At 68.3% G+C, this 56,109-nt stretch carries 55 protein-coding genes and 1 pseudogene (2 of these 56 running past the window's edge); 31 read left to right on the forward strand and 25 right to left on the reverse strand.

Annotated features, from left to right (window positions below):
- From E6N53_RS08900 to E6N53_RS08915, 4 genes are all read right to left on the reverse strand, one after another.
- On the reverse strand, positions 1–573 hold the beginning of the coding sequence (locus E6N53_RS08900; RefSeq protein WP_142858585.1) for a heavy metal translocating P-type ATPase. Its footprint begins 1,845 nt before the window's first position; 573 of the gene's 2,418 nt are visible here — the first part of the coding sequence; its start codon is at positions 571–573; its stop codon lies beyond the left edge, outside the window.
- Positions 574–997: 424 nt separating this feature from the next.
- Entirely contained in the window at positions 998–1,747 is a 750-nt protein-coding gene (locus E6N53_RS08905; protein WP_142858587.1) for a helix-turn-helix domain-containing protein, read from the reverse strand.
- A 263-nt stretch (positions 1,748–2,010) separates the two neighbouring features.
- Positions 2,011–2,460 carry a hypothetical protein gene (locus tag E6N53_RS08910; protein WP_161596536.1) on the reverse strand — a complete coding sequence of 150 codons (450 nt, stop codon included), beginning with the start codon at positions 2,458–2,460 and terminating at the stop codon, positions 2,011–2,013.
- A 577-nt stretch (positions 2,461–3,037) separates the two neighbouring features.
- Positions 3,038–3,490, reverse strand: a complete 453-nt coding sequence (locus E6N53_RS08915; RefSeq protein WP_142858591.1) for an ester cyclase — start codon at positions 3,488–3,490, stop codon at positions 3,038–3,040.
- Positions 3,491–3,807: 317 nt separating this feature from the next.
- On the opposite strand from E6N53_RS08915, the gene E6N53_RS08920 reads away from it, so the two are divergent.
- The 5 genes from E6N53_RS08920 (at position 3,808) to E6N53_RS08935 (ending at position 9,991) form a co-directional block, all read left to right on the forward strand.
- Entirely contained in the window at positions 3,808–6,564 is a 2,757-nt protein-coding gene (locus E6N53_RS08920) for a surface glycoprotein (protein ID WP_142858593.1), read from the forward strand.
- 224 nt (positions 6,565–6,788) lie between these two features.
- Positions 6,789–8,225: a HEAT repeat domain-containing protein gene (locus E6N53_RS08925; RefSeq protein ID WP_142858595.1), complete on the forward strand. Its 1,437-nt coding sequence runs from the start codon at positions 6,789–6,791 to the stop codon at positions 8,223–8,225.
- Positions 8,226–8,271: 46 nt separating this feature from the next.
- Positions 8,272–9,552 carry an MFS transporter gene (locus E6N53_RS08930; RefSeq protein WP_142858598.1) on the forward strand — a complete coding sequence of 427 codons (1,281 nt, stop codon included), beginning with the start codon at positions 8,272–8,274 and terminating at the stop codon, positions 9,550–9,552.
- The gene (locus E6N53_RS21010; RefSeq protein ID WP_201741108.1) at positions 9,549–9,689 is read left to right on the forward strand and encodes a VOC family protein; all 141 of its coding nucleotides are present in this window, start codon (positions 9,549–9,551) and stop codon (positions 9,687–9,689) included. The genes E6N53_RS08930 and E6N53_RS21010 overlap by 4 nt, the downstream gene beginning before the upstream one ends.
- Positions 9,686–9,991: a VOC family protein gene (locus tag E6N53_RS08935; protein ID WP_201741109.1), complete on the forward strand. Its 306-nt coding sequence runs from the start codon at positions 9,686–9,688 to the stop codon at positions 9,989–9,991. Before E6N53_RS21010 ends, E6N53_RS08935 begins: the two co-directional genes overlap by 4 nt.
- Before the next feature lie 30 nt (positions 9,992–10,021).
- Here the strand turns inward: E6N53_RS08935 and E6N53_RS08940 are convergent, their stop codons facing one another.
- Positions 10,022–11,194, reverse strand: a complete 1,173-nt coding sequence (locus tag E6N53_RS08940) for a pyridoxal-phosphate-dependent aminotransferase family protein (protein ID WP_201741110.1) — start codon at positions 11,192–11,194, stop codon at positions 10,022–10,024.
- A 102-nt stretch (positions 11,195–11,296) separates the two neighbouring features.
- Here E6N53_RS08940 and E6N53_RS08945 point away from each other — a divergent pair, with 102 nt between their 5' ends.
- Both E6N53_RS08945 and E6N53_RS08950 read left to right on the forward strand, forming a co-directional pair.
- A complete protein-coding gene (locus E6N53_RS08945; protein ID WP_142858602.1) occupies positions 11,297–12,712 on the forward strand; it encodes an alpha/beta hydrolase in 1,416 nt (471 codons plus the stop codon).
- A 64-nt stretch (positions 12,713–12,776) separates the two neighbouring features.
- The gene (locus E6N53_RS08950; RefSeq protein ID WP_142858604.1) at positions 12,777–13,385 is read left to right on the forward strand and encodes an MBL fold metallo-hydrolase; all 609 of its coding nucleotides are present in this window, start codon (positions 12,777–12,779) and stop codon (positions 13,383–13,385) included.
- Between the two features lie 11 nt (positions 13,386–13,396).
- On the opposite strand, the gene E6N53_RS08955 is transcribed toward E6N53_RS08950, so the two are convergent.
- The 3 genes from E6N53_RS08955 to sod all read right to left on the reverse strand — a co-directional run bounded on the left by E6N53_RS08955 (position 13,397) and on the right by sod (position 14,647).
- Positions 13,397–13,687 carry a DUF5827 family protein gene (locus E6N53_RS08955; protein WP_142858606.1) on the reverse strand — a complete coding sequence of 97 codons (291 nt, stop codon included), beginning with the start codon at positions 13,685–13,687 and terminating at the stop codon, positions 13,397–13,399.
- 55 nt (positions 13,688–13,742) lie between these two features.
- Positions 13,743–13,940, reverse strand: coding sequence for a DUF8144 family membrane protein (locus tag E6N53_RS08960; protein ID WP_142858608.1), 198 nt, complete (start codon positions 13,938–13,940; stop codon positions 13,743–13,745).
- Positions 13,941–14,047: 107 nt separating this feature from the next.
- A complete protein-coding gene (gene sod, locus E6N53_RS08965) occupies positions 14,048–14,647 on the reverse strand; it encodes a superoxide dismutase (protein ID WP_142858610.1) in 600 nt (199 codons plus the stop codon).
- A 152-nt stretch (positions 14,648–14,799) separates the two neighbouring features.
- On the opposite strand from sod, the pseudogene E6N53_RS08970 reads away from it, so the two are divergent.
- Positions 14,800–15,965 (forward strand): annotated as a pseudogene (locus E6N53_RS08970) (MFS transporter).
- Here E6N53_RS08970 and E6N53_RS08975 read toward each other — a convergent pair.
- Positions 15,930–16,568 (reverse strand): DJ-1/PfpI family protein, encoded by a 639-nt coding sequence (locus tag E6N53_RS08975; RefSeq protein WP_142858612.1) that lies wholly within the window; start codon positions 16,566–16,568, stop codon positions 15,930–15,932. The pseudogene E6N53_RS08970 and the gene E6N53_RS08975 sit on opposite strands and share 36 nt — an antisense overlap.
- Before the next feature lie 178 nt (positions 16,569–16,746).
- Here E6N53_RS08975 and E6N53_RS08980 point away from each other — a divergent pair, with 178 nt between their 5' ends.
- Together E6N53_RS08980 and E6N53_RS08985 are read left to right on the forward strand one after the other, a co-directional pair.
- Entirely contained in the window at positions 16,747–18,360 is a 1,614-nt protein-coding gene (locus E6N53_RS08980) for a COG1361 S-layer family protein (RefSeq protein WP_142858614.1), read from the forward strand.
- Positions 18,361–18,369: 9 nt separating this feature from the next.
- Complete coding sequence (locus E6N53_RS08985) at positions 18,370–20,895, forward strand: efflux RND transporter permease subunit (RefSeq protein WP_142858616.1); 2,526 nt, start codon at positions 18,370–18,372, stop codon at positions 20,893–20,895.
- 39 nt (positions 20,896–20,934) lie between these two features.
- Here E6N53_RS08985 and E6N53_RS08990 read toward each other — a convergent pair whose 3' ends face one another.
- On the reverse strand, positions 20,935–22,344 hold the full coding sequence (locus E6N53_RS08990) for a cryptochrome/photolyase family protein (protein WP_142858618.1): 1,410 nt from the start codon (positions 22,342–22,344) through the stop codon (positions 20,935–20,937).
- Positions 22,345–22,633: 289 nt separating this feature from the next.
- Between E6N53_RS08990 and E6N53_RS08995 the strand changes: the two genes are divergently transcribed.
- Entirely contained in the window at positions 22,634–23,446 is an 813-nt protein-coding gene (locus E6N53_RS08995; protein WP_142858620.1) for a DUF8054 domain-containing protein, read from the forward strand.
- Here the strand turns inward: E6N53_RS08995 and E6N53_RS09000 are convergent.
- Both E6N53_RS09000 and folP read right to left on the reverse strand, forming a co-directional pair.
- Positions 23,423–24,127 carry a 6-hydroxymethylpterin diphosphokinase MptE-like protein gene (locus E6N53_RS09000; protein WP_142858622.1) on the reverse strand — a complete coding sequence of 235 codons (705 nt, stop codon included), beginning with the start codon at positions 24,125–24,127 and terminating at the stop codon, positions 23,423–23,425. The two genes, E6N53_RS08995 and E6N53_RS09000, sit on opposite strands and share 24 nt — an antisense overlap.
- Before the next feature lie 173 nt (positions 24,128–24,300).
- On the reverse strand, positions 24,301–25,440 hold the full coding sequence (folP, locus tag E6N53_RS09005; protein ID WP_142858624.1) for a dihydropteroate synthase: 1,140 nt from the start codon (positions 25,438–25,440) through the stop codon (positions 24,301–24,303).
- A 130-nt stretch (positions 25,441–25,570) separates the two neighbouring features.
- Here folP and E6N53_RS09010 point away from each other — a divergent pair, with 130 nt between their 5' ends.
- Entirely contained in the window at positions 25,571–26,194 is a 624-nt protein-coding gene (locus tag E6N53_RS09010) for a DUF8114 family protein (protein ID WP_142858626.1), read from the forward strand.
- Positions 26,191–26,943, forward strand: a complete 753-nt coding sequence (locus tag E6N53_RS09015; RefSeq protein WP_142858628.1) for an RNA methyltransferase — start codon at positions 26,191–26,193, stop codon at positions 26,941–26,943. Before E6N53_RS09010 ends, E6N53_RS09015 begins: the two co-directional genes overlap by 4 nt.
- A gap of 45 nt (positions 26,944–26,988) precedes the next feature.
- Here the strand turns inward: E6N53_RS09015 and E6N53_RS09020 are convergent, their stop codons facing one another.
- The gene (locus tag E6N53_RS09020; protein ID WP_142858630.1) at positions 26,989–27,423 is read right to left on the reverse strand and encodes a MaoC family dehydratase; all 435 of its coding nucleotides are present in this window, start codon (positions 27,421–27,423) and stop codon (positions 26,989–26,991) included.
- A 52-nt stretch (positions 27,424–27,475) separates the two neighbouring features.
- A complete protein-coding gene (locus E6N53_RS09025; protein ID WP_142858632.1) occupies positions 27,476–28,411 on the reverse strand; it encodes a DMT family transporter in 936 nt (311 codons plus the stop codon).
- A 172-nt stretch (positions 28,412–28,583) separates the two neighbouring features.
- Here E6N53_RS09025 and E6N53_RS09030 point away from each other — a divergent pair, with 172 nt between their 5' ends.
- A complete protein-coding gene (locus E6N53_RS09030) occupies positions 28,584–29,066 on the forward strand; it encodes an Lrp/AsnC family transcriptional regulator (RefSeq protein WP_136590029.1) in 483 nt (160 codons plus the stop codon).
- Positions 29,067–29,085: 19 nt separating this feature from the next.
- On the opposite strand, the gene gatE is transcribed toward E6N53_RS09030, so the two are convergent.
- Positions 29,086–30,954: a Glu-tRNA(Gln) amidotransferase subunit GatE gene (gene gatE / locus E6N53_RS09035; protein ID WP_142858634.1), complete on the reverse strand. Its 1,869-nt coding sequence runs from the start codon at positions 30,952–30,954 to the stop codon at positions 29,086–29,088.
- Positions 30,955–31,053: 99 nt separating this feature from the next.
- On the opposite strand from gatE, the gene E6N53_RS09040 reads away from it, so the two are divergent.
- Complete coding sequence (locus tag E6N53_RS09040; protein WP_142858636.1) at positions 31,054–32,832, forward strand: M1 aminopeptidase family protein; 1,779 nt, start codon at positions 31,054–31,056, stop codon at positions 32,830–32,832.
- Here E6N53_RS09040 and E6N53_RS21520 read toward each other — a convergent pair.
- Together E6N53_RS21520 and E6N53_RS09045 are read right to left on the reverse strand one after the other, a co-directional pair.
- Positions 32,829–32,993 (reverse strand): HVO_2901 family zinc finger protein, encoded by a 165-nt coding sequence (locus tag E6N53_RS21520; RefSeq protein ID WP_201741598.1) that lies wholly within the window; start codon positions 32,991–32,993, stop codon positions 32,829–32,831. The two genes, E6N53_RS09040 and E6N53_RS21520, sit on opposite strands and share 4 nt — an antisense overlap.
- A 170-nt stretch (positions 32,994–33,163) precedes the next feature.
- The gene (locus tag E6N53_RS09045; protein WP_142858638.1) at positions 33,164–34,570 is read right to left on the reverse strand and encodes a class II fumarate hydratase; all 1,407 of its coding nucleotides are present in this window, start codon (positions 34,568–34,570) and stop codon (positions 33,164–33,166) included.
- Between the two features lie 360 nt (positions 34,571–34,930).
- Between E6N53_RS09045 and E6N53_RS09050 the strand changes: the two genes are divergently transcribed.
- The 4 genes from E6N53_RS09050 (at position 34,931) to E6N53_RS09065 (ending at position 39,479) form a co-directional block, all read left to right on the forward strand.
- Positions 34,931–36,313, forward strand: coding sequence for an ABC transporter substrate-binding protein (locus E6N53_RS09050; RefSeq protein WP_142858640.1), 1,383 nt, complete (start codon positions 34,931–34,933; stop codon positions 36,311–36,313).
- A gap of 18 nt (positions 36,314–36,331) precedes the next feature.
- On the forward strand, positions 36,332–37,369 hold the full coding sequence (locus E6N53_RS09055) for a carbohydrate ABC transporter permease (protein ID WP_142858642.1): 1,038 nt from the start codon (positions 36,332–36,334) through the stop codon (positions 37,367–37,369).
- A complete protein-coding gene (locus E6N53_RS09060; RefSeq protein ID WP_142858644.1) occupies positions 37,366–38,265 on the forward strand; it encodes a carbohydrate ABC transporter permease in 900 nt (299 codons plus the stop codon). Before E6N53_RS09055 ends, E6N53_RS09060 begins: the two co-directional genes overlap by 4 nt.
- Before the next feature lie 65 nt (positions 38,266–38,330).
- The gene (locus tag E6N53_RS09065) at positions 38,331–39,479 is read left to right on the forward strand and encodes an ABC transporter ATP-binding protein (RefSeq protein ID WP_142858646.1); all 1,149 of its coding nucleotides are present in this window, start codon (positions 38,331–38,333) and stop codon (positions 39,477–39,479) included.
- 33 nt (positions 39,480–39,512) lie between these two features.
- On the opposite strand, the gene E6N53_RS09070 is transcribed toward E6N53_RS09065, so the two are convergent.
- Complete coding sequence (locus E6N53_RS09070; RefSeq protein ID WP_142858648.1) at positions 39,513–40,196, reverse strand: hypothetical protein; 684 nt, start codon at positions 40,194–40,196, stop codon at positions 39,513–39,515.
- Positions 40,197–40,292: 96 nt separating this feature from the next.
- Positions 40,293–40,562, reverse strand: a complete 270-nt coding sequence (locus E6N53_RS09075) for a BolA family protein (RefSeq protein ID WP_142858650.1) — start codon at positions 40,560–40,562, stop codon at positions 40,293–40,295.
- Positions 40,563–40,745: 183 nt separating this feature from the next.
- Here E6N53_RS09075 and E6N53_RS09080 point away from each other — a divergent pair, with 183 nt between their 5' ends.
- Positions 40,746–41,300 (forward strand): hypothetical protein, encoded by a 555-nt coding sequence (locus E6N53_RS09080; protein ID WP_142858652.1) that lies wholly within the window; start codon positions 40,746–40,748, stop codon positions 41,298–41,300.
- 46 nt (positions 41,301–41,346) lie between these two features.
- A complete protein-coding gene (locus E6N53_RS09085) occupies positions 41,347–41,775 on the forward strand; it encodes a DUF7988 family protein (protein ID WP_142858654.1) in 429 nt (142 codons plus the stop codon).
- Positions 41,776–41,803: 28 nt separating this feature from the next.
- On the opposite strand, the gene E6N53_RS09090 is transcribed toward E6N53_RS09085, so the two are convergent.
- Complete coding sequence (locus tag E6N53_RS09090; RefSeq protein ID WP_136590041.1) at positions 41,804–42,124, reverse strand: ribbon-helix-helix protein; 321 nt, start codon at positions 42,122–42,124, stop codon at positions 41,804–41,806.
- Positions 42,125–42,184: 60 nt separating this feature from the next.
- Here E6N53_RS09090 and epsC point away from each other — a divergent pair, with 60 nt between their 5' ends.
- From epsC to E6N53_RS09130, 8 genes are all read left to right on the forward strand, one after another.
- A complete protein-coding gene (epsC, locus tag E6N53_RS09095) occupies positions 42,185–43,048 on the forward strand; it encodes a serine O-acetyltransferase EpsC (RefSeq protein WP_142858656.1) in 864 nt (287 codons plus the stop codon).
- A gap of 72 nt (positions 43,049–43,120) precedes the next feature.
- Positions 43,121–44,071, forward strand: coding sequence for an HhH-GPD family protein (locus E6N53_RS09100; protein ID WP_142858658.1), 951 nt, complete (start codon positions 43,121–43,123; stop codon positions 44,069–44,071).
- A 92-nt stretch (positions 44,072–44,163) separates the two neighbouring features.
- Positions 44,164–44,754, forward strand: a complete 591-nt coding sequence (locus E6N53_RS09105; protein WP_142858660.1) for an NADPH-dependent FMN reductase — start codon at positions 44,164–44,166, stop codon at positions 44,752–44,754.
- A 1-nt stretch (position 44,755) separates the two neighbouring features.
- A complete protein-coding gene (locus E6N53_RS09110) occupies positions 44,756–44,953 on the forward strand; it encodes a XapX domain-containing protein (protein WP_136590461.1) in 198 nt (65 codons plus the stop codon).
- 78 nt (positions 44,954–45,031) lie between these two features.
- Complete coding sequence (locus tag E6N53_RS09115; RefSeq protein WP_136590045.1) at positions 45,032–45,649, forward strand: thymidine kinase; 618 nt, start codon at positions 45,032–45,034, stop codon at positions 45,647–45,649.
- Positions 45,650–45,657: 8 nt separating this feature from the next.
- Positions 45,658–46,260, forward strand: a complete 603-nt coding sequence (locus tag E6N53_RS09120; RefSeq protein WP_142858662.1) for a YIP1 family protein — start codon at positions 45,658–45,660, stop codon at positions 46,258–46,260.
- Positions 46,261–46,285: 25 nt separating this feature from the next.
- Positions 46,286–46,540, forward strand: coding sequence for a hypothetical protein (locus E6N53_RS09125; RefSeq protein ID WP_142858664.1), 255 nt, complete (start codon positions 46,286–46,288; stop codon positions 46,538–46,540).
- Positions 46,541–46,717: 177 nt separating this feature from the next.
- Positions 46,718–48,769 carry a DHH family phosphoesterase gene (locus E6N53_RS09130; protein WP_142858666.1) on the forward strand — a complete coding sequence of 684 codons (2,052 nt, stop codon included), beginning with the start codon at positions 46,718–46,720 and terminating at the stop codon, positions 48,767–48,769.
- Between the two features lie 123 nt (positions 48,770–48,892).
- Here E6N53_RS09130 and E6N53_RS09135 read toward each other — a convergent pair whose 3' ends face one another.
- Both E6N53_RS09135 and E6N53_RS09140 read right to left on the reverse strand, forming a co-directional pair.
- The gene (locus E6N53_RS09135; protein WP_142858669.1) at positions 48,893–49,075 is read right to left on the reverse strand and encodes a hypothetical protein; all 183 of its coding nucleotides are present in this window, start codon (positions 49,073–49,075) and stop codon (positions 48,893–48,895) included.
- 201 nt (positions 49,076–49,276) lie between these two features.
- Positions 49,277–49,531, reverse strand: coding sequence for a hypothetical protein (locus tag E6N53_RS09140; protein WP_142858672.1), 255 nt, complete (start codon positions 49,529–49,531; stop codon positions 49,277–49,279).
- A gap of 170 nt (positions 49,532–49,701) precedes the next feature.
- Between E6N53_RS09140 and E6N53_RS09145 the strand changes: the two genes are divergently transcribed.
- Entirely contained in the window at positions 49,702–51,408 is a 1,707-nt protein-coding gene (locus tag E6N53_RS09145) for a tRNA uridine(34) 5-carboxymethylaminomethyl modification radical SAM/GNAT enzyme Elp3 (RefSeq protein ID WP_142858674.1), read from the forward strand.
- Positions 51,409–51,479: 71 nt separating this feature from the next.
- On the opposite strand, the gene E6N53_RS09150 is transcribed toward E6N53_RS09145, so the two are convergent.
- The 3 genes from E6N53_RS09150 to E6N53_RS09160 form a co-directional block, all read right to left on the reverse strand.
- The gene (locus E6N53_RS09150) at positions 51,480–53,348 is read right to left on the reverse strand and encodes a hypothetical protein (RefSeq protein WP_142858676.1); all 1,869 of its coding nucleotides are present in this window, start codon (positions 53,346–53,348) and stop codon (positions 51,480–51,482) included.
- A gap of 83 nt (positions 53,349–53,431) precedes the next feature.
- Entirely contained in the window at positions 53,432–54,292 is an 861-nt protein-coding gene (locus E6N53_RS09155; protein WP_142858678.1) for a DUF7351 domain-containing protein, read from the reverse strand.
- Positions 54,293–54,641: 349 nt separating this feature from the next.
- Complete coding sequence (locus E6N53_RS09160; RefSeq protein WP_201741112.1) at positions 54,642–55,082, reverse strand: GNAT family N-acetyltransferase; 441 nt, start codon at positions 55,080–55,082, stop codon at positions 54,642–54,644.
- A 114-nt stretch (positions 55,083–55,196) separates the two neighbouring features.
- Between E6N53_RS09160 and rqcH the strand changes: the two genes are divergently transcribed.
- Positions 55,197–56,109, forward strand: the beginning of a protein-coding gene (gene rqcH / locus E6N53_RS09165) for a ribosome rescue protein RqcH (RefSeq protein ID WP_142858682.1). The gene runs 1,187 nt beyond the window's last position; 913 of the gene's 2,100 nt are visible here — the first part of the coding sequence; it begins with the start codon at positions 55,197–55,199; the stop codon falls past the right edge of the window.

The following is a 56,109-nucleotide window of genomic DNA, read 5'->3' on the forward strand; positions in this document are numbered from 1 at the left end:
GATGATGGCCGTCCCCATCAGGAGGTCGATGTCGAGCGAGCGGTTCTTGGCCGAGTAGTACCCTCCTCGGACGACCGGATAGCCGCTGACGGTAGTCGCGCTAAGGAACAGGACGTCGGCGAGGTGGAGGGGGTAGTCGAGAACGCTCGCCACGGCGGGATTCTGCCCGGTGAGGACGAACTCGAAGACGAGACCGAACACGACGAACGCCGCGCCGATCCACGTCTTGACCGCACGCGGACTCGTCCAGATCTCCGACGGAGGAGCAATCCCCAACTCGCCGTCCGACGACTCCTCGGCGTCGTCTCCACGGTTGATGACCTCGTAGCCCGCGTTCTCGATGGCCCGAACGACATCAGTCTCGGTAACGCGGTCGGGGTCGTAGGTGACCGTGGCCGTGCCGGTGGTCGGCTGGAGTGTGGCGTCGACGATGCCGTCGACGCGCTGGAGGCTCTTGTCGACCTTCTGAGCGCAGGACGGACAGTCCATCTCGGGGACGGTGAGGCGGACGGACAGCTCTCGGCGTTGCCCATCTCTGCTCACTTCTCCCGGCGCGTCTGGGGTCTCGGTCATTACGTCACGGTAGGTGCGTCAGTTCGATAAGCCTTGGTTGGAATATTCCAATTCTGTCCGTCGTTTGCCCGTGCTGGGGTGGTGGCAGTGGAATGGGTGGATGGGGGATGAGAGACTCCGGCATGTGGGGATTCGGGTTCCTCTGGCCACTCCTCTGGCTGCTCGTCATCGCCGTGGTCGTAATCGGTGCAGTGTATCTGTTCACGAACAAATCCGGCCCCGGGAAATCGGATCAGCGATGGAACTCCTCCGCGAACAGTACGCACGCGGTGAAATCGGCGACGAACAGTTCGACGGGTGGTCGTCGAAGCTCACCTCCTCGAAGACGAGCAACGGATGAACCCGCCGTCTCACGCGTCCCGAATAAACAGTATCCAGTCCTCCGAGCAGAATCGGACGAGAGTTGAGTTCGGCTTCTAGCAACCTAAAGCGATACTGGTGACCCCTCTGTCGTCCATTCTCCCGCGACGTGCCGCTTCGTCAAGTATTCCTCGGCCCGCCGGAGTCGGTAGGTGAGCGTCGACCGCGGTACGCCGAGATGCTCGGCCAGTTCGCCGACGTCAACATCGCGTGGTGACTCGTAGTAGCCGTGCTCGACGGCAGCCCGGAGCGCGGCCTCTTGCTCGGGGGACATACTGCCCGGCATCCCGGCATCTCCCCCCGCCGAGGCCGTCGTGTCAGCGGTGCGGAGCAATTCCATCGTTGCGCACTCCCCGACTGCCGTCTCGAGGTCGTCGAAGAACGCAGTTACGCTGCCCTCGCCGGAGTGGATGAGTCGCCACGTGTAGTGGCGGCCCTCGTGACGGGTCTCGAACAGCACGCCGTCACCGAGATGGTCACGGGCGATGTGGGGAACGGACGCGCAGGTGGGAGTGCGCACCCAGTCGGAGTAGAGGACGAGCGTATCGTCCGTGCGGTCGAGGACGCGAGTCGTCTGTGTGGCACCACAGTCCTCGGTCGCCAGACAGTCGGCGTAGTAATCGCTGGTGAGGAAGGTGTCCTCGATGGCGTCGAGCGCGGCCGTGGTTCCGGTGGCGTGGTCGACCCGCCAGAGGCGCTCGGCAGTGACGTGCAGCGACAACGAACGGACTCGGGCATCGGGGTGGTCGACGAGGGTGTCTGCCACCTCGTTGCATCCCGGTTCGTATTCGAGGGCGAAGACGAGTTCACGCATACGCTCTTTTCGAGTCACAGAGACATAACACACCGGCCCCGGTACACGCAAATGAGACATCGTTTCTGGGCGTGAGCAGTTAGGAGGCCAATCGATCGTACCGAACAATCGTGGAACGCGGTCACTCTACGTCAGAGGCATGATCAGCGCGATCTTCTGCGAGATGTTGACGAGCCGTTCGCCATCCTCGTCGTTCTTCAGCGTCGTTCCCTCGTCGGGTCGGTGCCTGGTTTCGAGGGAGAGGTCGTCGAGGTGGACGTCCTTCAGGTCGAGTGCGTGAGTCCACCGAGACGGAGCCCTGCGTGCCAGAGCAACTGGACGTAGCAGTGGCGGAAGCTGGCGTACTCGTACGTCGCCAAGTAGCCGAGGATGTTCGCCGCGAGGGTACGGTCGACCGTCTCGTCGCGGGTGTTCTCTGGTGACGGCGACTGCACCTTCTCGCTCAGCCCCTGCGAGACGGCGTCGATGGACTCACACCAGCGCAGGAACACGCGTGTCGTGTTCATCGTGGAACGGATCGTCTCTTTCGAGTAGTCGGTGCCGTCCTCCTTCTCGGCGAACTCCTCGATCTTGAAGACGTGGACGTCGCGTCCGATGAGATCGTTGGTGTTGTCGATCTCTCCCTCTCCTTCGCACCACCGAACGAGCCGGCGGATGCGGCGACTGTGTGCCCGCCGAGTCGTGTCGGCGATGTCGCGTGCTTTGAGGTACATATCGTGCGCTTCTCGTGGCGTCATCGGCTGGAGATCGTCTGTCATCGTGAGCTCCTGCCGCAAGACGACGGCCAACCGCTGCCTCGACGGTCGCTCTGATGTGAGGCTTCCGCCGAGGAGTCTGGGTATCCGACTTCCGGTGGCCGAGTGAGTGTGCAGACCCTTCGACGGGAACGCGTGTCCCCGTGTGACTCTGCAGTGGGTTTGCCGGTAGATTCGCACGGGAGAACGGACTCTCACCCCGTGGAAGCCCGCCCGCGCAGCGAAGCGAGCAGGCCGGAACCGCGAAATCGTCGGAACGCTGGGTCGGTCGGGGGTCGCGGCTCACAGCCGCGTAGATAGAATTCGGGTGATCGGCGCGAGAGCGCCGCACGCGCCCGAATTCGAGTTGTTCAACTCCTCCCAGCGTACTTCTACGAGGAACAGACGGCGACGAGCGAAGCGGCCACGGAGGGCTGGACGACAGAGCAACCCGGAACGCCTCACGTACTGGTCTCGACTCTTCGGGCCGCGAAGAAAGAGCCCGCAGACGACGCCACCGTGTCGGTGGTCGCCGCATCGACGTGCGCCCCGCCCATCACGCCGTGACGCCCGTCGAGAGGTCCGTCGGGAGCGCGCCGATGAGCTGGAGCAGGCCGAGGGCGTCCCAGTTGCTCCACGTCTCGACGATGACGCCGTCCTCGAAGCGATGAGTCATCGTCCCACTGATGACGGTCGTCTCCTCGCCACCCGTCGGTTCGAACCCCATGAACTCACCCTCGTGGGTCCCCTCGGTGGTGAACCCGACCGTCACGAGGTCGTCCTCGGCGAGCATGAACTCGATGGTCATCTCGAAGTCCGGGAAGCCCCGGTGGACCGCCTCGATGAAGGCGCGGAGGTCCGCGCGGGTCGCCTCCGCGCCGCCGGGAAGGTACCAGTGGCCGACGTAGTCCTCGCCGTAGAGTTCATCGACGAGGGCGAGGTCTTTCTCGTTCCAGACCTCCTCGACGTAGCGACGCACTATCTCCTTGTGCTGAGCTGTCGTCATCATCTGTCACCAGTACTCGGTACGCGTGTCAATTTAGTAACTATACCGGGTGATTCTCGCCGTCCGAGAACCGGGACGACGTCGGGTCGACCCCGTTCGACCGCTTTCGTGGTCTCCGACGATGCGCGGTCCCACGGCGAACGCGGTGTCGTCTGGCTATCTGATTACTCGATAACACAAGGCACTTATACAAAGCAACACAGGCCTGACACGTACCCCTGCCCAGGTGGCAACAGCGAGTATGCGTGACCCTCCAGCATCCCTCGCTGACCACGCGAGAAAGGTGTTGTCCCCGACTGCAGTTGCGATCCTCCGAAACTATGTCAGACACAAACGAAAAAATCCGCGCTGTTGTACTCACAGCCCTGATGGTCCTCTCGGTCTTCGCAGGGACCATCGCGTTCACAGGTACAGCCGCAGCGGCCGCTACTGGCCTCGCGAACGGCTCCGCCGCCAACGTACCGGCGGACACGGCGTCCGTGAGCCAGAGCGTGTCGTTCGACGTAACGGTTGCAAATGATACCTCAGACACCATCAACGTCACCTACCCCGTCGGGACGATTACAGGCATCTCCGACCTGTCGAGCAGTGACTCGAGCAACGTCACTGTCTCGCAGACCGAGGTGCAAGACTCGTACGTCCGCGTCGACGTGACGGACACCGGCGTGCCGGACTCCGGTGACAACACCGTCACCGTCTCGATGAACGTCGAGCACGACCTCACGGGCGTCGACCCGCAGGGTCCGCTCACGGTCAACATCGACTCCGAGACCAACACGCAGTCGACGACTGCGGACTTCAGCGTCTCCGGGGGCCGCATCATCGCCGACGGTGGCTCGGTCTACCTCGGTGAGGAAGACGTCGACCTGACGGCCCTGCCCGGCGTCGACGCCGGCAGCGCCGCGACGTTCACCGGCGAGTCCGGTGACGCCGACGGTTCGACGGCCAGTATCGGCGACGGTGTCCAGGCCGACATCACGGAAGCGAACAACTTCCAGCAGGGTGGCTACGACTCGCCCGGCGGCACGGGCGACACCGACCGCGAGCTGTTCGTCATCGAGCCTCGCGTCACCGACCTGACGCTCTACTCCGGCCCCGACACGGACGGAGCAGACATCACCGACGAGTCGATTATCTCCGGAACGAACAACCTCACGGTCGAAGCCGACTGGAACTTCGACGACGCTGAGTCCGTCGAGGTCACCGTCGAGGACGAAGACGGCCTCGAGGTCCAGTCACAGCTCGGTTCGACGCCGATAACCATCGCAAACTCGGGCGGGAGCGTCACGCTCGAAGGTGTCGAAGAGCTCGACACGGGTGAGTACACGGTCACGGTCGAGGGTGCAGACGACCTCGACGGTGCGTCGCGCAGCGCGACGTTCACCATCCGTGACGAGGCTCAGTCCGTCTCGCTGGACCAGTCGAGCGTCACCCAGGGCGACAACGTCGTCGCCACGGTCACCGGCACGCCCGGTGAGTACGGTCTCGTCCGCGTCGAAGGGGGCGACCTCGACGACCTCGACGCGACCGATGCATCGGCCGAAGACGCCTTCGCCGACACCGGTGACGTCGTCGCCCTCGTCGGTACCGACGACCTCGCCGGCGATCAGGACGAGGACTACGTCGGTGCCGTCGTCGATCTCGACGACGAGGCCGAGGCGCAGGTCCGCATCCAGACGAACGCGCTCGACACCACGACCGTCGACGTTGAGTTCGTCGAACTCGACGCACCGAACACCGACGACTCGACGCTTCAGACGGGCTTCAACTCGAGCGCCGACGACTCCGCCGAGCTGACGGTCGAAGAACAGTCGATCAACATCACGTCCGCTCCGAGCGTCGTCCGCATCGGTGAGGAGTTCACCATCGAGGGGACCGCCGCCGAGTCCGACGACGTGAAGGCGTACGCCCGCATCGACCAGAACTACGTCCCGCTCGTCGACGAGGACGACGACTTCTCCGAGGACGACGTGGACTCCGACGGTGAGTTCTCGGTCGAGATCGACTCCAGCAGCGAGATCAGCCTGCCCGACTCGTACCGCATCGCGATCGTCGCCGACCCCGTCGACGACGATGGCACGGACTACCTGACGGCAGCGAACCAGGACGACGAGATCAGCTCGGACGTCTACAGCGAGTTCGACACGAAGGCGACGACGACGGTCCGCACCGTCGAGGGTGACCTCACGGCGGAGCTCTCGTCGACCAGCATCGCCGCAGACGTCGGTGACGAGATCACGCTGTCGGGCAGCGCGCTCGGCCAGGGTGACTCGGTCCGCGTCTACCTCATCGGTCCGCGCGGTAACTTCCTCGACGCCAGCGGTGGCGAGGGCTCCCTCGAGCAGATCGACGTCGACGAAGAGGAGTTCGAAGAGGACTACGCCGCGTTCGACAACCGCGGTCAGTACACGTTCATCATCGTCGGCCAGGGCCGCGACGGTGACTACGCGTTCGAGCCGAACGGCGACGGGTCGGGCCTCATCGACTCTGACCTGACGCCGCAGCAGGCAGTCGCCATCGTCAACGACGAGTACACGGGCGCTGGCGTCGATGACCAGATCATCGAGCTGACCGTCCAGGCGGAGAACCCGTCGCTGACCATCGACGACTTCACCACGGACGGGCAGGTCGCCCAGGGTGAGGTCACGATCTCGGGTACCTCGAACCGTGAGGACGAGACGACCGTCTTCATCGAGGTCCTCGGTGAGGACAACAACGTCATCGCCTCGGACGAGGCCGAGGTCAACGGTTCGACCGGCGAGTGGTCGACCACGATCGACATGTCCGACGTCGAAACCGGCACGTACACGCTGCGCGCCGACGACGACGAGGCGTCCGCCTCGCTCGAGTTCGAGCTCGCCGAGACGGTGAGCACGCCGACCGAGGAGCCGACGCCGACCGAAGAGCCAACGGAAGAGCCGACTGACGAGCCCACGGAGGAGCCCACCGAGGCACCCTCCACTGAGGAGCCCACGGACGAGCCGACCGAGACGTCCACGTCGACGCCCGGCTTCGGCGTCGTCGTGGCCCTCGTCGCGCTCGTCGCCGCGGCGCTCGTCGCCGTCCGTCGCGACTAAGTAACCACGACTGACCGGCGATACCGGTCACCGCGGTCCGCCATACGGCGGTTTCATTCTTTGCGACACTCGCCCGACGAGTGACGACACCGTCGCACCGCGCTCGCGTGACACCCGTGTGGGCGCAGGACAGGACCGGTCGCGTTCGAGCGCGCAGTCGGACGGGAGCGGCCAGTCTCGAACAGGGGCATGATTTCAAGAGCCCCGGTCTCGAATGGAAGTCAGTGACCGAGAACAGGAGACGGGCAGACGGGGAGAGAACACGGGCGGCAGCGGAGAGACGGCCCGACACGGACCTGGCGCGTCCGACAGCCGCCGCCGTCGTCCCCGGGGACGTCGACGACCTCGTCACACTCACCGACGACGTCGACACCGGTATCGTCCTTCTGTGGTGGAAAGACGGGACGTGCCGCCGGCTGACGTTCGCGTTCGACGTCTCGTCCGTCCCGTCCGGCGTCGAGAGAGACGGCCACCCGACGGTCGACGTCCGCGCGGTCGACGACGACCCGCCGGTCGCCCGTCCGCTCCCGTTCGCGTCGGTCGAGGCGGTTCGACCGGTGTCGTGCGTGGAGACGGTGACGGAGGCGCTCCCCGCCGACCACGCCCGTCGGGCCGCGACGCTCCGCGGACTCGCCGACCACGCCCCTCTCCTCGTCGATATCACCGTCGTTCTCTGTCTCCTCGAGGCTAGCGACGACGACGGGGCGCGCCTCGACGCGCTTCGGTGCCTCTCGACGCTCGCGGACGCTCGCCCCGACGACTGCGTGGCGGCCATCCCTCGCGTCCACGACCTCGTCGTGGACCCCCCCGACAGTACCGTTCACGCGGGCGCGCTCACCTGCCTCGCGTCGCTCGCGGCGGCGCTTCCGGCGGAGGTCGCCCCGCACGTCCGGAGCGTGTTCTCCGCACTCGACGCCGCGGACGACGCAGCCGTGACCGCCGGCGTCACCTGCATCTCGCACGTCGCCAGCGCGGACGCCGAGGCAGTTGTCGACGCCGCCGACCGGCTCGTCGACCTGGTGACGGTGGCCGAGCCCACCGTCCGACTACACGCGGCGTACGCGCTCGGACGCATCGCCGTCGTGGCTCCCGAGGCCATCCGACCGGCGGTCGCAGACCTCACCGGCGTCGTCGGCGACGAGACCGAGCGGACCGCGACCCGGCTGAACGCGACCTGTGCGATCGGTCGGGTCGCCGGCGAGTGGCCCGACGTCGTCGTCGACCCCCTCCCGACGTTCGTCGACGCCCTCGACGCCGACGCCGCTGGAATCCGTGCCAACGCGGCCGGCGTCGTCGGCGACGTCGCGACGACGCAGGCCGTCGCGGTCAAGCGGCACGTCGCCCCGCTCTTCGCGTGTCTCGACGACGCCGACGACGTCACGCGGGCGAACGCGTCGACGGCGCTCGCGCGCGTCGCCCGGGAGTTCCCCGAGGCGGTCACCGACCACGTCGACCCGCTCGTCGACGCGCTCGACGACGACCACCCGCTCGTTCGCGAGAACGCCTGCTGGACGCTGGGGTACCTCCGCGACGAGGCCTGCCACGCCCGCCCGGTGCTCGAACGCGTCCGGACCGACGACGGGGACGAGCGGGTCCGCGGCCGTGCGGCGTGGGCGCTCGACGAGGTCGGAGACGGCTCCTCGGTCGGCGCGACGGACTGAGCCAGTCGACCGCAACGCGTTTGAGCGCGCCCGGCAGACCCCACGTGTGACACGCCCCTCCGTCTCGCCGTTCTTCGCGCTCTACGTCTCCCGATTCGCCGGCGGCTTCGGGTTCATCACGCTCGCGACCCTCCTCCCGAAGTACATCGACGCGCTCGACCCCTCGGCCGTGACCGTGTTGGGGCTGACCCTCTCGGCGGGCGTCGTCATCGGACTCTTCACGACGGGGTTCACGCTCTCGTCTGGCCTGGCCGTCGTTCCCGTCGCCTGGTGGGGTGACCGCGGCGACAAGCGGCACGTCCTGCTCGCCGGACTCGTCCTCGGTGTCGGTGTCTACGCCGCGTACCCGTTCGTCGAGTCGAGCCTCGCGTTCATCCTCCTCCGAACCGTCCAGGGAGTCGTCTTCGTCGCCCTCTCGCTCATGTCGCTCGGACTCGTCGGACAACTCGCGACCACGGGTACCAGGGCCAACTACATCGGGAAGGCCAACGCCGCCGCGTTCGCCGCCTCCATCGTCGGCAGCCTGAGCGCGGGCCTGCTCTACGACCAGTTCGGCTTCGGCCCCGTGTTCACCGTCGTCACCGCCGTCTTCGTCGTCACGACGGCGCTCGTCTGGTGGCTGCTCCCGCCTGACGACACCGTCGTCGAGGGCTTTCCCTTCTCGGACCTCGCGCTCAACGGGCGTATCCTCACTATCGCGACCTTCCGCACGCAGTACGCCGTCGCCGTCACGTTGGTCCGGACGTGGGTGCCCATCTTCGCTGGCGTCTCCGCCGCGACCGGTGGCCTCGCGTACGGCGCGCTCGCGGTGAGCCTCACCGTCGTCGCCGAGAAGTTCACCAACATGCTCTCACAGCCGACGATGGGTCGACTCTCGGACCGATACGGCCGCGCGTCGTTCGTCGCCATCGGCGGGGCGCTCTACGGACTCGTCGCCCTCCTCGTCCCCTTCTCACCGGCGGTGGGAGCGGCGCTCGGCCTCCCCGCGACGCTTCCACTCCTCGGGCCGCTCTCTCCGGCGTTCCTCCCGCTCGTCGCCCTCAGCGGGTCGCTGGGCGTGGCCGACAGCCTCCGCGAACCCGCGAGCATGGCGCTGTTCGCCGACGAAGGGACCGACTCGGGCGGTGTCGCCTCCAGTTTCGGCGTCCGCGACCTGCTCTGGCGGCCGGGGAGCATCGCCGCACCACTCCTGGGGGGGTGGCTCATGACCGAAATCGGTATGTCGTGGGTGTTCTACGTCGGCGGCGCGTTCGCCCTGACCGGCGTTGCGGCCTTCGTCGGGACGCTCGTGGCGCTCCACGGCCCCGGGGCGCTCTCGGAGTGGTGAGCGGGAGACGCCGCCAGAGGTTTGTCTCTCGTCGGCTTCTCACACCCCTGCACGTCACCGGAATCGACCACCTCGTCCTGTACGCGACCGACGTCGAACGGACCTGTGAGTTCTACGCGGAGACCTCGACGTGGTGACCGTCGAGACGTTCGCCGGCGGTCGCGTCGCACTCTCGTTCGGTACCACGAAGCTCGACCTCCACCCCGCTGGCGACGAGTACGAGCCACACGCTGCCGACCCCGCGCCGGGGTCGGCCGACTTCTGTCTGGTCGTCGACGAGCCGATTCGGGCCGTCGTCGAACGAATCGAGAGTGCCGGCGTGTCGGTCGTCGAAGGTCCCGACACCCGGTCGGGTGCGCGTAGCGAGATGGCGTCGGTTTACGTCAGAGACCCGGACGGGAACCTCGTGGAGTTCGCTCACTACCGAGAACCCGAGTGAGACGGGGGCGAACGGCGAGAACAGCGAGCCTCAGTCGTCGGAGGCGACCGGCGTGGCCTGCTGTGCGTCGTAGCCTTCCCGTTCGAGGCCGTCCGCGAGCGCCGAGAGGACGTACTCGACGTTCTTCTTTCGAGCCGAATAGCCCATGCAGCCGATGCGCCAGATGTCACCCGCGAGGTCGCCGAGCCCGGAGGCGATCTCGAGGTCGTACTCGTCCAGCAGGTACGAGATGACCGCGCCGTCGTCGACGCCGTCGGGGACGCGCACCGCGTTCAGCGAGGGAAGCCAGTACTCGTCGGGCGCGTTCATCTCGAGGCCCATGGCCTCGAGCCCCGACTTGAGTTCGCCCGCGACCGCCAGATGGCGCTCCCAGCGGTTCTCGATGCCCTCCTCAGCCACCAATCGGAGCGCCTCGCGCAGCGCGTAGACGTTCGTCACGGGGGCGGTGTGGTGGTACGCGCGCTCGTCGCCCCAGTAGCCTTCGAGCAACGAGAGGTCGAGGTACCACGACCGCGGCTCTTCCTCGCGGGAGAGCACCTTGTCCATCGCGCGGTCGCTCAGCGTGAGCGGCGACGCACCCGGCGGGCAGGAGAGACACTTCTGCGGCCCCGAGTAGGCGACGTCGACGTCCCACTCGTCGACGCGGAGTTCGACGCCGCCGAGGGAGGTGACGGAGTCGGCGACGACGTACGCGTCGTGGCTGTGGGCGATGTCGGTCAGTTCGGGGACGTTCGGCTGCTTCACGCCCGTCGAGGTCTCGGCGTGGACGAACCCGAACACGTCGGGCTGGTGTTCGTCGAAGGCCGCCTCGACGTCGACGGGGTCGAGCGGTTCGCCCCAGGGTGCCTCGACGTGGACGACGTCGCCGCCGGCGCGCTCGGCCATCGACGCCATGCGGCCGCCGAAGTAGCCGTTCGTCGGCACCAACATGGTGTCGCCGGGCTCGACGAGGTTGCCGATGGCGGCCTCCATCGACGCCGACCCCGTCCCCGAGACGGGGATGGTCCACTGGTTGTCGGTCCGGAACGTGTACCGGAGGAGCTCTTGGACCTCGTTCATGATGTCGATGAACGAGGGGTCGAGGTGGCCCACGAGCGGGGTGCTCATCGCGCGAAGCACGCGGGGGTGGACGTCGCTCGGACCGGGGCCCATCAGGGTCCGGTTCGGGGGTGTCAACTCGCCTACGTCTGGTGCTTCGTCCATACACCCCATCGAGAGTCCCGGGTGAAAAATCCGTATGAATCGTTCGCCCGGCCGCGCCGGGACCACACAAAGTATCATTAGTATTTCACTCCATTCGACGGTATGGCTCACCTCGAGACTCCGACGGTCCACCGCCTCCTGGCGTCGCCGCTCGGCGGCGTGCTCGACACCGCGTGGTTCGAGCGGCTGAAGACCCGGTCGCTCCGGCGGGAGTTCGCGCTCCAGCGCGCCCGGGCCGCGGCCGACGTCGCCCTCGGCGCGTCCCCCCGGGAGTACCTCCGCGCGGTGGGGGCTCCACCCGCCCCACATCTCTCGGGTCGCATCGAGTCCGCGCTCGCTGCCTACGCGTCGCGGCGGGAAGCCGCGCTCGACGCCGCCGACCGGTGGCACGAGGTCCTCTGGGACCCGTCCTCGTCGGTCGACGACCGTCTCCACGCCGAGCGCGAGCGGCGGCGGGCCGAGCACCGCCGCCGTGACGTCGCCGACGTCTTCGGCTTCCTCGTCGACGACCACCTCGTCCCGCCCGTCGACTACGCCGTTCCCGCCGTCGACGCCGTGCGCTCGAAGTACCACACCGACCTCGCCGCCCCCGGAGAGGTCTACGGCGTCTCCGAGCGGTTCCCGCGCGTCGAGCGCTCCGACTGGGTCCCCGGGCCGGGCACCGCCGAGTACTGGCTCCGGTTTCTTACCCCGTCGCCGTACGTCTCCGACGACGCCGTCGCCCGGGTGTACGAACCGCCCGACGCCGGCGACGACCTCCCGACACTCGTCTTCTACGGCGGGCTAGGCATGGTGAACGACTGCGCCGCCTACTGGCCCGAGGAGGCGTACCTCGGCCGCGCGCTCGCGTCCGAGGGGGTTCGCGTCGTCCTCCCCGACGCCCCGTGGCACGGACGGCGCGAACCGCTCGGGCGGTTCAGCGGCGAGTCGTACCTCGCCCGCGCGCCGGAGTCGATGTTCCAGCTCTACGCGACCGCGACCGTCGAAGCCGGCTGCTTCGTCGACTGGGCGCACGCGGAGGGGTCGACCGTCGCCCTCGGCGGTGTCAGCCTCGGCGGCATCGTCGCGATGCACGTCGCAGGACGCTGTGGCTCGTGGCCCGCGTCGGCCCGTCCCGACAGCGTCGTCCCCGTGGCGGCGACGGGCGACGTCGACGCCGTCCTCGTCGAAGGCGACCTCTCGCCCCTGCTCGACCTCGACGACGTGCTCCGTGGGGCGGGCTGGTACCCGCACCTGCACGAACTGAGCCCGCTGTTGAACCCGCCCGAGTCGTGCGGACTCGACCCCGACCGGGTCTTCCCCGTCTTTGGCCGTCGAGACACCCTGGTCCCGCCGCACACGCTCACGGCGACGCTCGACGCGTGGGGCGTGCCGGCCGAGAACCGGACCGCCTGGGACACGGGCCACTTCGGCACGCTCCTCCGCTCGATCCGCGGCGACCTCACGCCGGTGGTCGAACGGGCGCTCGCGGTGGACGTCGCCGGACAGACGACACCCACCGACGCCGTGACGCCGTGACGCCGTCGGTCGACCACGGACCGGACCGGGAAACGCCGAAGTACCCGGCGCGCGCACTCAGCTTGTGATACACAACATCGCTCGCGACGTCGACGCCTTCACTAGCAACGCCTTCCTCGTCTCGCCGGCGGCCCGCGGGGACCACGGCGCGGACGGGCGAACCGTCCTGGTCGACACCGGGGCGAACTTCGACGCCGTCTCGCACCTCGAAGGGGACGTCGACCACCTCGACGCCGTCGTCATCACCCACACCCACCCGGACCACGTCGGCAACGTCGACGCCATCAGAGACCGGTTCGACGTCGAGACGTGGGGGTTCGACGCGTCGCATCCGGCAGTGGACAACCGAATCGACGACGGCGACGTCGTCCGCATCGGAACGGACGCGTTCCGCGCGCTCCACACGCCCGGTCACGCCGCCGACCACCTCTGCCTGTACGACCCCGACTCGGGCGTGCTGTTCGCCGGTGACCTCGTCTTCGCCGGCGGGAGCTTCGGCCGGACCGACCTCCCCGGCGGCGACGGCCGCACGCTCGTCGAGAGCATCGAGCGCGTGGTGGAGGCGGTCGACGAGACCCTCCAGGTGCTCCACACCGGCCACGGGCCGAGCGTCCTGGACGACCCGTTCGGAGCGCTGGAACAGTCGTTACAGGCCGCGCGGGCGCGTGCCTGAGGTGCGAGCGGTCAGTCGTCTTCGAGCGCCGCGACCGCCTCGTCGCTCACGCCGAAGTAGCCCGGTTCGTCCCCCTCCGGGTCGTTGATGACCATGTCCTTCTGGTGATAGACGAGCCACGGGATGGTCCAGGCGATGATGCGCGCCTCGGTCTCTTCTTCCAGATGCGTGTCGGGCGCGAGGTCCTGCAGTCGCCGGCCGATTTCGGGGACCGTGTACATCAGGTCGGGGTCGAGCACCTCGGCGGGCGTGTACATCTGGTATGGGTACAGCGTGTCGAAGTCCTCTTTGGGACGGGGCATGGGAGACGCTTCGGCGTTGGCAGGTAAACGTGTGTCCTCTTCCGACCAGGCGGTGTCAGCGCCCGTACCGGAGATACGAGTAGGCGAGAAAAGAGAGGCCGACACCGCCCAGGAACCCGGCGAAGAACCCCGGTGGGCCGGCGAGTCGTAGACCGGCCACTCCCACGACGACCCCGAGACCCGCGACGGCGAGGACGAGAAAGAAGCCGGTCTGCCAGTCCTCGATGAACTCGACGATGCGGTCTCCGGACATGCGTAGACCAACAGACACCACCGTGGTACCCGTACGGGACGGTCGGGACGAGAACGCTGTCGCTCGGAGTGTTGGATAAAAGAACGGAAGGTCGACCGAGTCGTCGCTTACTCGAACAGCTCGACTGCCTGCTCGTAGCGGGCTGCGGGCTCGTCCCAGTCGACGACGTCGAAGAACGCCGAGACGAAGTCGCCGCGGGCCGGGCCGTAGTCGTAGTAGTACGAGTGTTCCCACACGTCGAGTGCGAGGACGGGGTGGCTGCCCCAGAGCGCGCCCTGGTCGTGCTTGTCGACGACCACGTTGCGCAGCTGGTTCGAGAACGAGTCGTAGACCAGCAGGGCCCAGCCGCTGGCTGCGCCGGCTGCGGCCTCGAACTCGCCCTTCCACGCCTCGTAGGAGCCGAAGTCCTCCTCGATTCTGTCGGCGAGCGCACCGGAGGGCCCGTCGCCACCCTCGGGGGACATGCACTGCCAGAACAGGTCGTGGAGGATGTGCCCACAGCCGTTGTGGGTGACGTTGCGGATGGCACCCGCAGAGGAGCCGAACTCACCGTTCTCGCGGTTCTCTGCGAGCGTCTCCTCCGCCGCGTTCCACCCGTTTACGTAGCCCTGGTGGTGCGTGTCGTGGTGCCAGGTGAGCACCTGCTCGGAGATGCTGCCTTCGAGTGCGTCGTAATCGTACGGTAATGGGTCGAGTTCGTAGCTCATGATATTCCTCCGTTGTACGAGTAGGACGGAACGCTGTTAAAGGTTAAGAAGAGGTATGTTAACAGCGTACATACACTTTCGAGGGCGGTGATGTCGTGCGGTTTCCGGCCGAAGCCGGAGGGCACTTGTGCTCCCTCACCCGAGTCCCGACCGTGACGTGGCGAGGTGTCGGCGTCGTGAGTGGCTGGCAGGTAACGGCGAGTCTGTGTTTCTACGCCATCTTCGCGGCGACCGCCTTCGTCCGCGAGAGTTTCGGCGTCTCGCGCACGCTGGTCGGCGTCTCGCTCACGGCGACGATGGCCGGCTACACCGCGTGCTTGTTCCTCACCGGTGCGGCCGTCGACGGCTACGGCGAGCGGCCGGTGATGGTCCTCGGTCTCGCCGCGCTCGCGGCGGCGATGGTCGGCGTCGCGCTCGCGCCCTCCTTCTCACTGCTGCTCGTCGCCCTGGTCGTCGTCGGCTGCGCGTACGCGACGGGATGCCCGCGACCAACCGCGCCGTCATCGTCGTCGCACCCGCCGAGCGGCGGAACCTGGCGATGAACGTCAAGCAGGTCGGCGTCACCGCCGGGAGCGGCCTCGGCGCGCTCCTCGTCACGAGTGCGGCCGGCACGCGCTACGGCTGGCGGGTCGGCTTCGGCGTCGCCGCGGTGCTGGCCGTCGTCGTCGCCGCCGTCTTCGCGACGACGTACCGTGGTCGCGCCGGGTCGGGCGACCTCTCGCCGCCCGATCTCCGCGGCCTCGCCGGCCTCGCGGGCTACCGTCCGCTCGTCGCCGCCGGCTTCTTCCTCGGTGCCGCGGTGTTCACCACCACCGGCTACGTCGTGCTCCACCTCACCGAGTCGGTCGGCGCGGCCGCAGCCGTCGGTGGGCTGGTGCTCGCGGGTGTGCAGGTGACGGGGAGCCTCGGCCGTCTCGTCGGCGGGAGCGTCGCCGACGCGCTCCCCGGGAGCAACGCGCGGGCCTCGGCGCGGGTGCTCGTCGTCCAGGCGCTCCTCGCCGGCGTCGCCTTCGGCGGGGTCGTCGCTGCCGGGACGCCCGCGACAGCAGGCGTCGCGTTCGCCGTGCTCGGCCTCTTCATCCTCGGCTTCCCCGGCGTCTACTACGCCTGTCTCACCGCGCTCGTCCCCGACGACCAGGTCGGGGCGGCCACCGCCGGCGGACAGACTGCGCTCAATCTCGGCGGCCTGACCGCCCCGCCGGTCTTCGGCTTCCTCGCCGACACCCTCTCGTACGACGCGGGCTGGACGCTCCTCGCCGGCTGTACGCTCGTTGCCGGCGCGTTACTCGTCGGCCTCGCCCGCGACGAACACGCGTGAGGGGTCGGTGTCGTACTCCAACTCCCGTGCCACCCGGTCGGCGACGTCGGCCCCGAAGTACCGACCCACGAGGTGCAGCGCGAGGTCCAGCCCGGAGGTGATGCCGCCGGCGGTGAGGACGTCGCCGGTGTCGACGATGCGGGCGTCGACCACGTCTGCGTCGGTCGCCCGCAGGTCGTCAAGCGCACTCGCGTGCGTCACGGCGGGCCGCCCGTCGAGGAGTCCGGCCTCGGCGAGGAGCATCCCCCCCGTACAGACGGCGGCGACTGTCGAACCCGCCTCGGCGCGCTCGCGCACCGCCTCGGGAACCGCCCCGCGCTCTGCCTCGCGGCGAGCACCCGGTCGGTCGTCACCGGCGTTCCACCCGCCACCGGGGACGACGAGTACGTCTGGCGCGTCGAGCACCCCGTCGACGCCGATACGGAGTCCGTGGCTCGCGGTCACCAGCGCTCGCTCCTCGAGCGTGACCGTCCGAACCGCGACGTCCCCGCCGAACGCCCCCGCCGTCTGAAACACCTCGTACGGTCCGACGCCGTCGAGTTCGTCGAACCCGTCGTAGAGTAACACCTCGACCTCGACCGTCGACTCCTGCGTCCGGCTCATGAGTAGACTGAACCGTGGGTCCCCCCGCGCAAAACGTTTGGCACCGGGACTGCCCGTCAGGCAGAGCCGTCCGTGCTTCGGGTGCCACCGTGTGGCGCACACCGCTCGCTCAGCCGGGATGAACAGGCGACACGTTATTATCGCCCGCTGTCGAAGATGAGTGAATACTCAACCTCATATGGCCCCGACACGCTCACTCCTCACTGTCGTCGTCGCCCTCCTCGTCGTCCTCTCGGGCCTCCCCCTCGCGAGCGCCGCGGAGAACCAGGTCATCGGCCGGCCCGACCTCTCGCTCTCCGTGCCGGACAACCGTGTCGCCCCCGGCGAGGCGACCACCCTCAGGGTGGCCGTCGTCAACGACGGCGTCATCGTCCGCGGCGGCCCCGAGCGGTTCACCGAGCGAGTCACGACCGCTCGCGCGACGACTCTCGACGTCGGCGAGGTCCGTGGCCTCGACGTCGAGACGGAGAGCGTCGCCGTCGGGCAGGTCCCCGAAGGCGTCGTCGGCCCCGTCGAGATCGACCTCACCGTCCCCGAGTTCGTCCCGCCCGGACGGTACGAACTCCCGGTCACGGTCTCGTACACTTACACCGGCACGGTGACGTACGACGAGGCGACACCGAACGACAACCCCCGGTTCAACGACCGCTCCGTGACGCGACGGCTCACGATTCCCATCGTCGTCGAGGACCAGGCCCGCTTCCGGGTCGTCGGCGTCGACACCGGCGTCCAGGTCGGTGCCAACGGGACCATGGCCGTCTCGGTGCGGAACGTGGGGACCGACCCCGCCCGCGAGGCGAGCGTCGGACTCACCTCCGCCAACAGCGACCTCAGTTTCGGTGGCGTCGCCACCGCGGAGAGCTTCGTCGGGACGTGGCGACCCGGGGAGACGCGGACGGTGACCTTCCCCGTCGCCATCGCCGCGGACGCCGAACGCCGTGACTACACGCTCACCGGCGCGGTCACCTACACCGACACCGACGGCATCGTCCGGACCTCGAACGAACTCCGGACCAGCGTGCGCCCGCTCGCCGAGCAGTCGTTCTCGCTCGCGGACGTCTCCTCCTCGTTGCGCGTCAACTACGAGGGCACCGTCGAGGGGACGGTGACGAACGAGGGGCCGTCGCCGATTTCCGACGCCGTCGTCGTCCTCCGGCCGGCGAGCGCCAACTTCGACGCGAGTGAGACGGAGTTCGCCATCCCCGATCTCGCCGCGGGCGAGTCGGCCGACTTCGCGTTCGACGTCGAGGTGTCGAGCGCCGCCGACCCCGGGTCGAGACAGCTCTCCTTCGCGGTCCGGTACGAGAACGAGGACGGCGACACCCGAACGAGCGACCCGCTGACCGCACGAATCCAGGTCGACGCCGAGCGCGACCCCTTCACCGTCGAGGCCGACGACTCGACCCTGGCCGCCGGCGACTCGGGACGGCTGACCCTGACGGTCACCAACACCGAAGACGAGACGCTCTCGGACATCTCGGCGAAGCTGTTCGTCGACGACCCCATCTCGTCCAGCGACGACGAGGCGTTCATCGACGCACTCGAACCCGGTGAGTCCGCCGAGGTCACCTTCCAGATAAGCACCGCGGGCTCGACATTCGCCAAGGACTACCCGGTCTCCGTCGACTTCGAGTACGACCGCGAGGATGGCACGACGCAGGTCTCCGACTCGTTCAGACTGCCCGTGACCGTCGAGGAGTCGTCCGGCGGCGGCTTCCCGCTCGGCCTCGTCGTCGGCGTGGGTGCCGTCGTCCTCATCGGTGCGGCGGTCGTCGTCGTCCGGCGGAGGTGAGACGACGCCGTGGCACCGAAGGTCGAGTACCAGCGACTCATCGACGCGGCCGACGGGTGGATCACGGGCCGGCCGGGCACCGTCGTGCTCGTCTTCGTCCTCCTGACCGCCGGGTTCGCCGCGGGCCTCCCCGCCGTGTCGACCGAGTCGGGCACGGAGCAGTTCTCCGAGGACGTCCCCGCCGAGCAGGCGCTACAGGACGTCAACGACAAGTTCTCCGACCCGTTCGCACCCGACGAGGGGTCGACACAGCTCATCCAGCGCAACGAGAACGTCCTCTCGAAACAGGGGCTGCTCCGGATGCTCCGCGTGCAAGAGCGGATGGCGAACGAACCGGACATGCGCGTCGTCTCCACCGAGAGTGCTGCCCGCCTCGTCGCCCGCCAACTCGACCCCTCGGCGTCGACGCTCGAAGCGGAGATAACGGCCGTCGAACGCGCCACGCCCGGTGAAATCCGCGTCGCCGTCGGCACCCTCACCCGCGAGAACCCCGGCTTCGCCTCGCTCCTGAGCGACGACTTCAATCCGACAGCGGCGTCCGCCTCCGCGACGGTCGGTGTCGTCCGCCACGAGGTGCCGAGCGGCATCTCGGGCGGGTCGGGACAGGGCGGGGCCAGCCCGCTCGAACCCATCCAGCTCGAGGCGGTGTACATCGCCGACGCCGCCGGCGGCGACATCGTCGTCTTCGGCTCGGGTGTCATCGCCCAGGAGTTCGGCACCGTCATCGGCGACTCGCTGCTCATCGTCGTCCCCGCCGCCGTGTTCTTCATCATCCTCTTTCTCGTCGTGGCCTACCGCGACCTGGTCGACCTCGTCCTCGGGACCGTCGCGCTCGGGATGGCCATCGTCTGGACGTTCGGCTTCATGGGCTTCGCCGGTATCGCGTTCTCGCAGATCCTCATCGCCGTGCCGCCGCTCCTGTTGGCTGTCGGGATCGACTTCGGCATCCACGCCATCAATCGCTACCGCGAGGAGCGCCTGGTCGAGGACGACCCCGTGACGGCGATGCGGACCACGACGGACCAGTTGCTCGTGGCCTTCTTCATCGTCACCGCCACGACGGTCATCGGCTTCTCTTCGAACCTCGTGAGCGGCCTCCTGCCCATCCGGGAGTTCGGCGTCGTCGCCGCCATCGGCATCACCTTCACCTTCCTCATCTTCGGCGTCTTCCTCCCCGCGCTGAAGCTGTACACCGACGAACTCCGCGAGCGCTACCCCATCCCGACGCTCTCGCAGGCACCCATCGGCTCGGAAGGCTCCTCGCTCGGCGGGGTGCTTTCGGGCGGTGTGACGATCGCACGGGTCGCCCCGGTCGTGTTCCTCGTGGTCGTACTCCTCGGCTCTGGGTACGCCGCGTTCTACGCGTCCGGCATCGACACGAGCTTCTCACAGGAACAGTTCCTCCCACCGGAGGAGACGGCCGACTACTACGACGTGCTCCCCGAGCCGTTCAAACCCGGCGAGTACACCATCACGGCCACCATCAACTTCCTCGAAGACAACTTCGAGTCGAGCGAGGACGACGAGACGGTGGTCTTCGTGGAGGGACCGATGGAGCGGAACTCGGCGCTGGAGTCGATGTGGAACGCCGGCGAGGACCCCCCGGACACCTTCGTTCGCGACGGCCGCCACGCACGCGAGACGTCCATCGTGACCGTCATCCTCGCCTACCAGGAGCGCGACCCCGCGTTCGACGCCCTCGTGGCGAGAAACGACCGCAACGCCAACGGCATCCCCGACCAGAACCTCGGCGAGGTGTACGACTACCTCTTCGCCTCACCTGCGAGAGGACAGGCCCTCGAGTACCTCACCGAGGACCGCCGGAACGCCCGGGTCGTCTACGCGGTGAAAGCCGACGAGTCCGACGGGGCCATCACGGACGACACCCGCGCCGTCGCCGAGCGCTACCGGATGGGAGCCACCGCGACGGGCAGCATCGTCGTGTTCAAGGCCATCTCGGACATCATCTTCGAGTCAGCCATCGTCAGCCTCGCGCTCGCCATCGCCGGGACCGCCGCCTTCTTGCTGTTCATCTACTGGCTCCTCGAGGGGAGGGCGACGCTGGGGCTCGCCAACCTCATCCCCATCGTCGTCACCGTCGCGTTCGTCGCCGGGTCGATGCGCTATCTCGGCTTCTCGCTCAACGCCTTCACCGCCACGGTGCTGGCGATGACCATCGGACTCGGCATCGACTACTCCGTGCACCTCACCCACCGCTACATCGACGAGCGGGAGCTCCAGCCCACGGTCAGCGCGGCGCTCTCTCGGACCGTCTACGGGACGGGCGGCGCGCTCTTGGGCAGCGTCCTCACCACGATGTTCGGCATCGGCGTCCTCGTCCTGTCGGTGTTCCCGGCCATCGGCGACTTCGGCCTCATCGCGGCCCTGTCGGTGTTCTACGCCTTCATGGCCTCGCTGCTCGTCTTACCCGCCGCGCTGGTCGTCTGGGAGCGGCTCTTCGGCGCGGGCGACATCGACGCCGCCACGCCGGGGGCGGCGGCCGACCGGTCGTCGGGGGCGACCCCGAGCGACTGAGTCGACGACCGGGACGCCGGCACGGCTACGTCTCCCGATTCAGTCGTCGCCGCGCGCTCGCTCGAACATCGCGAGCGCCTCCTCGCGCCGCTCGGCGTGGTCGACGATCGGTTCGGGGTAGTCGGGCGCGGCGTTGCGCCGCTGGAGCGCCGAGCACTCGTGCCACGAGTGGATGACCGAGGGGTCGACCCCCTCGAGTTCGGGGACGTAGGTCTTGATGTACTCGGCGTCGGGGTCGTACCGTTCTCCTTGCGTCATCGGGTTGAAGATACGGAAGTACGGCTGGGCGTCGGTCCCCGTCGAGGCGGCCCACTGCCAGCCGCCGTTGTCGTTCTGTGTGTCGTGGTCCGCCAGCAGGTTCCGAAAGTGGGCGTAGCCGTGCCGCCAGTCACAGAGCAGGTCCTTCGTGAGGAAGGAGGCGACGATCATCCGCACCCGGTTGTGCATGTACGCCTCCGCTTTCAACTGCCGCATCCCCGCGTCGACGATGGGGTAGCCCGTCCGCCCTTCGCGCCACGCCGCCAGTTCCTCGGGGTCGTCGCGCCACTCGATGTCGTTCTCGTACTCCTTGAAGTTCTGTGAGACCACCTCGGGGTTGAAGAAGAGGACGTGGGTGTAGAACTCCCGCCACGCGAGCTGTGACTGGAACTCCTCGACCGACTCCCGTTCGTCCTCGCCGGCCGCGTCCATCGCTGCCTCCGTCGCGGCGTACACCTCGCGCACGCCCAGCGTCCCCCACTTGAGGTCGGTCGAGAGGCGCGAGACGGCGTCCCGCGTCGGGTAGTCCCTGTCGGAATCGTACCGGAAGATGCCGTCGTCACGGAATCGTGCGAGACGCTCGCGGGCCGGCTCGGTGCCCGCGTCTGGAACGGTCGCGATGGGCTCTTCGAAGCCGAGGGCCTCGATGCTCGGCAGGGTGCCAGTGTCGTCGACGACGCCCGGGTCGGCGAGACGGTCACTGGAGGGCTCGGCGTACGGCTCGGCCTTCTCGCGGTCGCGCCACTTCTTCCAGAAGTAGGTGTACACCGAGTACGGCTCGCCCTTGTTTGTCGTGATGGAGCCCGGTTCGTGGTGGAGGTGGTCGTGGACGCTCTCGCGGGCGACGTCCACCCCGTCGAGGGCCCGGCGAACCGCGGCGTCGCGCTCGCGGGCGAGGCCCGAGTAGTCCTTGTTCCAGCAGACGCGGTCCGCGCCGACATCGCGAGCGACCTGCGGGACGACCTCGCGGGGGTCGCCGTGGCGGACGACGAGGTCCGAGTCGAGCGCTCGATACCGCGCCCGCAGCGCGTCGAGCGCGTCGAGCATGTATCTGACCCGCGGTGCGCCCGCGTGTTCGAGGACCGCGTCGTCGAAGACGAAGAGCGGGACGACGGGTCCGGCGTCGGCGGCGGCCGCGAGCCCCCGGTTGTCTGCGGTCCGGAGGTCGCGGCGGTGCCAGTGAAGCTGCATACCGGCAGCAAGGAGGGGCCAAACGAGAAGCTACCGGCCTCGCGAGAGCGGTGGCGGTCGCGCGTCGGACGGCCGGCGGACCGGTGGCGGGAGATGCTCGTCATCCGGACGGTTAAGCCGACAACATTCTCCCCAGACGATACGTTTCGCCCCGTTAGTCTGGGGTTCCGACCGGTTCAGCCCAGCCTACCCGGCCGAATACTCTCATAATCGGACGGTATCCTACCCATACCTAACCATCGGTATCACCATAGACGGGCAGCAACGCCTGCCGAGGCCGCCCCCACACATGAACCTCATCGCGTTCGTCTCGTCGCTCGGACACCCGTCCTATACGGGACGCGCCCGCGAGCCGGGATTCGTCGTCGCCAACGTGCTGGTGGTGAGCCTCGTCGCCGTCGGTGTCGAGCGGCTGGTGCCGCTGTCGGGCGCTGTCCTCATCGGTGTCGGCGTGGCGTTCCTCGTCCTCCGCGGCTACGCCGTCCCCGGCACCCCGGCGTTCGTCCGTGCCGTCTCCGACTGGCTCGACGCCGCCAACTCTCACTCCCCCGCCCCGCCGGACGAACGGGAACTCCTCCGTGCGGGCGTCCTCCGGCGGGCGAGCGGGGACTTCCAGCCTGCCCCGTCGTTCCTCGCTGCGTGGCGTGCGCGCGTCCGCTCGGCCGGGCCTCGTGAGGACGACGCTCGGGCGCTCGCCGCCGCCCTCTCCGTCGCTCCCGAGCGTGTCACCCTCGCGTGGCGGGACGGCGTCCTGTTCGCCGAGGCCGCCGGCGCGCCGCTCGGCGCGTGGCTCTCCCGGGCCGCACTGGTCGCGGACACGGCCAGCATCCACGAACTCCGCCGTCGATACCCGCGGTGGGACGCGGTCTCACCGCAACGACGCGGGGCGATGCTCTCGACGCTTCGGCTGTATCTGGACGTCTGTCCGAGCTGTGACGGGACGACAGTGCTCGACCGGGCGTCGAGCCGCGTTCCCGGGGTGAACGAGCGGACCGTCGCGGTGACCTGCGCCGACTGCGACGCCCGCCTCTTCGAGAGCGGGTTCACCGCCAGCGTGGCCGTCGTCGACGACGACACGTCACCGTCCGTCGTCGGGCGGTGAGCGCGGCTCGAGCGGGTCGCGGTGGCCGTCGAGGACGGCGAACCGGTCGCCGCGCCGCGCCTCGAGCCACGTGAGGAGCCGTGCGGCCCACCGGAGCTTCGCCGCCTTCATCGGGTCGACCGTGGGGTCGTCGAAGTCCCAGCCGACGAAGACGAGCGCGGCAGCGCCGAGGTGGTCCGCGAGGAAGGCGGCCCGGTCGCCGTCGGTGAAGCCGCCGGCGTTCACCACGGGGTCGACCGGCGCGGCCTGTGTCGTCGGGAGTGTCCACTCGGAAGCGAACCGCGGAAGCCACTCCCGGAGGAGCGGGACGTTGTCCCCGTGTGCGTGCGCGGCGACCGGCGTTCCGCCGTGGGTGAGGTCGGCGGCAGTCTCGGGGTTCTTGTCGAGGTCGGTCACCATGAGGTCGACGTCGATCCCGTGCTCGAGACAGACGTCGGCGGCAGTCGATGCGGCGAAGACGCGGTCGGCCTCGGCGGCCCGGTGGACCTCGTCGGCGAGCGCGGGTGCCGCGCCCACGACGGCGACCGTGTTCCCCTCGACACCGTCTCGAAGGGTGTCGACGTCGAACACACCCCCGACGAGCGACCGACAGACGTCTCTGGCGTGTTCGTCGGCGGCGCGGTCGAAGCCGAAGTCGGCCAGGATTCGTTCGTACACCGGCTCCCACTCCTCGAAGTTCATGCGCACTCTCCAGCGTCGTGACTCACGGGTCGTGAATAAATGATCGGCGAACCGCACGAGCCGGAGTGGCAGCGTGTACCCCTACCCGCGTGCCCCTCCGGCCTCCGCATAGTCGGTTTACTGTGGCCCTGCATAAGTTTTCTCGTCCGTGAATATCGGGGGCGGCGGGGTGTTCAGGCCATCGGCAGCCGTTCGAGTGCCGTCTCGAGCGCCGGGGTGGTGTCGCCGACGGCTCCCTGGAGCCGCGCGTACCCACCGGGGGTCCCGACGAGCAGGAGTCGCCCGCCCTCGTCGCCCGCGACGAGCGTCACGCCCGCCTCGCGAGCCGCGGCGTCCAGTGTGGCCCGTTCGTCGCGGCTGACGCCGGCGAACTCGACGGGACGAACGACGCTCTCGGCCGCGACGCCGTCGTCGACACCGAGTCGATCGAGGTGTCGGCTCGCCTCGCCGACCGCCGTCACGTCGAGTTCCTCCACGTCGAGTTCCCCCGACTCGCGGACCCGTTCGCGGGTGAACGCCCTGCCGATGAGCGCCGCGTCGCGCGTCTCGGCGACGTCGTGCGTCCGGACGACGTGCGCGCCGCGTTCGACGGCCATGGCGGTCGCCGCGAGCGAGACCGAGAGCGCATCCTCGGTGTCGCGACCCGCGACCTCCCGGAGGAAGTTCTTGCGGTTGATGGAGACGAGGAGGGGGCGGCCGTAGCCTCTGAACTCCCGGAGCCGACGGAACGTCTCGCGGTCGTCCTCGGTGGTCTTCTCCTCGGACCACCCGCCGAACGCGGGGTCGAGGATGGTCTTGTCGGTGAAGCCGTTCAGTTCGAGCGCGTCGTAGATGTCGTCGACGTCCTCGATGGCACCGGGGCGTTCGAGGTCCGGCGGGGAGGCCATCTTCGCCACGGCGACGTCGTACTCCTCGCAGACGCGGGGCATCTCCGGGTCGGCGAAGCCGCAGATGTCGTTCACCATGTCGAAGCCGCCCTCGATGGCCGCCTCGGCCACCTCGTGGTACCGGGTCTCGATGGAGAACACCGCGTCGCCCGAGACGCTGTCGACGACGTCGAGCGCCGTCTCCAGCCGTTCGAGTTCGCCCGCCGCCGAGAGCACCTCGAACTTCTTGTTCGCCGACTCCAGTCCGATGTCGACGATGTCGGCCCCCTGGTCGATGAGTTCGGTGTCGACGTACTCGGCGGCCTCGCCGGGGTCGTTGAAGACGCTCGGCTTGTACGGCGATTCCTTCGAGACGTTCAGGACGCCCATGATTCTCGGGGGCGCGTCGTCGCCGATGTCCAGGCCGGCTGCGTTGACCGTTCGCATACTCGCGCTGAGGACTCAGTGCGTATAGACCGACCGGTCACGGCGAGTGGTGGGTCGCGGTCGACGCCCTGTCGAATCGCTCTCGACGGCGAGTCACGCTCTTTTTGTCCGTCCCGCGGGTACGTTGGGTATGTCGAAGGTCAGCATCGGACTTCGCGGCTGGCGGTTCGAAGAGCGCGAAGTGTTCACCGAGGAGGGCGAGTTCCGGCCGCTCACCGAGATTCCCGAGGACGCCCGGCACCGCCTCGTTCGCCTGTCGCTCATCGTCGAGCGGCCCTGTGACGCCTGCTATCTCGTCCACGGCGACGCCGAGAAGGACCGGTGCCGTCAGGCGAGCATCGTCTACGGCGAACCGCTCGACGAGGTACTGCTCTGTGACCACCACGAGGCGGACTTCCTCTACTGGTTCCGCGAGGAGGGCGGTCGTGACCTCGCCGGCGACGACGGGTTCCGCGACGCGTTCCACGAGTGGTTCGCCGCGGGCGGCCGCGCGCCCGAGGGGTACGCGGGGCTCGAGTACGTCGAAACCGACCCCGACGAACTGCCGGACCCCCCGGACCCCCAGGAGATTCAGCGGCGACTCGAAGCGGAGAACGAGTTCGAAGGCGAGCGCATCGACCTCCGGGAGGGAACGCCGTTCGAGCGTCCCGCCAAACTGGACGGGGAGAGCGAGGACGACGAGGACGAGGAGGACGAAGGCGACGCGAACGTCGACCTCGACGTCGACCTCGGGGCGGACTACCCGACGCGATGAGTGCGGACGCGCCCGTCGTCGTCGTGGTCGAACCGGAGACGCCGGGGAACGTCGGAACCATCGCCCGCGCGATGAAGAACTTCGGCTTCTCGGACCTGAAGCTGGTCGACCCACCAGCGATGACGCGCGACAGCGAGGCGTACGGTTTCGCCGGTCACGCCCGTGAGGACGTCCTGCCGAACGCCGACGAGGTGACCTTCGACCACGTCGTCGAGCAGTACCACACCGTCGGCTTCACCGCCATCACCAACGAGGACGCCCGGCGGCACGTCCGCTTCCCGTTCCGGACGCCGCGCGAACTGGCCGACTCGCTCGCCCGCGTCGAGACGCAGACGGCCCTCGTCTTCGGTCGGGAGGGCACCGGCCTGTCGAACGAGGAGTTAGAGCGCCTCGACGAGGTCTGTTCGATTCCCGCCTCCGAGGAGTACCCCGTCCTCAACCTCGGCCAGGCAGCGACCGTCGCCCTGTACGAACTGCGGACGCTCACGCTCGGTGCGGGCGTCGAGAACACACAACTCCCCGACGTCGAGCGCGAGCGCGCCGACGAGGCCGACATCGAGCGCTTCTACGACTTCTTCGAGACGTTCCTCACACAGCTCGAACACCGCGAGCATAAGCGCGAGAAGACGATGCGGATGGTCCGCCGGCTGCTCGGGAGGGCACACCCCACCGACCGGGAGGTCACGACGCTCACGGGGCTCTTCCGGAAGGCGTCCGAGCGCGTCCAGCCCCCCGAGAAGCCGCGGTAAGCACGACACCCGCGGTAGCCGCGACCACGGCCGCCGCACCCGACCTCACTCGGTTCGCCGCGCGAACAGGACGTTGCCGACCATCGAGAACACCTTCTCCCCCGCCTCGTTTCTCGTCACGACGGACAGGCGGACGAGTCCGCGTTCGGGGTCACACTCGACCACCTCGACGGTGGCCGAGAGGACGTCGTCGGGGAAGACCGGCCGCCACCAGCGGAGCTCGTCGACGCCCTTCGCGCCGAGCGAGGCGGCGTCGGCGAGGAGTCCGTCGACGAGGAGGCGCATCGTCATCGCCGCGGTGTGCCAGCCGCTGGCGATGAGCTCGCCGTACATCGATTCCTCGCGCGCCCGGTCGGGGTCGGTGTGGAACCACTGCGGGTCGTACTGCTCGGCGAACTCGCGTATCTCGGCCTCGCTCACCGCGTACGTGCCGAGGTCGAAGCGGTCGCCGACGTCGAAGTCCTCGAAGAGCAGGGTCACGGTCGAGCGGTTCGAGCGAGGAGGAGAAGACCGTTTCGCCGACGAAAGCGGCTCAGCAGTCGGCGACGGTCCACCGCGAGCGAACGAGACAGCGAACGGCGTCGCGCTTGAGGAGTCCGAAGCCCGCGAAGATGACGACGAACCCCGCGACGGCGGTCGTGCCGAGCACCTCGCCGAGGACGGCCCAGCTGACCAGCGCCGCGACGATGGGGTTGAGATAGTTGACCAGATTGAGTTCGGAAGGCCCCACCCGCTCGAGGAGTTCGAAGTAGATCAGGAAGCCGACGACGCCCGAGACGACGGCGAGGTAGCCGAACGAGAGAAGCACCGACGGCGTCCACGCCGACGCGACGAACGACTCACCACGGACGACACTCCCGAGGTGCAAGACGGCGGCTCCGACGAGCATCGTCCACGCCTGCTGGGAGACCACCGGGAAGTCGGCCGAGACCGACCGCGTGGCGACACTCCCGAGGGCGAACGCGACCGCGGAGAGGAAGACGAGGCCGATGCCCAGCGCGGCCGTGGAGTCGAGCGCGCCCGGAGTGGGGTTCGCGACGACGACGACCCCCACGACGCCGAAGACGAACCCGGCACCGCCAACGGGTTCGAGGCGGCGCTCGCCGAGGAGCGTGTGGTCGAAGACCGCCGTCAGGAGCGGGACGAGGCTGACGACGATGGCGGCGACAGCGCCCGAGACGGCACCCTGGCCGAGGTACAACAGGGCGTGGAAGGCACCGACGAGGAAGACGCCGCCGACGAGCGCCGAGAGCCAGTCGCGCCGGGTCCGGGGAAGCCACCGGTCGTGAGTGACCGCCGCGTACGCGAGGACGACGACGCCGGCGAGGTCGTAGCGGAGCGCGGCGAACAGGAGCGGCGGCACGCGTTCGAGGCCGACGTCGATGGCGACGAACGAGGTCCCCCAGAACGCGGCGAGCAGGACGAACAGAACGGGTGTTGATTGAATCTTGCTTTGGATAGTTTCCATTTCGTCGAATTCAGTTCGAACTCGTCGCTTGAAGGTTGTTAAGACCTTCTACAACGAGGCGAGTCGTTGTTGAACGTTCCTTTCGGTTTCCTCGTGTGTGCCGGTACTGGTTCGAGACTGCTCGCGCTCGTGACACCGAGGTTCAAGTGCCCGTCGTGGCTATCTGCCCGCCATGGACGAACGCGACGTCACGCTGTTGAAGGCCATCTCGGACCTCGGGACGGGTAGCCCCGAGAAACTCCACGAGGAGACGGGAATCCCCGTCTCGACCATCCACTACCGGTTGAACAACCTCCGCGAGGCGGGCGTCATCGAGAACGACCTCTACGACGTCGACCTCGACGCCTTCGGACTCGGGGTGACGGTCATCGTCGAGGTGCTCGCGAGCTACGACCGGTACGAGGACGTCTCCGAGCGCCTCGAAGCGGTCGAGGGCGTCACTCAGTTGTACTTCACGATGGGCGAGACCGACTTCGTGGTCGTCGCCCGACTCCCCGACAGCGACGACGTCGAACGGCTCGTCCGCGACTTCGAGTCGATTCCAGAGGTCGAACGAACCAACTCGACGTTCGTCATCTCGAGCATCCGCGACAGCACGCGCCCGTTGAAGAGCTACAGCCTCGAGACGCTCCTGTCGGAACTGGTCGACGACTGAAGACGGCCAACGGCTCGACTCAGGCGCGCTTTTGAATCTCCTCGCGCAGGACGTCGCTCACCTGACCGCCGTCGGCTTTGCCCCTGAGCGCCCCCATCGCCTCGCCCATCAGGGCGGAGAACGCGCCCATCCCCTCCGCTTCGACCTGGTCGGCGTTGCGTTCGACGACCTCGACGATGGCCTCGCGGACCTCCTCGTCGCCGACGCCGGCGAGTCCGGCCTCCTCGACGCCTTCCTCGGCCGTGAGCGACGGGTCCGCCGCGAGGACGGTGAGCACGTCGCCGATGCCCTCCTTCGCCAGGTCGCCCGCTTCGACGAGTCGGAGCACGTCCATCAGGTGGTCGTCGGTCAGACGCGCCACGGTGACGTCGTCGCGGCGGAGTTCGGTCAGCGTCGACTCCAGGGTGTTGGCCGCGAGCGTCGGGTCGACGCCGTCGTCGACGGCGGCTTCGAACAGGGTGAACCGGCGTCCGTACGCCACCTGCTCGGCGAGGCCGGCGTCGAGACCGTACTCGTCCTCGTAGCGCGCGGCCTTCTCGGTGAGCAGTTCGGGCACCTCGACCGCAGACGGGTCCGGTTCGACCGGGGGGACGTCCGTCTCGGGGTACATCCGCGCCGCGCCGGGCAGCGGGCGGAGATAGCGCGTGGTGCCGTCTTCCAGTGCGTCGCGCGTCTCCTCGGGGACGCCGTCGACGGCCGTGCGCGCGCGCTCGGCGACGGCGTCGACGGCTAACTCGACGGTCTCGGTGTCGTCGGCGACGAGGGCCACCGCATCGTCGGGGCCGGCGTCGACCGCCTCGCGCAGCGCCGCGACCTCCGCCTCGGTGACGCCGTAGGCGGGGAGTTCGTCGGTGTGGAAGACACCACCCGCACCGTGGCGCTTCGCGTGGTCCGAGAGCTCCGTCCCGAGGCGGCGGTCGGGCTGGAGTTCGTGGCCGACGAGACCGTCGAAGCCCTCCAGGCGGACCGCCCCGACCGAGCCCCCAGCCGAGAGCGCACCGGCGATGACGCCCGAGTCGGTGTCCTCGAACACCGCCGTGACGTCCTGTGGCTCGCCCACGGCGGCGTCCCGTTCTCGGAGCGAGTCGCGAATCTCGAGGAGTTCGACCTGTCGCTGCACCTCGAGGCGGACGATGTCGTCGATGTCGTCGAGCGCCTGCACGCCCTTTATCTCCACACGCGCCCCGTCGGCGATGGAGACGTTGACGTCCTGGCGGATGGTGCCGAGTCCGCGCTTTACCTTCCCGGTCGACCGCAGCAGCATCCCGATGGTCTCGGCGGCCTCGCGGGCCTGCTCGGGCGAGGAGATGTCCGGACCGGTCCCGATCTCCACGAGGGGGATGCCGAGTCGGTCGAGCGACCAGCGGACGCCTCGGTCGGTGGCCTCGACGCGCTGGGCCGACTCCTCTTCGAGCAGGAGGTCGACGACGGAGACCGGCCCCTCCGAGGTCGATATCTCGCCCTCCTGTGCGACGAGCGTGGTGCGCTGGAAGCCGGAGGTGTTCGAGCCGTCGATGACGAGCTTCCGCATGACGTGCGCCTGGTCGACGACCTCCATGTCGAGCAGGGCGGCGATCTGCATCGTCACGTCGAGCGCCTCCTGAGAGAGCCGGGAGGGGGGCTCGTCGTCCTCTTCGACCAGACAGGTGGTGTCGTACCCGAGATACTCGAACTCGCGGTCGACGCGGCTCTCCTCGAGGGCGGCGTCGTCGAGTTCGCCGAGTTCACTCTTCGTCGGGTGGAGATACCGGGTGAGCGTCCGATCGGCCGCTGCGGGCTCGCGACGCTCTGTCGGACACTCGCAGAACAGTTTGCGCGAGGTGTCCAGCTGCTGGTGGATCTCGAGCCCCGCGACGAGCCCGAGTTCCTCGTAGTCGTACGCGCTCATTGGTCATCCTTCCGAGCGGGGGGCGTAAAAAAGGCTCCAGTTCCGACGCACCGTCTGTGGGGTGCGAGTTGAAGTGACCGGTCGGCGTACGCGTTTGCAATGCCCCCGTCACGACTGCGCGTACTGACCCTCCTCTCGACGCTCGTGGTGGTCGCGTCGGTGGTGGGTTCGACCCCGGGTCTCGCTGTCGCCGTCGCCAGTAGTCCGTCACCCGCGCTCAACACGGCGCCGCCCGTGGCGTCGGCACACCGAGCCGACGTCGCCGCGGCGGGTGTGGCGTCGAGACACGGACCGGAGATCGGTGAACTGCAGACGTTCACCCGCGGCGACACGTCCGGGACGGCTCGCCTCCGTCTCCGGTACGACATCCCCACCGGCGTGACGGCGTTCCGGGTGCGGCTCCCGGAGCTCGCCGGGTCGTCGGTCTCGGTCGTCGACAGCGACGGCTTCGACCGCGAGGACGAGACGACGTTCGCGTGGACCCGGTCGACGTCGACGCCGACGGTCACCCTGCAGCTTCAGCTGTCGACGGACGAGGTCTCCACGGGTGAGTGGGGTGTCGAACGCGACGGCTGGGCGTTCGCCACGGTCCCGCCCACCGGCATCGACGTCACCTACACCGGGACCCGTCCCCGACTGGTCTCCACGACGCGGGTCGACGGCGACGGCTACGCGACGGACCGCATGGCGTTCATGGGCGCGTACGACACCGTCGACGTGCGCGGTCAGGGGGAGACGGTCCGGTTCGTCGTCGGCGACGGAACCACGGCGGCTAACGTCTCTGCCGCCCGGTCGTTCCTCGACCGAGCGCGGGGACGATTCGACTTCGGGGTCCGCCGCGACCGCCTCGTCGTCTTCGTCCTCCCGTACGAGGGCCGCACCGGGTCGGAGGAGGCCGTCGTGACCGGCGAGGCGTTCGGCGACGCCTTCTGGGTGACCGCCGACGCAACTGCGGTCTCGGGGGCCGAGAACGCCCTGGCCCACGAGTACGTCCACTCCCGACTCGGCGACGTGGGCAACGGGTCGGCCGCCTGGCTCACCGAGGCCACCGCCGAATACTACGGCTCCCTGTCGGTGGTGAACGTCGGCGGCACCACCTACGACGCGTTCTACCGCGAGACCCGGGCGGACCGGTTCAGGCCGAACCGGACGGCCGTGGTCCTCTCCGAGCCGACGACCTGGCGCGGGACGCTCGCCGACTATGAGAAGGGCGCGCACGTCCTCGCCGCGCTCGACGCGGAGATCAGAGCCCGCACCGACGGGACGCTGTACGAAGTCTTCCTCGCCCACCAGTCGTTCGACGACTACACCGCGTTCCGGCGCGCCGTCGTCGAGACGACCGGCGAGGAGTCGCTCGGACCGTGGCTCGACCGGTACGTCACGACGGAGGCCCTCCCGCCGCTTCCGGACGACCCGGCGCGCTACGTCCATGGGGGGGACCTCGACCCCGACGGTGACGGCCTCACCAGCCGCACGGAGGTGGCGTCGACGCCCCCGACGAACCCGTTCGTGGCCGACACCGACGGCGACACGCTCTCGGACGGCCGCGAGCGTGAGATACAGACCGACCCGACGAGTCCAGACACCGACGGGGACGGGACGAACGATGCGCTCGACGTCTCGCCGACCGACCCGTCGGTCCAGCGCACGGACGCGAGCGCGGGCGCGAAGACGACGCAGTTGGCGTCGACGGAGCCGTCGCTGGACGAACGGGAACCGGTCACGGTGTCGACCGTAGAGAACACGTCGGCGGGCACGACGCGAACCGAGACGCCCGGGTTCGGCGTCGGTGTGACGCTCGGCGGGTTCGGGCTCGGCGTCGCGGCGGGAATCCTCAGGGGGATGCGATACCGTCGGGAGAATCGAGCGCCGCCTTAGAGCCGCCGGAGCCCCTCACCGATACCTTCCGCCTCGCCGCATTCGGGGCACTCGTAGTGCCATCCGTCCTTTGTCGCCCGCCCCTCGGGGAACTCTGCGGCACATTTTCGGCATACGAGCATGTCTCGACCGGACTGCTTTGTGATCTGCATCCCCGCCATAGTGACAAGGACACCAGCATGTAGCTTCAAGATGTCGCTTCTCTTCGGTTTCGTAGAAAGTGACTGCGGAAGAAAAGCGCTAGCGCGGTCCACGGACGGATTCGAACCGTGTGCTCGACTGTCACGGTGGTGCCAGGCGGACGGGTGATGGGACGCGGCTCGGAGCCGAGTCAGTCGTCGCCGAGGATGCCGCGCCGGGTCATCGCCATGGGGTCGAGCACCTCGTCGGCCTCCTCCTCGGTGAGGTACCCTTCGCTGACGGCGACTTCGCGGACGGTCTTGCCCTCCGCGAGCGCCTGTTTGGCGACCTTCGACGCCTTGTCGTAGCCGATGGCGGGGTTCAACGCGGTGGCGAGTGCCATCGAGCGTTCGACCTGGGTCGCGCAGTGCTCCTCGTTGGCCTCGAGTTTGTCGACGAAGCGCTCGGCGAACACCGCCGCGGCGTTCGAGAGCAGCTGGCTGGACTCGAGGAAGTTGTGCGCGAGGACGGGTTTGTAGAGGTTGAGGTCTATCTGACCCTCGGCCGCGCCGGCGGCGACGGCCGCGTCGTTGCCGACGACCTGCTTGTGGACCTGGTTGACCGCCTCGGCGACGACCGGGTTGACCTTGCCGGGCATGATGGAAGAGCCGGGCTGGTTCTCCGGCTGTTCGAGTTCGCCCAGCCCGTTCCGCGGGCCCGACGCGAGGAGTCGGAGGTCGTTCGCGATCTTGTTCATCGACCCGGCCACCGTCCGGAGCGCGCCGTGGGCCTCGCTCATCGCGTCGTGGGCCGCCTGCGCCTCGAAGTGACTGTCCGCCTCGCGGAACGCGACGCCCGTCTCCTCGGACATGTACTCGGCCGCCAGTTCGGGGAACTCGGGGTCGGTGTTCAGTCCGGTCCCGACGGCGGTCCCGCCGAGGGCGAGTTCGCCGAGGTGCTCACGTGTGTTCTCCACGCGCGTGACGCCCTTCTCGACCTGGGTCCGATACCCCTCGAACTCCTGGCCGAGCGTGATGGGCGTGGCGTCCTGCAGATGGGTCCGACCGGTCTTGACGACGTCCGCGAACTCGTCCGCCTTCTCCTCGAGCGACGCGGCGAGCGCCTCCAGGGCGGGAAGGAGGTCCTTCTCGACGGCCTCCAGCGCGGAGACGTGCATCGCCGTCGGGATGACGTCGTTCGACGACTGTCCGTAGTTGACGTGGTCGTTCGGATGGACCGCACGGTCGCCGACCTCCTTGCCCATGAGTTCGGCGGCGCGGTTCGCGATGACCTCGTTCGCGTTCATGTTCGAGGAGGTCCCCGACCCGGTCTGGAACACGTCGACCGGGAACTGGTCGTCGAGGTCGCCCGCGATGACCTCGTCGGCGGCTTCGACGATGGCGTCAGCGACGTCCTCGTCGAGGTGACCGAGGTCGCGGTTCGCCTGTGCGGCGGCCTTCTTCACCACACCGAGCGCCCGGACGAACCGACGGCCGAACGTGATGCCCGAGATGGGGAAGTTCTCCACCGCGCGCTGGGTCTGTGCGCCCCAGTACGCCCCTTGCGGCACCTGCATCTCGCCGAGACTGTCCCGTTCGATTCGGAAGTCGTCGCTCATGTCTGGGGCAACGCAACCGGGTCGCCTAAAAGCTACTCTTGCGGCACGGCCGGTCCCACAGTGCTGCCTCGGGGACGACGTCGTCGGAGCCACCGGCGTCGCGTCGACAGTCCAGTCGGCTCGGTCGACCCGCGTCACGGCGGCCTGGCTGACGGTGCTCGCCCGGCGACTATCACCGGAGAGGTGACGAACGAAGTAAGATATGTACTCTGACTATTTTGGGTGTGTCTCGTTACTGTGTTTCGATAATGTATTATCGAAAATCTGTTGAATATTCTTTATTGTTGAGAGAGTAAACTTGAGAAGGTTTATCATGATAGTGCCGAAGGATTTGAGTACCTCTGACGAGGACAAAAAACCATGGACGATAACGAACGATTATCACGGAGGACGTACGTCAAGTTCGCGGGACTCGCAAGCGCTGGGATGGCCGGCCTCGCTGGCTGTTCCGGTGGGGGTGGTTCCGGCGGGTCTGGCGGCGACTCCGGTGGCTCCGGTGGGTCCGGAGACTCCGGCGGGTCCGGTGGTGACGGCGGAAGCTCCAGCGACGGCGGGAGCTCCGGCGGTTCGAGCGGACCGGTCGAGATTCTCCACGGGTGGACCGGCGGTGACGGCGCTCGTGCGGCGGAGGCGCTCGCGAGCGCGTTCAGCGAGGCGTACCCCGACGTCTCGGCCGAGTTCAACCCCATCGGTGGCGGCGGCAACGAGAACCTCGACGCCGTCGTCGCCAACCGCCTCCAGAGCGGCGACCCGCCGAGCACGTTCGCGAACTGGCCGGGCAAGAACCTCCAGCGCTACGAGGGGGCGCTCGGCAGCGTCGACGACGTCTGGTCGGAGAACGACTTCTCCGAGGTCATGGTCCAGGAGGCCGTCGACCTCCACCAGCAGGGCGGGAGCTTCCGCGCCGTCCCGCTCGGCTCTCACCGACTGAACTGCCTGTTCTACAACGTCTCGGTGGTGGAGGAGGCGGGCGTCGACGTCGACTCGCTGAACAGCGTCTCGGCCTTCGCCGACGCGCTCGACACCGTCGCGACGGAGACGGACTACATCCCGTTCACACACGGGATGTCCGGCACGTGGACGACGACACAGCTGTGGGCCTCGATGATGCTCGGCCAGGAAGGCTACCAGGCCTACATGGACTTCATCAACGGTGAGGGCTCCGAAGCGGCCGTCCGCGCGACGTTCGAGTCGACGGCAGCCGTCCTCGAGAACTACATCAGCGACGACGCCTCCTCCATCGGCCTCACCGAGTCGAACCAGAACATCATCAACGGTAACGCGGCGTTCATCCACCAGGGGAACTGGGCCGCGGGCGCCTACCGGAACGCGGAGGACTTCGACTACGACGAGGACTGGGGCTTCAAGACGTTCCCCGGCACCGAGGGGATGTACATGCTCCACTTCGACTCGTTCCTCTACCCCTCGAACAACCCGACCCCCGAGGCGACGAAGACCTACCTGGAGTTCGTCGGCAGCCCCGAGGCGCAGATCGCGTTCAACCAGTACAAGGGCTCCATCCCGACCCGGACCGACGTCAGCCTGGACGAGTTCGGGCCGTACCTCCAGGAGACCGCCCAGGACTTCGCCGAGGCCGAAGAGCGCCCGCCGACGCTCCAGCACGGGCTGGCAGTCTCCTCGGAGAAGATGACGGCGCTCAACGAGGTCATCTCCTCGGAGTTCACGGGACCGTACAACGTCGACGCCGCGACGCAGGGCTTCCTCGACGCGGTCTCCAACTAATCGAGGCATCGCAGACTCATGTCCCGAATTTTTCGCAGGCTCCGACGGCTACTCCCGGGTGAAGCGACAGGACACGACGAACAGTGCTCGGCAGGAGAAACGCGAGCTGACGGTGGCGTCGTGACCGACTCGTCGACCACCGGGCCCGTCGACAGACTGGTCCGCGGCGTCGACGGGCGACTCGGCCAGGACTTCGTCGAGTCGCTCCCGTTCTGGCTGCCGGCGTTCCTCCTCGTCGGACTGTTCGTCTACGGTGCAATCTTCTGGAACCTCCTCATCTCGCTCACCGACTACGAAGGGTTCGCCCAGGCACCGAACTACGCGGACCTCGACTTCGAGATGTACATCCGGGCGGCGACGGACTCCGGCGCGGTCGACGCCGCGCTCAACACGGTCATCCTGCTCTTGGCGTTCACCATCGCGACGCTCGCGCTCGGGCTCGCGCTGGCCATCCTCATCGACCGTGGAATCCGGTTCGAGAACACCTTCCGGACCATCTATCTGCTGCCGATGAGCCTCTCGTTCGTCGTCACCGCGCAGTTCTGGCTGTGGATGTACAACTTCAACAACGGGGTCGTCAACATCTTCCTCGGCAGCTTCGGCGTCGGGCCGGTCGACTGGATCGGCAATCAGCAGGTCGTCCTCTGGGCGGTCATCTTCGCGCTCATGTGGCAGTTCTCCGGCTACGCGATGGTCGTCTACCTCGCCGGACTGCGAGCGATTCCGACAGAGCACTACGAGGCCGCGAAGGTCGACGGCGCCTCCACGCTGAAGATGTACTGGCGAGTCATCATCCCACAGCTCAAGAGCGCGACCATCGGTGCCGCCGTGGTGCTCATGGTGTTCGCGCTGAAGGCGTTCGACTTCCTCTACTCGCTGACCGCCAACTACCGCCCACCCAACGGGGCCGACATCCTGGCGACGAAGATGGTCCGTGAGGCGTACTCGAACCAGAACTGGGCCTACGGGGCCGCCCTGGCCATCATCCTCTTCGCGATGGCGCTGTCGGTCATCGGCCCGTATCTCGCCTACCAGTTCCGGAGGGGGAACCTATGAGCACCGAGACCGAGACGGGACTGTCGCTCGACCCGTACCGGGTCGGACTCTACGCCGTCCTCCTCGGGTTGATGGCGTTCTACCTGACGCCCATCGAGTCGGGGCTCGTCACCTCGTTCAAGACGAACACCGCCGTCGTCGAGACGGCACCCTTCGCCCCGCCGGGCGGCGGTGGGTTCACGACCGAAAAGTGGCAGACAGCGATTGATGCGCTCGTCCGAGGGATGGGGAACAGCCTCCTCTATGCGGTGCCCGCGACGATCCTCTCGGCCTTTTTCGGCAGCATCACCGCCTACGGCCTCACCATCACTAACTGGCGGATGCGCTACAAAGCGCCCCTCCTGGCGCTGTTCGTCGCCGGCATCTTCATCCCGTACCAGGCCGTGTTGGTGCCGCTGAGCCAGTTCTGGGCGCAGTTCGCACCGCTCGACGAGTGGCTCTCGTTCCTCTGGGCGATGGGTATCAACGACGACTACGTCGGCATCCTCGAACTCATCGTCACCCACGTCGCCTACGGCATCCCCATCTGCACCATCCTCTTCCGCTCGTACTACAAGAACATCAGCACCGAGATGGTCGAGTCCGCGCGACTCGACGGAGCCACCCTCCGACGGGTGTACCAGCGTATCGTCTTCCCGCTGTCGACGCCGATGTTCGCCGTCGTCCTCATCTACCAGTTCACCCAGATCTGGAACGACCTGCTCTTTACGCTCATCCTCGTGGCCACCGAGTCGAGCGCGGCCGCCCCCGTCGTGTTGATTCTCGCCGGACTGGGCCAGTCGCTCGAAGGGCAGGACTTCGGCCTCCGCATGGCCGGGGCGTTCTTCGCGGCGCTCCCCACCCTCGCGGTGTACATCATGTTCGGCGAGGAGTTCGCCGAGGGGGTGGCGACGTGAGGGTCCCTGTTCCGACCGCGCCGATAGCTCCAGTACCACAGACAGACAACAGGAGGCAGTAACACATGGCAACACTCGAACTCGATTCGCTCACGAAGGTGTATCAGGACGGAGACGCGGAGGTCGTCGCGGTCGACGACGTCTCGGTAGAGATCGCCGACGGCGAGTTCCTCGTCGTCGTCGGTCCCTCCGGCTGTGGGAAGTCGACGACGCTCCGGATGGTCGCGGGGCTCGAGACCGTCTCGGGCGGGCGTATCAGCCTCGACGGCCGAGTCATCAACGACGTCAAACCGCAGGACAGAGACATCGCGATGGTGTTTCAGTCCTACGCGCTCTACCCACACATGAGCGTGCGGCAGAACATGTCGTTCGGCCTCGAAGAGAGCACGAACCTCTCGGACGCCGAGATTCGTGAGCGCGTCGAGGAGACGGCGAGCCTCCTCGACATGGCTGAACTCCTCGACCGCAAACCGCGGGACCTCTCCGGTGGGCAGCAACAGCGGGTCGCACTCGGGCGGGCCATCGTCCGCGACCCCGAAGTGTTCCTGATGGACGAACCGCTCTCGAACCTGGACGCGAAGCTCCGCGCGCAGATGCGGACCGAACTCCAGCGCCTCCAAGAGGACCTCGGGGTGACGACGATGTACGTCACGCACGACCAGACCGAGGCGATGACGATGGGAGACCGCATCGCCATCCTCGACGGTGGCGAACTGCAACAGGTGGCGACACCGCTCGAATGCTATCACGAACCCGCCAACGTCTTCGTGGCTGGCTTCCTCGGCGAGCCGTCGATGAACTTCTTCGACGTCACGTTCGACGGGGAGACGCTCGTCGCCGACTCGTTCGAGTACCCGGTGTCCGAGGAGACCGCGGTCGACATCGGTGACGAGACGGACCTCGTCTTCGGCATCCGCCCGGAGGCAATCGAACTCGTCAGCGAGGCCACGGGCCCACACGATTTCGAGACCGAGGTCGACGTCGTCGAGCCGATGGGCGACGAGAACACGGTGTATCTGACGTTCGGTGAGCGAGACCCCGACAACGCGGTCGTCGCGACGACGAGCAGTATGCGACAGTTCAGTCGTGGCGAGAGCGTGGTCGTGCGCTTCCCCGAGGAGGCAATCCACGTCTTCGACCGGCGAACGGGGCGGGCGCTCCACAACCGGACCATCGTCGACGAGGACGCCATCGCCGACGCGCCGTCGAACTGAACCCGGACCCGACGAGCCACACCCACAGCCTTCTCACGCCGGTTGCCACCGACTCCGGTCGAGTCCCTCACCGACCAGTCGCGCGGCCACCACGTGCGCGTACGCGAAGACGATAGCGAGGAGAATCGCGGCGGGTGTCGCCGTCGCCACCGCCGTGAGGAGGCTCCACACGCTGACGACGAGCGACGTCGCGACGGTCCACGCGAAGAAGTACGACCCGCTGGCGAGACCGCCGAGCGACGCGCGGCGGAAGCCCGAACGGAGCCCGTTTCGCCCCGCCGCCGCCACCGCCGCGGGGAGGGTGTAGAGCGCCACGACGGTCACGAGGAGCGCGAGGGTCGGCGCGAGCGTCAGCAGCATCCCACCGCCGCCGCTGAGAAGGACGAACGCGGTGAGCGCGAGCGCGAGCACCGCCGGCAGGAGGTAGACGGCGGCGACGGCGACGACCCGAGCACCGGTTCGGAGGTTCGCTGCCGACCACGAGAAGGCCGTCGCCGACGACCGTGGCTCGGCCGCGAGGACCCGCCCGAGATAGCCGGCGAACAGCACCGTCGGGACGAGCGCGAGGAGCGCGGGCACCAGCGCGAACGGGTCGGGCCACAGCGCACGCGCCGCCCGGAGCAACAGCAACGCGACCAGGACCAGCCCAGTACAGACCGCGACGGCGTCACGGGCCGTCCTCGCTCGGAGCGGGTACCGGAACGACTCGGCGAGCATCAGTCCTCTCGGCGGTGCCGGGGCTGGTCGGTGAGTCGGGACACGCTCCGATTTCTCAACACCGGCTGAAAACCGTGTCGTCCTCCGCGTGCGGGCTCACTGCCCGCCGGCGTGCTCCTCGTACTCCTCGGGCGTGTAGGTCTTCATCTCGAGCGCGTGGATGTCCGTCGTCATGTGCCCCTCGAGGGCGTCGTACACTAGCTGGTGCTGCTGGACGAGCGACTTCCCCTCGAAGGCGGGCGAGACGACCACCGCCGCGAAGTGGGCGTCCTCGAACTCCTGGTCCGGGTTCCGGGGAGTGGTCACCGTCGCGTCGGCGTCTTCGATACCCGCTTCGATGAGCCTCTCGACCTCGTCGGTGTTCATACCGTGAGACGAGTCCCGGAAGGGCAAAAAGCGACGGGTCGCGACCGGGAGTCACGTCCATGACTCAGTTGTGATACTCGACGGCAAAGCCTGAAGTGTCGGGTTCTGATTCGCCTGCCCCTCGAGACCAGGCCTGATAGTCGGAGACGAACGGTCATATACCTCGCTCGCGGTCGCTCGAACATGTGGACCCGACGGACCCTCCTCGCGAGCGCCGGGGTCTCCCTGTGTTCGCTCACGGTGGCGGGACAACTACAGCGCGGACGGACCACCGGCGGCACCCGGTACCTCGCCGACCTCCGTATCGACGAACGACCACGCGACGTCGACGGCGACGACGAGTCCGAACGGCTCGTCCGGGTGCGGTTCGTCCCGAGGCGACCGCTCGTGGCCGTCCGACTCGAACACCGCGTCGACGACGCCAGCAACCCCGACCTCGCACGCGAACTCGACGACGACGGGGACGGCTGGTACGTCGTCGCCCGCCGGATTCGGCTGGGGTACGACCACAGCCAGCGCGGGAACGAGCAGTTCCTCTCGGCGCGCCGCAGTCGGGACGCCCTCGACGGGACTCAGTGGCTCGCAGAGAGTCGGGGGTTCCAGCCGGGCCGGACCGCACGTCCCGACGTCCGCGGCTTCGCGCGAGGCGACGTGCTCCGCGTCGTCGCCGTCCCCGCGGGCCGGAACCCGGTCGTCGTCACCGAACACGTCGTCGGCGTCGAGACGGCCGAGCAGTGACGGGTCGACCCGACAGTATTTGACGACCGGTCGTCAACACGCCCCTGTGACCGCCGTCGACCCGACTGCCGTGGAGACCTACCTCGTGAGCGAACACGCGGACGTGCTCGACGCCGTGCGAACGTGTGCGGCGGCGTCGGCCGCGGCGGAGACCGGTGAGTCCCGAAGCGATACGAGCGCGGTCCGAGAGGGGACCGAGGCACGCCTGCGTTCTGCAGGCGTCTGGGAGTCCCTCCCGCGAGTCCTCGCGGGCTGTGTCGAACAGACCGGGAACCGACTCCGCGCGCCGCCGGTCGCCGCGCCGCCGTACGTCGCGGCGACGGCGACGGGTGTCGTGTTGCGGGCCACGCTCGACGACGGTCGGCTGGTCGTCTCCATCGAAGCGCTCGCGGTCGAGCGTACCGACCGCGGGCCGATGCTCCGCGCTCGCGACGTGTCGGGCGAGGAGGTCGTGCGCGTCGAGTGGCGCCAGTGAGCGTGGACGAGGCGCTCGACGGCGGAGTCTACATCTGATAGCGTCGCTCGTCGTCGCGCTGTGGGTACTGGTCGGCGCCGGTCATCTCGTCGTAGGTCATCCCCGCCAGGTACTCGTCGTAGGTGACGTCGTAGCCCTGTCGGAGGTGGAAGTCGAGGTCACCGGTGTCGACGGTCGACCGGAAGAGCGCGTGGACGCCCCGTCGGACTAGCTCGTCCACGTCGGCGTCGAAGACGGCCGCGAGCATCGCCAGTTCGTTCTTTGTCTCCCGGTCGAGTTCGACGGCGTGCTCGTCGTTCAGCCCGCCGTAGACCGCCATCACGTCGTCGTCGAGGTCGTCGAGTGACATGAGAGACCGCAGGCCCGGCGGAGGGATACGACTTTTCGTTCGGCGCGGTCAACGCCCCGTATGGCGTACACGTACACCGGGGACGTTCATCGGGCGTTGAGCGCGTCGCTTCGCGCCGACGAGGAGCCGTTTCCCACGCGTACCGACCTCGCGTTCCCGCGCCGGGACCACCTGCGCGACGAAATCGGGGTGTTGGAACGACTCTTCTTTCCCCGCTGTTGGAACGCCGGCGGTCTCGTCGAGGACGGCGACGCGCTCGCAGCGACCGTCGAGCGCCTCGGTCGGCTCTGTCACCAGGGGACCGCGCCCTATCTCGACGCGGACCCGACCCCCCTCGTCGACGGCGTGCTCGGGCGACTCCCCGAGATTCGGGAGACGATCAAACGCGACGTCGACGCCGCCTACCGGGGTGACCCCGCCGCGAAGAGCTACGTCGAGGTCATCCGCTCGTACCCGAGCGTCCAGGCGCTCGTCGTCCACCGTGTCGCCCACGCACTCTACGAGGCCGGCGCGCCCGAGTACGCCAGGGAACTCGCCGAGTACGCGAAGACCGAGACCGGTATCGACATCCACCCCGGCGCGACCGTCGGCGACCACTGCTTCATCGACCACGGCACCGGCGTCGTCATCGGCGAGACGGCCACCGTCGGCGAGTGGGCGCGCATCTACCAGAACGTCACCTTGGGCGCACTCCACTTCGAAGAGGAGGAGAACGAGGCGCACACGCTGAAGAAGGGGTACAAACGCCACCCCGACGTCGGCGCGCACGTCGTCATCGGGGCCGGGACGAACGTGCTCGGACCCGTGACCGTGGGAGACCACGTGAGCATCGGCGCGAACTCGTGGATCACCGAAGACGTCCCGGACCACACGAGCGTCTTCGTCGCCGAACACCCCGAGCAGGTGCGGAAACAACACGACTGACCCGACACGCCACACCGACTCCCGGATGGGCGAACCACCACGCATTTACGCCGGAGTTCCCTCCCTCCGTCGATGAGCGACCACGCGGCCCCACTGGACGACGTCGACCTCGATTCGGTTCGAACGGCGCTCGTCGAGTGGTACGAGGCCGACCATCGCGACTTCCCCTGGCGGCGGACGACCGACCCCTACGCCATCTTGGTCTCGGAGGTCATGAGCCAGCAGACCCAGTTGGGGCGGGTCGTCGAGGCGTGGGAGGACTTCCTCGACGAGTGGCCCACCGTCGACGACCTGGCCGCCGCCGACAGAGCGGACGTGGTGCGCTTCTGGTCGGACCACTCACTGGGGTACAACAACCGCGCGAAGTACCTCCACGAGGCGGCCCAACAGGTCACGACGGAGTTCGACGGGTCGTTCCCCGACTCGCCCGGCGAGCTAGAGGAGCTGATGGGCGTCGGGCCGTACACGGCGAACGCCGTCGCCTCCTTCGCGTTCAACACCGGGAACGCCGTCGTCGACACCAACGTCAAGCGCGTCCTCCACCGCGCGTTCGACGTCCCCGACGACGACTCGGCGTTCGAGGCCGCGGCCCGAAAACTCATGCCACCCGGCGAGTCGCGCGTGTGGAACAACGCCGTGATGGAACTCGGGGGGGTCGCCTGCGGGAAGACGCCCCGGTGCGACGAAGCAGGGTGTCCGTGGCGCACGCGGTGTCACGCCTACGAGACCGGGGACTTCACCGCGCCGGACGTTCCAACGCAACCGAGCTTCGAGGGGTCGCGCCGGCAGTTCCGCGGACGGGTGGTTCGCGTCCTCGGTGAGTACGACGAACTCGCGCTCGACGAACTCGGACCGCGTGTGCGAGTCGACTACGGCCCGAACTCCCGCGAGTGGCTCCGCGGCCTGGTCGACGACCTCGCCGCGGACGGACTGGTCGAGGTCGTCGAGGGGGCGGACGACGACCACGACAGCGACGGCGCGGACGACGACGGCTCGCGCCTCCGCGCCCGTCTCCGAACGTAACGCCCGGGGACGGCGGATGGCGGGGGCAGGTGAGGCACTCCCGCGCGTGCAGGACCGTGACGCCTTTCTCTCCCACTCTCGTCGCCTGTGGTATGACACACGTACTCGCTCTCTGCGGGAGCCGTCGAGACGAGAGCGCGACCCGCGCCGCACTCGGCGTCGCGCTCGCCGCCGCCGAGGCGGCCGGCGCGTCGACGGAACTCTTCGACCTCCGCACCGTCGACCTGCCGCCGCTCGACGCCGACCGCGACGCGGCGGACCAGGGAGACGGCGCACAGTTGCTGGCCGCCGTCGACGCCGCGGACGCCGTCGTCCTCGGGACACCGGTGTACCACGGCTCGTACTCGGGCGTGCTGAAGAACGCCCTCGACTACTGCGGCTTCGACGAGTTCGAGGGGAAGACCGTCGGGCTGTTGGGCGTCGCCGGCGGCTCGTTCCCCGTCACGGCGCTCGACCACCTCCGGTCGGTCTGCCGGGCGCTCGACTGCTGGGTTCTCCCACACCAGGCGGCGATTCCCCGGGCGTCCCAGCACGTCTCGTACGCGGGAGGTGAGGGCCGAATCACGAGCGACGACCTCGACGAACGGGTCCGCGTCCTCGGTCGGCGCGTCGTCCAGTACGCGACCATCGAGCCCGAACCGGCGACGTTCGAGGCGGGCGAGAACCTCGGGGCAGATGATTGAGATGAACACGCAGGTGGTCCTCGCACTCCTGACGGGAGTCGTCGCCGGCGCGGCCTTCGCGGCGCTCGAGGTTCCCATCCCCGCGCCGCCGAACGTCGCCGGCGTGATGGGCATCGTCGGCATCTACCTCGGGTTCAGAGGTGTCGAGGCGCTCGGGTACAGCGTCGACCTGCTCGCGGTGCTCCGTGGCCTGTTCTGACGCCGGCGGTCTGCGGCCACGGGCGCGCGAGCGGACGAGACGGAACCGTTTTGACCCTCGCTTCGCCCCTCTCGAAGCGTGCACGCCATCACGAAGAGCGGGTGGGTCGAGGTGGTCACCGGGTCGATGTTCTCCGGCAAGACGGAGGAGTTGCTGCGGCGGCTTCGACGCGCCGAAATCGCGGGGCAGGAGGTCGCCGTCTTCAGCCCCGCCGTCGACGACCGGTACGGGAAGACCACCGTCGGGTCGCACGACGGACGGAGCTGGGAGGCGACGGTCGTCGCCAGCGAGGACGAGGACGAGGGCGACAGCGACGGCGCCTGGGAGATATACGACCGCCTCGAGCGCCGGGACGCGGCGGTCGACGTCGTCGCCGTCGACGAGGGCAACTTCTTCGGGCCCGAACTGGTCGACGTCGCCGAGTCGCTGGCGGACGACGGCTACCGTGTCGTGGTCTGCGGGCTCGACACCACCTTCCGCGGCGAGCCGTTCGAGCCGATGCCGCATCTGATGGCCGTCGCGGAGTACGTCGAGAAGCTGCAGGCCATCTGTTCTGTCTGCGGTGAACCGGCGACCCGGACCCAGCGGCTCGTCGACGGCGAGCCCGCCCACGTCGACGACCCGACGGTCCTCGTCGGCGCGGAGGAGTCATACCAGGCGCGATGTCGGAACTGTCATACACTTCGGCGTGCCTAACGTCTGGTGTGACTACGTGGGTCGATACTCCCGGTGAGGGCCGCGAGCGGGGGCCGCTCGGTATCGGTCGCGCCTGGGTCGACGTCCTCGTCCGCCCGCGCGGTTTCTTCCGGGCCGGGGTCGTCCCCGGCGACCAGGCACCGGGGCTCGTGTTCGCCGTCGTCGTCGCCTTCGTGTTCGTCGCCACGCGCTTTCTCCTCGTGCCGGGCTCGATTCCGGCCATCCAGGGTGGACCGGTGCTCTCGGCGACGCTGGCGCTCTTGGCCGTCACGCTGCTCATCGCCCCGGCGACGCTGCACCTCACGGCGGCCATCCAGACGCTGCTGCTCATCGCGCTCGTCCGTGACCGGGCTGGCGTGAGCGAGACGGTCCAGACCGTCGCCTACGCCACCGCGCCCTGTGCGCTCGCCGGCCTCCCGTACCCCTCGCTTCGGGCGCTGTGTGCGGCGTACGGCGCGTTCCTCCTCGTCGTCGGGCTGTCGGAGGTCCACGGGACGTCCCTGACGAGAGCGGCACTCGCCGCCGTCGTTCCGGCGTCGCTCGTGTTCGGCTACGCGTTCGGCGGGTTCGGTGCCGTGGTCTCCGTGGCGCAGGCCTGGGCGCTGATTTGATTTCCCCCCTCGGTCTATCACGGGTATGCTCACGCTCGACCTGTCGGATTTCATGCTCGAACTCGACGAGGGAACGGTGAAACACGTCGGCACCAAGACGAAAGGTGCCACGGTCAAACTGTATCACGTCACCGAGACCGAGGCCCGGGAGTTCGGCGACCGGGTCAAGTTCGCCTTCGACGACGGGGAAGGCAATCACGTCGAGGTGGCGCTGGACCCCGAACAGGTTGAGTCGCTCCTCGCGGACGTCACGGCGCTGCAGGACGAGTCAACGGACTGAACGGTCGGCGGCCGGCCGGCGCTCGTCTGCTCCCCGGGGCTGGATTCGCGTCGGGAGTGATGGGCCTCGACCCGCAGAGACGTATCGACAATCGTTTTAGGCGGCGGACGTTTTCTTCGAGCAACGGACCTGGCCCGCCGAATATCGGCGGGTCCTTTCCCATCTAAGTGACACACCATGGATTGGATTACCCACGAAGAAGACGTCTGGTTCGACTTCCGAGGAGAGCACCCGAATCAACTCACTGCGGGGCGTTTCTACCGCGGGACGGTCGACGGCTTCGCCGAGTTCGGCGTCTTCGTCGACCTCTCGCCGAGCGTCACCGGCCTCCTGCACCGAAGCGAACTCGACCGCCGTCTCGAGAGTCTCGACTGGGACCGCGGCGACACCGTGTTCGTCCAGGTCAAGAACGTCCGCGACAACGGAAACGTCGACCTCGGCTGGTCCATCCGACAGTCCGAGAGCGAGTTCCGCGGTGCCCGAATCGACGACCCCGACGGCGCTCCCGAGGGAGAGCCGTTCGAGGCCGACGCCGCGGACGATTCCGGCTCGAAGCCGGTGAAGACACGCCCGAAGCAGGACACCGAGAGTCGACACGAGCCGTCGGAAGACGACGAGGTGTCCGCCGACGGTGCCGCCGGGAACGGGCGCGTCTCCGAGCAGGAAGCGTCCGCAGAGACCGAGTCCGAATCGCCCTCGTCAGAATCGGTCACGTCCGAACCGGTCGACACCGACAGCTTCCCGCGCGTCGCCATCGACGATCTCGAAGACCGCGTCGGTAACGACGTGAGTGTCGAAGGGTTCGTCGTCGACGTCTACCAGACCTCCGGGCCGACCGTGTTCGAGGTCCGCGACGAGACTGGCAGCATCGAGTGTGCCGCCTTCGTCGAGGCAGGCGTCCGCGCGTACCCCGACGTCGAGGTCGACGATGCCGTCCGCCTGGCCGGCGAGGTCGAACTCCGACGCGGCGAACTCCAGATCGAGACCGAGGCACTCGACGTCCTCGACGACGACGACGCCGCGGCGGTCCAGGGTCGTGTCGAGGACGCCATGACCTCCCGCGCCCGCCCCGCGTCGGTCGAACCGCTCGCCGCACACGCCGCCGTCGAGGCGCTCGTCGACGAGGTTGCCGACGCCGCCGAAGCCATCCGCCGAGCCGTGTTCGATGGCCGCCCCATCGTCGTCCGTCACGCCGCGACGGCCGACGGCTACGTCGCCGGCGCGGCCATCGAACGCGCGGTCCTCCCGCTGATCCGCGAGGAGTACCCGACCTCCGACGCGGAGTACCACTACTTCACGCGCCGGCCGCTCGACGAGCCCATGTACGGGATGGACGCCGCGACGAACGACGTGACCCGGATGCTCCAGGGCCGCGACCGTCACGACGAGAAGCTCCCGCTCGTGCTCCTCGTCGGGACGGGCTCGACGGTCGAGTCGACGGACGGTCTCGGCCTCCTCGGCGTCTACGGCGCTCGCCGGGTCGTCATCGACGCGGCCACTGCGGACGAGGAAGTCGCCGACGTGAGCGAGGTGCTCGTCGACGGGGGCGAGTCGGGTGAGCTCTCGACGGGCGCTCTCGCGGCGAACGTCGCGGCCGCGGTCAACGCCGACGTCCGTGACGACCTGGTCCACCTCCCCGCGGTCAGCTACTGGGAGCACACACCAGACGCGTACGTCCAAGCCGCCGAAGACGCCGGCTACGACGCCGACCGTGTCCGCGAGATGCGCGAGGCCGTCGCGCTCGAAGCGTACTACCAGTCGTACCAGGACAAACGCGAACTCATCACCGACCTCCTGTTCGAGGACGGCGGTGGGCTCGCGGGCCACGTCTCCGAGCAGTTCCGCATCAAACTCGACACCGAGGTCGAGACGGCGGAGGCGAACCTCGAGACGCGCGAGGCGGGCGGCGTCCACTTCGCGGTGCTGGACACCGACTCGTACACCCACCGCTTCGACTTCCCGCCGACGACGCTGCTCCTCGACGAACTCCACCGCCGGAACCGCGTCGACGACGCCCCGTTCGTGACCGTCGGCGTCGGCACCGACGAACTCCACGTCAGAAGCACGACGCCCGTCGACGTCCGCGCCGTCGCGGCCGCGGCACGCGAGAGCGTCCCCGGGGCCGGCGTCACCGCCTTCGGCATCCGTGACGGCCGCATCGAGTTCCTCTCTGGCATGCGCGAGGACGTGCTCAACGCCGTCATCGCCGCCATCGCGGACCAGCGGTAACGCTCTCTTTTCGTCTCGCTCACTCGCCGACCGTGAGCGGTGTCGAGTGCTCCCGGAACGTCTCGTAGACCCACTCGGCCCACGCCCGGAAGGCAGACGAGTTTCACCGCACAGTCGGTCGCGTCAGCCCCGCTGGGCGGCTTCCTCGTACGCGACGGAGAGGGCCCCACACGCCGTGGCGAGGACGGCCGCGGCTCCAGCCCGCCCACGCGACCCGTCGTTGTGAGCGACGACGGCGACGACAGTGAACGCCCCCGCGAACGCACCACAGAGGTACGAGCGGACGCGCTTCGGATGCAGTGACATCGTGTAACCCGAACGGCGCAGCGGACACAACACTTGCGGCTGAGGGGGCGGTCACGGTACTGACCGACCCCGTCGCTCGCTCCGGCAGTGGACCGCGACGTGAGGGAGGCCACCGGGGAGTGGTTCGGGGGACGTTCGAGCGGGACGCCACGTCCGACCACCCCTCCGACGTGCATTCCGGTCACGCCCCTTCCCGTCGCGTCAGGACTCGAACGGTCGCTCGTCGCGGTGGTTGTCGACGTTCTCTTGGTCTTTCGCCTCCGCCTCGCGACGCTCGTCCCCCTCGTCGGGTCCCGTTCCGGAGTCGTGTGGTGCGTCCACCTCGTCGGACTCCTCGGGGGCGGCCGCCCCCGCGTCGCCGCCGCCTTCGACGTCGACACCGTGTCCCTCGCTGTCGACGACGTCTGGGTCTCTGTCGGTGACGTCCGCGTCGGTTTCCGATGAATCGTCGCTCATATCGCCTCGTCGTTGTGTCGTTACACCGATATATCTGGTGCCTGTTCGAGCCGGAGACACCCACCGGAGGCGAACGGACCACCGACCGCCCGGGGAGACGGCCGAGTCCTCTCGGGCGTCCGGGGGTGGGAGCGACACGCTTATTCGGCCGAATCGACCACTCATTGACGATGACCGGCACCGCCGAGGGCACAGTCGAGGAGTCCTCACCCGAGGAGACCGAGGCCTTCCGACAGACCTGTGAGACGCTCGTCGAGCGCATCATCGCGGGCGACGTCGACGCCGATTCGCTCGAGGGGGCGAAACTCCAAGCGTGTTCGGAGCACTCCTCGCCGAAGGTGCCGAAGAACACGGACATCCTCCAGTACGCGCCGAAAGACCGCCGAGCGGACGTGAAAGAGGTCGTCCGCCGCAAGCCCGTCCGGACGGCGTCGGGCGTCTCGCCCATCGCCATCATGACCTCGCCGCACATGTGCCCGCACGGGAAGTGTCTGTACTGTCCCGGCGGGCCGGCCTCGGAGTTCGACTCGTCGCAGTCGTACACGGGCCACGAACCCGCCGCGGCGCGCGGCGAGCAGAACGACTACGACCCGTACGGGCAGGTGACGCTCCGCCTCGAACAGCTCAGACACATCGGCCACCCCGTCGACAAGGCCGAACTCATCCTGATGGGCGGGACGATGACGGCGCGGAGTCACGACTATCAGGAGTGGTTCGTCAAGCGCGCGCTGCAGGCGATGAACGAGTACGACCTCGAGTCGGAGCCGAACCCCGCAGAGGGACGGTCGTTCGCCCAGGAACCGGGCGAGTACGACTTCCGCTACGTCGAGGACGTCATCGCCGACAACGAGACGGCGGACGTGCGCTGTGTGGGGATGACGTTCGAGACGAAGCCCGACTGGTGTGACCCCGAACAGATCGACCGGATGCTCCGCTTGGGGGGCACGAAGGTCGAAGTCGGCGTGCAGACGACGTACGAGCGCATCAACCGTGAGATGCACCGCGGGCACGGGACACAAGCGTCGGTCGACGCCAACCGTCGGCTCAGAGACGCCGGGTTCAAAGTCGGCTTCCACATGATGCCCGGCCAGCCCGGGATGACCCGCGAGATGTGCGTCGAGGACTTCCGCCAGCTCCGGGACAACCCGAAATGGCGACCCGACTACCTGAAAATCTATCCGACGCTCGTCGTCAGGGGAACGAGGGTGTACGACCAGTGGCGGCGCGAGGAGTTCGACCCTCTGACGAACGAGGAGGCGGCCGACGTCGTCGCGGAGGCGATGGGGCTCGTCCCCGAGTACACGCGGCTCCAGCGCGTCCAGCGCGACATCCCCGCGGACTTCATCGACGCCGGCGTCTGGAAGTCGAACCTCCGACAGTTGGCGGAACAGCGCGCCGCAGAGCGCGGTATCGAGTGCCGCGATATCCGCGCCCGCGAGGTGGGCATGAACGACGCGGACCCCGACCCCGAGCGGGTCGAACTCTCGGCTCAAACGTACGAGGCCGCCGGCGGCCGCGAGCAGTTCCTCGCGTTCGAAGACCCTCACCACGACCTCCTCATCGGCTTCTGTCGCCTCCGGTATCCCTCGAACTCGCCCTACGGCGACCGGCCCGACGCCGACCCGGTCCGCGAGGAACTACGAGACGCCGCCATCGTTCGCGAACTGCACGTCTACGGGAGCGAGGTCGGCCTCGGTGGGGAGGGAGACTGGCAACACCGCGGCTACGGCAGGCGGCTCGTCGAGGAGGCAGAACGCCGCGCGAGCGAGGACGGCTTCTCGAAACTCGCGGTCATCTCGGGTATCGGCGTCCGCCAGTACTACCGCGAGAAGCTGGGCTACCGGCAGGACGGCCCCTACGTGTCGAAGCAGCTGTGACCGCCGTCGTCTGGTTTTCAATCCGACTGTTGCGCGAGCGACCAGTGTGAGCGAACGGAAGGGCTGGGTGCTCACTGCTGGAAGACGTACACAGCACCGGCATCGTCGCCGCGTTCGTCGTCGAAGACGGTGCCGACCGCGAGCGTCCCCTCCGCCACCGCGACGCTGAACCCAAAGAGGTCTCCGGGTGCGAGGCTGTCGGGTGCGACCTTCGTCGGTGGCCGAGCGAGGTCGGCCCGGTCGTAGACGTACACCGCCCCCGTGTCGGTCCCCCCGCCGTCGTCGCCGATGGCACCGACGGCCAGCGTCTCGGCCGAGAGCGCCACCGAGTAGCCGAAGAGGTCGCCCGGCACGAGTCCCTCGGGGACGAGCTTCGTCGGTGGGCGAGCCAACTCGGTCAGGTCGTAGACGTACACCGCTCCCGCCTGGGACCCCCTGTCGTCGTCGAAAGGTGTGCCGACGACGAGCGTGTCACCCGCCGCGGCGAGGGGGCGACCGAACTGGTCGCCCGCGGCGAGGTCGTCCGGGGTGAGCCGTGCTGGCGGTGCGTCGAGGTCGGCCCTGTCGTAGACGTACACCGCTCCCGCCTGGGGTCCACTGTCGTCGTCGCCGACGGCACCACTGACGAGCCACTCGTCGGTCACCGCGACGGAGATTCCGAAGAGGTCGCGTTCTGCGAGCCCGGCGGGAGCGAGCTTCCTCGCCGTCGTCGGGTCGGCGAGGTCGAAGACGAAGACCGACCCGGCGAAGGACCCGCGTTCGTCATCGAGGTGAGCACCGGCGACGAGGGTGTCGTCCAGCGCCGCCATCGACAGGCCGAGGAAGTCGTGTGCGCGCAGGGTTGGCGGCGCGAGCCGGGTCGGCGGTCGAGAGAGGTCGGCGAAGTCGTAGACGTACACCGTGCCGGCGTCGGCACCCTGCTCGTCGTCACAGACCGCACTGACCAGGAGCGATTCGCCCGACGCGGCGACGGCGATACCCGCGAGGTCGCCCCGCTGGAGGAACGCGGGCGCGAGTTTTGTCGCCGGACGGGATAGGTCGACGACGTCGTAGACGTACGCTGCGCCCGCGTTGGCTCCTCTGTCGTCGTCACCGGGTCCGGTAGCGACGAGCGTGTCGGCCGTGAGGTGGACGGCGGTCCCGAACTGGTCGCCGGTGTCGAGGGAGGGTGGACTGACCTTCCGACGGAGTCGCCAGGGCCGTCTCACGTCGACCGTCACCGTCGCGACGCTCAACGTGCCGAAGTCGTCGGCGACCCGGTGGCTGACGGTGACGGGACCCGCCTCCGCGTAGGTCGTCGTGACCCGCCAGCCCCTGGTCTCGTACACGCCGTCGCCGTCGAGGTCCCACGCCTCGCGGAGTCTGTCGGTCGGGAGGTCGGGGTCGGTCGCCGTCGAAACCAGCGTGACCTCCTCGCCGGGGGCCGCCACGAGCGTCTCCCCGTCGTGAACCGACCGCGCCGCTGTCGTCGCGGTGACGGTCGCTGTCGGTGGACTGTTGAACCCGGCCGGGACGCACCCTGGTTCGGCGTTCGCGTGGCCCGTTCGGTCGCCGGCGGCGTGGTCGATGACGACCCGCACGAGCGACCCACGGGCGGCGAGCCGTACCGTCGTCCGGTCGTGCGCCGGGTTGTGTCGGACGAGCAGCGGTCGGTAGGCGTACAGTTCCGTCTCAGTCACCGGAATCTCGTACCGCGCGAGGCGGGTTCCCTGCTGTCTGGCGTAGTAGACAGAGAGCGTCTCGACGTCCCGCGCACCCGTGATGACCGCCGTGTGGCAGTCGTCGAACTGGACCGAAGCAGCCGAAGGAGACGCGCGTGTTGGCGGTACAGACACGACGGAGCCGACCAGTCCCCCGGCCAGTCCGAGGATGAATCGCCGCCGTGTGAACCGACCCGAGAGTCGCGTGCGTTCCCCCTCGTCTGCGTTCGGTGCCGCCATCACCGGGTATATGTTACGCGATTTATAAAAAAGCCGCTGTGGCTCCCGCGCTCGGGAACGGTCGTGTGTACCGAGGACCCGCTTCACCCCGTCTGTTCGACGTCGACGGCCACGAGGTCGGCCTCCTCGAACCGCGCCAGGCAGGCGTCGCCGTCGACGGGGAATCGGACGGTCGTCTGCCAGGGGTTCGTCGATTCGACGGTCGTGTGCGCACTGGTGAGACACTGTGGAACCTCCCAGTAGTAGCCGTCGCGGAGGTCGACCCCGCGCTCGCGATGGAACGAGCGGACGCGCGGGTCGTAGATGGCGACGCCACCGAACGACGTGACGACTGCGCCGCGACAGACGTCACACTCGAAGACGACGGCGGCGGGCTTGTCGATCGACGGCGGGACGTCGTCGGTCACCGTCCCGTCAGTGGGGCCCGAGCAGTCGGGACAGACGCCGTCGCGAGCCTGCGAGACGCGGTGGTACGAGAACCGAGCGAAGGCGTCGACGGCCACCCCTGGTGACCGCTCGCGGACGCCGCTCGACGGGAAGCCGACGTTCAACACGACCTCGTCGCAGCACGGGCACCGAAACCGGAGCCGCTCGTCACGGTAGGAGACACACAGGTGTGTCTCACAGCGGTGACAGACGCTGTCGTGTTCGAACTCGTCGAAGCGGACGTCGGCCGTGAACCGGCCCGCCGCGACGGCGCGGACGACCTGCCGACCCGCCGCGGTGAGGCGGTAGCCCTCGCCCGCCTTCTCGACGAAGTGGGGGCGCAGCCGAGAGAGGTGGTAGTTGAACTGTCCGCTGTCGTCGACGCCGACTGCCTCGTGGAGTGCCGAGAAGGTCTGACACCGACCGGAGGCGGCGTCGAGTGCTCGGATGATCTCGAGTCGCCTCGCGTCCGCGAGCGCACTGAACGCCGCCGCGGGGGTCCACTCGTCGCTCGTCATCGTTCCACGACAGGTACGGTGCCGAGATGAAGCCTCCGCTCGCCGCGGCCCCGTTCGTGGCACGCGGTTTCGAACGCACTGTTGGGTCGCGGCGCGACATCCCCAGACGTATCAGAACGAGCACAGAAATGTGCTTCAGAAATCACTTATGCCGGTGGCGTCCGGACCGAACAGTGGACACACCCACACGGTGGTGTCCTGTCGGCACCGGTCTCCGGGTTCGCTCGACCTCCCCTGACCCGCTGACGTCCCCTCAGCCCTCCCCACACCGTCGCCTCATACGGTCGACCACCCGGCGTTTGTCTCTCACGCGGCCCCGTGCTCGACGCGTTCTCTCGGACCGACGAGCTCAGACCGACCGGACCATCTCGACGTGTCGGATACCGGCCTCTTCGAACTCCTCGCCCACTCGCCGGTAGCCGCGCCTCGCGTAGAACCCCTCGACGGCGGTCTGAGCGTGGAGGACGAGCGCCTCGAACCCTCGGCGCTCCGCGGCGGCCTCGACGGCGTCCATCAGTCGAGCGCCGAGCCCTTCACCGCGGTACGTCTCGAGGACGGCGACGCGCTCGACCTTCCCGCGGGTCTCGCCCTCGTCCGCCCGCAGTCGGGCGGCGCCGACGGGGCTGTCGCCGTCGAAGGCGACGAAGTGTGTCGCCCCGTCGAGGCTGTCGTACTCGTCGACCTCCAGTTCGGGCGGGACGCCCTGTTCCTCGACGAACACCCGCTCGCGGACCGCGAGCGCCGCCGCGAGTTCCTCGTCGGTCTCGACGCGCTTGACCCGTCGTGTCACGCCCGACTGTTCTGCGAGCGCGTGTATGAGTCTCACGCTCGCCGCGCCGCTTCTACCGGTGCCGACAGCGCAGAAGCGACACCCCTTTTCGGCGCCCGCTGATACCGAGAGGACATGGACCCGAAGCAGGAGCTTTCGAGCGTCGACCTCGCAGCTCTCGTCACCGAGCTCAATCGATACGAGGGCGCGAAGGTCGACAAGGCCTATCTGTACGGTGATGACCTCCTGCGCCTCCGCATGCGCGACTTCGACCGCGGCCGCGTCGAACTCATCGTCGAGGTGGGCGACGTGAAGCGCGCGCACATCGCCGACCCCGAACACGTCCCCGACGCCCCCGGTCGGCCGCCGAACTTCGCGATGATGCTCCGGAACCGTATCGCCAACGCGGACTTCGTCGGGGCCGAACAGTACGAGTTCGACCGCATCCTCGTCTTCGAGTTCGAGCGCGGCGACGAGCGGACGAAAATCGTCGCCGAACTGTTCGGCCAGGGGAACATCGCCGTCCTCGACGAGACGGACGAGGTCGTCCGCAGCCTCGAAACCGTCCGACTGAAGTCGCGCACCGTCGCACCCGGCGCACAGTACGAGTTCCCCTCCTCGCGGCTGAACCCCCTCACCGTCGGGTTCGATACCTTCCGCCGACGGATGGCCGAATCCGACACGGACGTCGTGCGGACGCTCGCGACCCAGCTCAATCTGGGTGGGTTGTACGCCGAGGAACTCTGCACACGGGCGGGCGTCGAGAAGACACTCGCCATCGAGGATGCGGGCGAAGCGGAGTACCGCGCGGTTCACGACGCCATCGCCGACCTCGCCGCGCAGCTCAAATCGGGTGACTTCGAACCGCGCGTGTACCTCGACGGCGACCGGGTGGTCGACGCGACTCCCTTCCCCCTCCGCGAGCGCGAGCGCGAGGAACTGAACGAGGAGGCGTACGACACGTTCAACGAGGCACTCGACGCGTACTTCTACCGGGTGCAGCTCGCCGAGGAAGAGGAGCCGGAACCGGGGGACAACCGCCCGGACT

It is taken from the genome of Salinigranum halophilum (assembly GCF_007004735.1).
Lineage (GTDB): Archaea > Halobacteriota > Halobacteria > Halobacteriales > Haloferacaceae > Salinigranum > Salinigranum halophilum.

Bases quoted from the DNA above. Each gene is read 5' to 3' on its own strand.
- E6N53_RS09055 (WP_142858642.1), top strand. From the start codon at position 36,332: ATGTCCCGAATTTTTCGCAGGCTCCGACGGCTACTCCCGGGTGAAGCG.
- E6N53_RS09050 (WP_142858640.1), top strand. From the start codon at position 34,931: ATGGACGATAACGAACGATTATCACGGAGGACGTACGTCAAGTTCGCG.
- E6N53_RS08995 (WP_142858620.1), top strand. From the start codon at position 22,634: ATGAACCTCATCGCGTTCGTCTCGTCGCTCGGACACCCGTCCTATACG.
- epsC (WP_142858656.1), top strand. From the start codon at position 42,185: ATGGCGTACACGTACACCGGGGACGTTCATCGGGCGTTGAGCGCGTCG.
- E6N53_RS21520 (WP_201741598.1), bottom strand. From the start codon at position 32,993: ATGGCGGGGATGCAGATCACAAAGCAGTCCGGTCGAGACATGCTCGTA.
- E6N53_RS08915 (WP_142858591.1), bottom strand. From the start codon at position 3,490: ATGATGACGACAGCTCAGCACAAGGAGATAGTGCGTCGCTACGTCGAG.
- E6N53_RS08945 (WP_142858602.1), top strand. From the start codon at position 11,297: ATGGCTCACCTCGAGACTCCGACGGTCCACCGCCTCCTGGCGTCGCCG.
- E6N53_RS08940 (WP_201741110.1), bottom strand. From the start codon at position 11,194: ATGGACGAAGCACCAGACGTAGGCGAGTTGACACCCCCGAACCGGACC.
- E6N53_RS09125 (WP_142858664.1), top strand. From the start codon at position 46,286: ATGCTCACGCTCGACCTGTCGGATTTCATGCTCGAACTCGACGAGGGA.
- E6N53_RS08990 (WP_142858618.1), bottom strand. From the start codon at position 22,344: ATGCAGCTTCACTGGCACCGCCGCGACCTCCGGACCGCAGACAACCGG.
- E6N53_RS09100 (WP_142858658.1), top strand. From the start codon at position 43,121: ATGAGCGACCACGCGGCCCCACTGGACGACGTCGACCTCGATTCGGTT.
- E6N53_RS08910 (WP_161596536.1), bottom strand. From the start codon at position 2,460: ATGTACCTCAAAGCACGCGACATCGCCGACACGACTCGGCGGGCACAC.
- E6N53_RS08975 (WP_142858612.1), bottom strand. From the start codon at position 16,568: ATGAGCCGGACGCAGGAGTCGACGGTCGAGGTCGAGGTGTTACTCTAC.
- E6N53_RS09150 (WP_142858676.1), bottom strand. From the start codon at position 53,348: ATGGCGGCACCGAACGCAGACGAGGGGGAACGCACGCGACTCTCGGGT.
- E6N53_RS09045 (WP_142858638.1), bottom strand. From the start codon at position 34,570: ATGAGCGACGACTTCCGAATCGAACGGGACAGTCTCGGCGAGATGCAG.
- E6N53_RS09040 (WP_142858636.1), top strand. From the start codon at position 31,054: ATGCCCCCGTCACGACTGCGCGTACTGACCCTCCTCTCGACGCTCGTG.
- E6N53_RS09130 (WP_142858666.1), top strand. From the start codon at position 46,718: ATGGATTGGATTACCCACGAAGAAGACGTCTGGTTCGACTTCCGAGGA.
- E6N53_RS09140 (WP_142858672.1), bottom strand. From the start codon at position 49,531: ATGAGCGACGATTCATCGGAAACCGACGCGGACGTCACCGACAGAGAC.
- sod (WP_142858610.1), bottom strand. From the start codon at position 14,647: ATGAGCTACGAACTCGACCCATTACCGTACGATTACGACGCACTCGAA.
- gatE (WP_142858634.1), bottom strand. From the start codon at position 30,954: ATGAGCGCGTACGACTACGAGGAACTCGGGCTCGTCGCGGGGCTCGAG.
- E6N53_RS08955 (WP_142858606.1), bottom strand. From the start codon at position 13,687: ATGCCCCGTCCCAAAGAGGACTTCGACACGCTGTACCCATACCAGATG.
- folP (WP_142858624.1), bottom strand. From the start codon at position 25,440: ATGCGAACGGTCAACGCAGCCGGCCTGGACATCGGCGACGACGCGCCC.
- E6N53_RS09110 (WP_136590461.1), top strand. From the start codon at position 44,756: ATGAACACGCAGGTGGTCCTCGCACTCCTGACGGGAGTCGTCGCCGGC.
- E6N53_RS09070 (WP_142858648.1), bottom strand. From the start codon at position 40,196: ATGCTCGCCGAGTCGTTCCGGTACCCGCTCCGAGCGAGGACGGCCCGT.
- E6N53_RS09060 (WP_142858644.1), top strand. From the start codon at position 37,366: ATGAGCACCGAGACCGAGACGGGACTGTCGCTCGACCCGTACCGGGTC.
- E6N53_RS09080 (WP_142858652.1), top strand. From the start codon at position 40,746: ATGTGGACCCGACGGACCCTCCTCGCGAGCGCCGGGGTCTCCCTGTGT.
- E6N53_RS09010 (WP_142858626.1), top strand. From the start codon at position 25,571: ATGTCGAAGGTCAGCATCGGACTTCGCGGCTGGCGGTTCGAAGAGCGC.
- E6N53_RS09105 (WP_142858660.1), top strand. From the start codon at position 44,164: ATGACACACGTACTCGCTCTCTGCGGGAGCCGTCGAGACGAGAGCGCG.
- E6N53_RS08980 (WP_142858614.1), top strand. From the start codon at position 16,747: ATGGCCCCGACACGCTCACTCCTCACTGTCGTCGTCGCCCTCCTCGTC.
- E6N53_RS09025 (WP_142858632.1), bottom strand. From the start codon at position 28,411: ATGGAAACTATCCAAAGCAAGATTCAATCAACACCCGTTCTGTTCGTC.
- E6N53_RS09030 (WP_136590029.1), top strand. From the start codon at position 28,584: ATGGACGAACGCGACGTCACGCTGTTGAAGGCCATCTCGGACCTCGGG.
- E6N53_RS08905 (WP_142858587.1), bottom strand. From the start codon at position 1,747: ATGCGTGAACTCGTCTTCGCCCTCGAATACGAACCGGGATGCAACGAG.
- E6N53_RS09145 (WP_142858674.1), top strand. From the start codon at position 49,702: ATGACCGGCACCGCCGAGGGCACAGTCGAGGAGTCCTCACCCGAGGAG.
- E6N53_RS09155 (WP_142858678.1), bottom strand. From the start codon at position 54,292: ATGACGAGCGACGAGTGGACCCCCGCGGCGGCGTTCAGTGCGCTCGCG.
- E6N53_RS08960 (WP_142858608.1), bottom strand. From the start codon at position 13,940: ATGTCCGGAGACCGCATCGTCGAGTTCATCGAGGACTGGCAGACCGGC.
- E6N53_RS09075 (WP_142858650.1), bottom strand. From the start codon at position 40,562: ATGAACACCGACGAGGTCGAGAGGCTCATCGAAGCGGGTATCGAAGAC.
- E6N53_RS09065 (WP_142858646.1), top strand. From the start codon at position 38,331: ATGGCAACACTCGAACTCGATTCGCTCACGAAGGTGTATCAGGACGGA.
- E6N53_RS09135 (WP_142858669.1), bottom strand. From the start codon at position 49,075: ATGTCACTGCATCCGAAGCGCGTCCGCTCGTACCTCTGTGGTGCGTTC.
- E6N53_RS09090 (WP_136590041.1), bottom strand. From the start codon at position 42,124: ATGTCACTCGACGACCTCGACGACGACGTGATGGCGGTCTACGGCGGG.
- E6N53_RS09000 (WP_142858622.1), bottom strand. From the start codon at position 24,127: ATGAACTTCGAGGAGTGGGAGCCGGTGTACGAACGAATCCTGGCCGAC.
- E6N53_RS08920 (WP_142858593.1), top strand. From the start codon at position 3,808: ATGTCAGACACAAACGAAAAAATCCGCGCTGTTGTACTCACAGCCCTG.
- E6N53_RS09015 (WP_142858628.1), top strand. From the start codon at position 26,191: ATGAGTGCGGACGCGCCCGTCGTCGTCGTGGTCGAACCGGAGACGCCG.